Below are 57,671 nucleotides of genomic sequence, written 5' to 3'. Positions count from 1 at the left end.
TCTTGAAGAATCTACTATTGATGATATATCTTCAAAACTTAAAATTTCTAAAAGCACTGTCTATACTCGCATTTCTAGAGGGAAAATTAAATTAAAAAATATAATTGAAGGAGTTACATTATGAGCTATGAATTAGATTTAAGCAAGGTTGATTTTATTGATATAACTGAAGATGAAATTAATAATTTGAAAATTCTTGGTGAAAGCTTTGATGAGACTGATAAAAATAGAAAAATAGAATTAAAACGTCAAATCATTAAAGAAAACATTAGAATTATTGAAGAAAATGCTAATACTGAACTTGAAGAAAATGAATTTGTTGAATTCACTTTTTTGGCAAAGGCTACTTACCTTAATACCTATATAAATATTTTTGGTTCTTCGGATAATATGCTTGCTCCCATGATTTTAGGAAAATTTGATGTTGGAGATAAATTCAAAGTTTTTGTCACTCATAAAAAAATTATGTTCTATGAGTTAGATAATATGTTTAGCATAAAGCGATTCTATATTGTTAACTGTACTGATGTTCTGAAAATAAAATCTGTTAGCAAAAATGACTCTATAAAATTTACTTTCCGCTGTGAAAAAGATAAATATAATAACTTCAGGGAGAGCCGTGACTTATTTCTTCATATTTATATGTACAAAAAAATTCATCTTGAAGTTTTCTCTGCTGACAGAGAAATTATAAAAACTTATTTTGAAGATAAGTTTTCAAATATGTAATTATATTAATTTTCAATTACCTTATTTAATAGCTGAACAGTTACTATTAATTTAAACCTATTAAAAGCCGCACACTAACTTATCTAGTGTACGGCTTTAATATTTGTTATTTATAAGTTTTCTCCTACTATGCCTTATTTACCTTTCTCTTTTCTGTTTCATCCACAATTAATGCTGCAACAGATGCCCCAGTAACATTAGTTGCTGTTCTAATCATATCTATTATAGAATCTACTGCAATTACCATTGCCATACCTTCTATAGGTAACCCCAATGTTGCAAGTACAACTGTTGTTGACATTGTAGCTGATCCCGGAACACCTGCAATTCCTATAGATGAAACAATCGTTGTTAATATTATTAATATATATGAATAAATTGTAAGTTCTATATTAAAAACATTTGCTACAAATATTGCTACTATTGCAGGATAAAAACCACCACATCCATTTAATCCTACTGTAGCGCCAATAGGTGCTACTAAACTTGCAATACTTTGTGAAACTCCAGTTCTTTCTACTAAAGATTTAATTGTAACTGGTAAAGTTCCATAACTACTTTGGCTTGTAAATGCTACTACTTGTGCTGGGAAAATTCCTTTGAAAAATTTCAATGGATTCTTTCTTGCAACAAAAGCAATTAAAGGTGTATATACAATTATAAATTGAAGTATGGCTGCAATATAAACAGCTATAATCACCCAGATTAATGAATTTATAGTTTCTATTCCATTACTAGCTGCTGCTGTAGCAATTAATGCAAACACTCCATATGGAATTATTTTCAATACCATCTTTGTAATTATTAATACTATGTCATAAGCAGATAATATAAAATCTTTAAAAGGTTTTGCTTTTTCTGGATTTGTATTATCTTGTATAACTAATGCTACTGCTACAAATAGTGAAAATATTACAACAGGAATTATTCTATTGTCTACAATTGCCGCTATTGGATTTGATGGCAACATATCTATTAACACTTTTGAAAAGGCTGGGATTTCTCTTTCTTTAAAACTTTCTACCCCTGCAAAGCTTAACCCTTGTCCTAATTTTAAGGTATTAGCTACGATAATACCTATAGCTGCTGCAACTCCTGTAGTTCCTAGTAAAATAGTAAAAGTTTTAATTCCTACCGATTTTAAAGTTTTTAAATCTCCAATTCTTACTATACTAGTTATTAATGATGTCATAACTAAAGGTACAACTACCATCTTAATTAAAGACATATATGCTTTTCCAACTGTATCTAAAAATAGGATATCTTCTTTGAATATAATTCCAAGTATTAATCCTAAAGAAAGTGCCGTCAGTGTAGCAAATGAAAATTTATTTGTTTTCTCTTTTACTTTATATATAATGTATATTGAAATTATTGATAGTATTATTGCTAATATTAATTTAGTGTTTGTCATTTGTAATCTCTCCCTCAATTTCGAATTTTTTCATTGCTTTTCTAGTTAGTAAACTATATTTTAATTTAATAAATTATAATCATATTTATTGAACTAAAAAAAACCTTCTACCCCTGTAATATACAGAGGTAGAAGGTTATACTTCTACTGTTCCACTCTAATTAGATAATAAATATCCATATCATTTCTGGTACAAAAATACCATAACTCTATAATGGGAGTTCCCATAAAAACCTACTTAATTCGGCTTTTCTGCTCCAAGGGGCACTTCAACAATACTTATTATAGGTTATCTCAGCTAACTAACCTTTCTCTGTAGTAACTTATATTACTTACTTTCCCTTTTCAACGCATTTCAAATTTCTTATTCATTTTTTATTATACTATACTATTTTTTTATACAAGTCAATATAATTATTTAACCTGTTATAATAATAAATAAATTTATTATTATATAAAATTATGAAAAGTCTCTTTTGGTAAAATATCCATAATTTTAGGCAAATTTTCTTTTAAAACAGTAAAGTGTTTTTCTATTTCTTCTTCTATCTCTAGTCTCATATTCAATTCGCTATCATAACTTTTATCTATTTCATCCCCACAGTAGCAGTCATTATCTTTTTTACTAATACCCTTCCAAACTTCACAGCATTGGAATGGATTCGCTGTACCAAGATATAATTCTTCTTCATTGTCTACAAATAATATTCTACCACCATAATTATTTGGATTTTTCAATCCTCTTTTTACTATACTCTTAAATGACCTTCCATCTTTTGAAACATATAAATCAAAGCCAATCGGATACTTAATTTTAGCTAGTATTCTAACAACTGCTTCATAAACTCCTATTATCATTAGTAAAATACTTTTATCTATAATAATATATGTTCTATGTAGTTAGCTGTTTCTCAATATTTATAATAAATAAAAAAAGTATTGAAATTCTTTATTATAAGAACTCAACACTTTTTATTTATAATACATAAAGTTTCTATTCTATTTCTTGAGTATTTAGAATTAAACCATTTTTAAAAACAACTATCAATATCTGCTAAGCTAGAATAACTCTATCATCTAAGTTTCCATTAAATGTTACTGTGGTAAAGTGCTCTATTAGCTTTTCTTTTGTCAAAGCTTGTTTAGCTAATCCAGTCTTATCTAAAACCTGCTTACCATTATGCATCATTATAATTCTATTTCCATAATCTATTGCATGATTTATATTATGGGTTATCATTAATGTTGTTATATTTTTTTCTTTAACTATTTTATCTGTAATAAACATTATATTTTCTGATGTCTTCGGATCTAAGGCAGCTGTATGCTCATCCAGAAGAAGTATTTCCGGTTTCTTTAATGTTGCCATTAACAGTGACAATGCTTGTCTTTGTCCTCCTGATAATAATCCTACTTTAGTATCCAGCTTATCCTCTAACCCTAAATTTAATATTGATAATTGCTCTTTAAAAAAGCTTGTTCTTTTTTTATCTATTCCAAAAGCAAATCCAAAATTTTTCCCTTTGTTATCTGCTAGTGCCATATTTTCTATAATTGTCATAGATGGAGATGTTCCTTTTGTAGGATCTTGAAATACTCTTGCTATAAATTTAGCTCTCTTGTGCTCCTTCATATTTGTTATTTCATTTCCATTTAGAAATATCCCTCCATTATCAATAGGAAGTGTTCCTGCGATCATATTTAAAACTGTTGATTTTCCAGCTCCATTACTTCCAACTATAGTTATAAAATCACCTTTGTTTATTAATAAATTAAATTTATCAAACAACTTTGTTTCATTTACTGTTCCAGCATTAAATATCTTATCAACTTCTTTTATATTAAGCATTTAAAACACCTCTCTTTTTAAACATTTTTCCTATATTACTTGAAAACTTATTGTTATTCATCACTATTGCAATAATAACAATTAGAGAGGTTATTAATTTAACATCAGTTGGTGGGAATCCAGCTTTTAGAGCGAGTCCTATACTTAATTTATATAATATGGCTCCTATAATTACTATAGTGGTTGCCTTTAATACTCTTTCACTTTTAAATACTGATTGTCCTAAAATAATAGCAGCTAATGCCATTATAACAAGACCAGTTCCCATAGATATATCTGAGAAATTTTGATATTGTGCCATTATTCCTCCTGAAAGGGCTACAAGCCCATTCGAAAACATAAGTGCAATAATTTTTATTTTACCAGTACTTACTGCAAGGGTAGTTACCAATGTTTCGTTATCCCCTGTTGCCTTCAATATGAATCCAAACTTTGTTTTAAATATTAGATCCATAGCTATTTTTATAATTATGGTTATTATAATTATAATCATCAACTTATTTTCTGATGAAAATATACTTACTTTATCAAAAATAGGTAAATTTGCCTTACCCATTATTCTTAAATTTATAGAATATAATCCAATCATCACAAGTATTCCAGATAAAAGATTTGTTATCTTAAATTTCACATGAAGTATTCCTGTAATAAGCCCACCTAAGGCCCCTGCTATAAATGCAAATATTAGTGATACAAATGGATTTACATTATTTATAATAGCAACTATAGATACAGCTGCCCCCAGAGAAAAGGTTCCATCAACTGATAAATCAGGAAAATCTAATATAGTGTAAGTTATATATACACCTAAAGCCGCTATAGCTATTATAAGTCCTTGTTCTAATATTCCTATAAAGAAAGGCATATTATTCGCCTCCCTTTATCAGCTTTGCTTTATCCATAATATCTTTAGAAATTTTAACTCCTAGCTTTTCTAAAGTATCCGTATTTATAATAAGCTCTGTATCTTTTAAAGAACTTACTGACATTTGTTTTATATCTTGTCCTTTAATAACTTCTACAGCCTTAAGCCCAGCTTCAAAACCTAATTTTTTGTAACTTATTCCTTCGGTTATTAAAGCGCCCCCTTTAACATGAGCCTCTTCTGCTCCAACTACAGGAATTTTCTTTTCTATAGCTTTTGCTGAAATTAAAGGCATTGAAGATGCTATTAGATTATCTGTTAATGTGTATAATATATCAACTTTATCTAGTATTATATCTAAAGCTGTTGTCATATCATTAACACTAGTTACACCAGATGTTATTATTTCTAAATCATATTTTCCAGCTATTTCTTTTGCTTTTTCTATTTGAACCTCTGAGTTTACTTCACTTGTATTATATAAAATCCCTATTTTCTTGCTTTGTGGAAATATATCTTTTAATAATTTAAACTGCTTATCTAAAGGAGCTTCATCGCTTGTTCCTGCAACATTAGTATTTGATGTTTCTATACTACTAACAAGCCCCGCCTTCACAGGATCTGATACTGCTGTAACTATTATTGGAATTTCTTTTGTTGAGTTAAAAGCAGCTTGAGCTGCAGGTGTTGCAATCGCAAATATTAAATCTTTTTCCTGTGACACAAAATTTTGTGAAATCATTTGAGAAGTTCCTATATCTCCTTGTGCATTTTGAATTTCTATATTTAGGTTTTCTCCCTGCACATATCCTTTAGACTCTAATGCTTCTATAAATCCCTCTCTTGCTGCATCTAATGCAGGATGCTCTGCTATCTGAGTAATACCAATTGATATTTTTTTATTTTGATTGCCACCTTTATTTGCTGAACAACCAGCTATAATTGTTGTGGTTAAAATAATTGAAATTAATAATGAAACTTTTTTCTTAACTACCATACTACCATCCTCCTAAAATTAACTTTTTTTAAAATAAAAAGACCCTCCTTATAATTTATAAGGAGGGTCCATAAATATCACTTAAGTATCTTTTAGAGATATTCAAATAAATACCTAGTCAATATTCTTATCTTTGACTGGTTCTTTATTTTATGATCCCTTATTGTTAGATACATTATTTACGATTAAACTTATCTCCTACAAAACTACTATGCTACATTTTTATTACTTTTTAGTACTACTACTACTCTACTACTTATACTACTACTTTTTTCTATACTACTTTTTTACTACTATATGCAACCTTTAGCATATATACTACTTAATTATTACTAATAATACAATCATTTTAAAATACTGTCAATGTTTTTTTACATTTCAGGTATTGATCTATGACCTATTCCAATAACTACCTCATTTAAATGCAATAAACCTATACTTAAGAATATTGTTACACTTAAGTGTTCTCCATATCTTGCAATACCTATCTTTCCACCAACACTTAATCCATTAGCTTTAGATGATACTTGCATTAAAGCTTCTCTTGTAGCACCTACAACAGCACCATCATGAAGATGGCAATCTTTAATAATTCCAGTTCTTTTTGATGCCACTAACGCTCTCTCAATTATTTTAGGTATAGATGTATTTAAGTTTCCACCTATATCTACTGCTACTGCAAATATATCCTCTTTTCTTAACTCATCTACTAATTTATGTTCTTCTTCTCTTGTTGATATGGCCATTTTAGTTGCTATCTTTGCTACTTCAACACTATTTTTTTCTATCATAATTTCCTCCAATTTTCATATTAAAAATTTTTGAATCTCATCTTCTAGCCTATTTATAAGTTCTTTTTATATATTTAATTTTATCACATTAGAACTATTTATATAAGGCTTTTGAAAATAACTAATATCCATATTTTTTATTTGAAAATAATAATAAATTATATATTTTTTCACCTAATAATATCATAGCAAAATAATTTCCAACCATATGAATTAAATCAAAGGGAATCCCTCTAATCCAATAAGCTATTGCTACATTCATTCCTGAAGCAAATATATACGGTATTGCATATAATGCTCCAAATATTAATCCGAATCCTGCGGAAAAAATAGCTAACCCTAAAAAATTCTTATTAAATTTATTTTTTAAAATATATGTTATCATAACAAGGGCTGGCCATATTATTAAATATCCTATCCACCATAAACCAAAACCATACATAAGACCCATTGACATTACAAATACAAAGACTATATATAGTGCTTTTTTTTCATAAATCAGCGTAAATATTATTAATAATAATGATACTAATTCAACATTTGGTATAAAATTCAATGCTATTTGAGATACAACTACAATAGCTCCTAAGAAACCCATCAATATAATTGTTTTTAAATTGTTTCTCATTTTTAGAAACCTACTTTATAAATAAACTCTATTTTATCTCCATCTTTTATAACTGTGTCATCTATTCCAGTTTGTGCATCTTCTCCATTTATAGCTATGTTCCACCATTGTTGTTTAGCCATTTCTGTATCTATTCCATCTACTTTAGTAACCATTCTACCAAAATCGCCTTTACTTGTTTCTGCTATTCCCATTTCATCTAATGCTACTCCAAGCTTTTCTGCATCAGTTCTATGTATATGCTCTTTTTCATAATTTTCATCTTTGTTTATAACTGTAACAGTTATCTCTTTATTTCCTTTAACAGTCTTTTCTGTTAAAAACTTATTATAACTAAAGTATCCCCCTATAGCTATAATTACAATTAATAATGATACTAAAACCTTTTTATTATTCATTTTATTCTCTCCTTATATTTTAAAATTTCTAAAACAAAAAGAAGCACTCTAAAAAAAGTGCTTCTTTATATAAACATATTAAAATCAAAATAATTTAATAGTTATAAATACAACGCTCTTCCCTCCGAAGATATATAGTTTTCTATTATAATTAAATATCCTGACTCTTGCTTCATTCTTTAAGCTTTCCTTCCCAGAACTTTAATTCTAGTGGTTTTTTAAGCTTATCGTCCACAATTACAGTAGCGGGGGCTGCTATGGATTCTCACCATATTCCTTAATTAATAATTATATTAAATTTTATTTTCATCTTTTTTTATAGTAACATATTTTTGATTGTTTCACAACTCAATTACTTTTGTTCTGCCCAATCAGCTGGATAAGTTACATACATAAATTTAGCATAGTTTGGTACACAGAATTGTATTTTACTACCTTTAGGTACTAAAATAATTTCTCCAGCATCAGCGCAAACTTTTCTTCCATCTATATTTATTTCAAGTCTACCTTCTATAACATATTGTATTTCATCATACATTAATGTCCAATCAAAAGTTGTTTCTTTCATTTCCATAAGCCCACAACCAAGTCTTGGACTTTCTTCTAATGATAATGCATCTCTTAACATAACATTGTCTTGTGATTTACCTGTATCGAATTTTTCAAGCTTAAGCATAGGTAACTTAACAGACATAATTCCACTTTGATCTACATGTCTATCTGCATTTACATTAGTTACTCCTGATAAGTTTTCTTTAATAATTTTTCTTACTAAATCTTCAATAATGCTTCTATCTAAATTTTCCATAACTAACACTCCTTAATTACATATTTATTATTATTTACTCTTATTTTTAGCCATTGTTTTATTAGCGATTATACAAGCAATAACTACTGCTGTAATTCCACCTACAAGTTTACCAACTATCATAGGGAAAATCATTTCTTTAGCAACTCCTGCTGTAAATCCTAAATGATCTCCAATTACAAATGCTGCTGAAACTGCAAATGCGATATTTATTATTTTTCCTCTTTCATCCATATCTTTTAACATACCAAACATTGGAATACTATTTGCTAATGTAGCAACCATACCTGCTGCTGCAATATCATTCATTTTAAGAAGTTTTCCCATTTTTAATAATGGCTTCTTAAATACTTTAGTTATTACAAGTACCATTGGGAATGCTCCTGCTAGAACAATTGCTATATTTCCAACAATTCCAATTCCTTCATCAATTGATGCCATACCTGGTATTACTACAAGACCAGTTAATTTTTCTATAATAGCTGCTGCTAGTCCAAGAGTTATAATTACAACTACACCTTTACCAAAATAAGTAAAACCCTTAATCATTTTTTCAGGCATTTTCCAAAGTCCTAAAACTACTAATGCTGCGAATATTACAATTGGAACTAAATTTTTCAACATCATAACTATTGGGAAACCTGCTACGAGTCCACCAGCTAAACATCCAAGTGGAATAGTTATTATACCTGCAAGTACACCTGTTGCTAAATATTTATGATCTTCTTTTTCTATAATTCCTAAAGCTACAGGAATAGTAAATACTATTGTAGGTCCAAGCATTGCTCCTAGTATTGCTCCTGCAAATAACCCTGCTTGAGGATCTTTTGCAAGTTCTAAAGCTAATGGAAATCCACCCATATCATTTGCAAGCAATGTTGTTGCAAACATTGCAGGGTCAGCTCCTAAAAATTCATATAATGGAACTACCACTGGCTTCAATACGTCAGCAAGTACTGGAGCTAAACATATTACTCCAACCATAGCAATTGCTAATGCTCCCATTGCCATTAAACCTTCTTCAAATTTTTCACCAAGACCAAATTTATTTCCTATACATTTATCAATAGCACCTAATGCCATAAATACTGCCATAATACATATTATAATTTCATTAATTTCCATAATTCATACCTCTTTTCTTATAAGTCATCTTTTAAAAATAACAAATTAATATTCTAGTTTATTTTAATATTTAGCTTGCTATTTTTTGTCAGATGCCTGAAATAATATTTAGTACTTTTAATAATTCTGTATCCGGTGATGGAATAATCTCATAGCATAATAGTTTGTCCTTTTTTATAACCTTTAAAGCACATTCTATAGCTTCCTTTACCCCACTTAATTGACCTGACACAATATAATAACACTTCCCACCAGTAGTAAATCCTAATGATAACTTAACTAATGTAACTTCACCATTTTTTAGTGAAGTATCTAATGCCACAATACCTTCAGCTACAGAGATAGTTTCTACTATACCTATAGCTAAGCTGGTACTGCGTAAATATTTGTTTTTTATTGCATTTATAATATCCTCATGAATATTAGGTAGTATTTTAGTGGATATTATGTATTTATTATTTTCTTTTAATGCAGCCTCTAAAGCTGCATTAACACTTCCTACATCACCACAAACAATAACAAAGAATTTCCCGGGGCATATAGGTTTACAGTATAAAGGTTCCACATCTGCAGCTTTTAGCATTTTATCAACAACCGAAATTCCTGAGGCAATACTTCTAAGTTCAACAATTGCAACCGCTCTAGACATTGTCAACCTCTACTGAATCAACTATTCCTACTATAACTGCATCAACAGGTATTTCTTTGTATTCTATAGAAATTCTTGCGGCTGATCCTGTAGTCACTAAAACTGTATCCCCTATTCCAGCACCAACATTATCTGCTGCTACGAAAACCTCACCTTTTTCATTAAAATTTTCATCTAATGGCTTTACTACCATAAACTTAATTCCATTTAGTTTTTCGTCTTTTCTAGTGGACCAAATATTTCCTACAACCTTACCTATTACCATTATAATTCCTCCATTTATGCTCTTGTGATGTTTAAATGATATATTCTAACGAAATCTTTTGCTAGAGGTGTTAATATTGATTTTTTATCAATAGTTATGTTTCTAACACCATTCATATATACTTTTCTTAAATCTGACTCTGCTATAAGCTTTTTATTTCTTATATGCAAACTGTCTTTTACTTCAATAATTTCAGTAGATTGTACTTCTTTATGAAAAACTACATCATCATTGTTTTTTACAGTTTCATCTTCTATTAAATTGCTTTTTGATTTTTTTTGATTTAATTCAGCTTTTAATGAATCTACCTGAACTATTCTAACTCCAAAATTTCTTACCTTTTCTTCATATTCTAAAAATGTTTTATATAATGTTTTAGGTGCTGTTCCCTTAAACTTTCTATACTCCATACCATCTTCAAGTACTATAACATTTTTGCCCATAAATATAGCTTCAATCATTTTACTAAGCATTTTTGAACTACTCATCCCTAATGCTAATGATGCTAAACCATTAGTACATAAACTTGGACAAATTATATGTTCATAAGAATTTAAATCAATATTATCTTCATAATATTCTAAATCAAAATCACTGCCTAGCAATTCTTGTATTTTATTATTATTTTCTTTAGATAATAATAATATTTTCTTCTTCATCACTGTATTTTGTTTTATATTATTAAATACTTGTTCTGTAATTAAGGCAACTAATTTATCAAACTCCAAAATATCACCACCTATTTTATTATTCTAGCTAATATTCCATTCTTAAAACCACAAGCATTTGCTTCATCATAATCTATATGCATCTTAGAATTAAAATGCTCTGAAACTCTTATAGCTACATCATCAAATATTAATTTTCTTGAACCTAATACTTGAACCTTTACATTTTCTTTATCATTAACTTTAAATTTCTTAGCATCTTTTGGTGTTAAATGAATATGTCTTTTAGCTATAATGGTTCCTTCTTCTAGTTTAACTGCTGATTTTTCTCCAACAATTAATATTCCAGAAGAGCCTTTAACATCTCCACTTTCTCTTACTGGTACTTTTAACCCTAAAATTAATGCATCAGTAGCTGAAATTTCAACTTGAGTATCTTTTCGTTCTGGTCCTAAAACTACAACATTTGCCATAGATCCCTTTGGTCCTATTAGTGTTACTCTTTCCTTACAAGCAAATTGTCCGGGTTGAGAAAGTTCCTTAACCTTAGTAAGTTCATAACCTTTTCCAAACAATATATCTATACATTCTCTACTTAAATGAACATGTCTACCAGAGGCTTCAACCCCTATAAAAATTTCTTCTTTTACTTTACTTAAAACTTGTTCAACTAAATTATCAATTAATTTATCGTCCATGTATTTTCTCCTTATTTGTATATTCGCCAGCTAAAAACTTAAACATCATTATCCAAAATAAAGAAGAAAGCCTATTTAGTGCCCTTACAATATCTTCTCTTTCTACATCACCATACTCAGTTTTAAAAGCATTATAAGATGCTAGTTCCACTTCTCTTGTAGCTGATCTTAAAGAATTTAATGCAACTACAATTTCACCATTTTTATAACTTGGCTGAAAATGGCCCATACCATAATATTTTTTAGGATGATGTGATTTTTCTCTAAGTTCCTTTTCATCCATATCTAAAAGCTTAAATTCATTTAATTTTTCTTCAAGAACTTCTGCTCTTAATAGATTTCTAACAAAACCTAAAATTTCTTCTAAGTCATTTGTAAGCTTTTCATGCTTTAATTTATCAGAAAGTATTTGAACCTGTAATATTTGAGATTCTAAACTATCAAATTTCCCTCTTAATATAATTCTACTATGATTTTTAAATACTAATAGATTTCCATTAAGATGAGTCATGTGTTCAGGTTTACTGTCTAAATATCCCCCAAATATAGTTCTAAATTTAGGCTCAATTCTTACTTCTTTCTCAATAATAACAGGTTCATTTATTTCTTTTATTTTTTCAACAATCTTTAATTGTATATTATTATCACTTAAATATCCTTTTGCTGATGGAGTTACTATTACTCCTTTTTCAACTTCATATTCTTTAAGTAACTTTAAATCCTTATCTCTTAAACGTTTTCTGATCTCTGTTTCTGTTAAAACGCTCATTATCTCACATCCTTATGGAATATAAACATACTACCCGCCAAACGCGGATAGTATGTTTTGAAATTTATTATTCTGCTATTTTTGGAATTAATATATCTACTTCAGCATGTGGTCTTGGGATTACGTGTACTGATACTAATTCTCCTACTCTTTCAGCAGCAGCAGCTCCAGCATCTGTAGCAGCTTTAACAGCTCCAACATCGCCTCTTACCATAACTGTTACTAATCCAGCACCGATTTGTTCTTTACCTACTAATGTTACGTTTGCAGCTTTCACCATTGCGTCTGCAGCCTCGATTGCTGCTACTAATCCTTTAGTTTCTACCATTCCTAATGCGTTTGTGTTTGCCATAATATTTTGCCTCCTAAATTTTGAATTTATTTAAATTTTAATGTTAACTAATTATTTGTTTAACTTTTGCATAATTTTTTCAACTAGAACATTTATTAAATCTTCTTCGTTGCTTACTGTACAAGCAGATTCTACGCTTTGTGATTTAGTTCCTCTTAATTCTTCTAACTCTCTAACACCATAACCTACTCTTTTTATATTTATTAGATTTAATGGACCTATGTTATCAGAAGTTGAACTTCCACCAACAGCTCCACAACCTAAAGTTAATGCTGGTAATAAATTTGTAGATGCTCCTATTCCTCCAAGTGCTCCTGGAGTGTTTACAAGTAATCTACTTACTGGTTTCTTTAATGCAAATTCTCTAATAACTTCTTGGTTTTCACTATGAAGTACTAAAGTATGTCCTGCACCTTCATTATTTAATATCTCAATACATCTTTCGCAAGCTGTATTCCAATTATCCTCAACATAGAATGCTAGTATTGGACAAAGTTTTTCTTTTGAATATGGAACTTTATGTCCAACTCTATTTTCTCTAGCTATAATAACTCTTGTACCTTTTGGTATTTCTATCCCTACAAGATTAGCTATAACCTCTGCACTTTTACCAACTATTTGAGGATTCATTGTACCATTAGGTCTTAAAATGAACTTCTCAAGCTTTTTGCTTTGTTCTTCTGTTACAAAATAAGCACCTGAGTTTTTAAGTTCTTCAACTACCTTATCTTCAATTTCTTTTTCAACAACAATTGATTGTTCTGAAGCACATATAGTACCATTATCAAAAGTTTTTGAATCCATAATTCTTTTTACTGCTAATTTAATATTTGCACTTTTTTCAATAAATGCAGGACCATTTCCAGGGCCTACTCCTATTGCTGGAGTTCCTGAAGAGTAAGCTGCCTTAACCATTGCAGAACCACCTGTAGCTAAAATTAATGCTACATCATTATGCTTCATAAGTTCATCAGTACCTTGCATTGTTGGAACTGTCATACATCCTATAGCTCCATCTGGACATCCAGCTGCAACAGATGCTTCTGATATTATTCTTACAGTTTCAAGAATACAATTCTTTGCATTTGGATGCGGTGAAAATACAATTGAATTTCCTGATTTAATAGCTATCATAGCTTTATAAATTGCTGTAGATGTTGGATTTGTTGATGGTATAAGACCCGCAACAACTCCCATTGGTACAGCTACTTCTAAAACCTTTAAAGCTTTATCTTCATTTATAATTCCAACTGTCTTCACATCTTTTATAGATTCATATACAACCTTTGAAGCAAAAGTATTCTTAACTATCTTATCTTCCCATTTCCCAAAACCAGTTTCTGAATGTGCCATTTTCGCTAATTTCTCAGCATTTTCATAACCTGCATCAGAAATTGCTTTTACAATTTTGTTTATCTCTTCTTGACTCATTTCAGATAATCTTTTTTGAGCAATTTTTGCTTTTGCTATAAGATTTCTAACCTCTTGTATTGAAACTAGATCCTTATCTAATAATTCCATTACTTATCTCCTTCTCTATAGTGCTTATCTATAACTTCTATAAGCCTATCTTTCTTAGCAAATTTAATTTGTTTATTATTCATTTCTGTTATTTTCAATTGTCTTGCTAACCTTCTAAGTTCTTCTACATTCATAGCTTTAATCTCTATGATTGTATAAACTTTTTTCTCTTTTAGCTCTATCTTTTCTTCTATCTTTTCTTCACATTTATCCACTTTTTCTATCAAAATTTCATCTTCTATTTTAACAGGATTAGTTACCTCAGTAACTTCTGAAATATTAATTTCAGCTATATCACTATTAATAACTTCTTCAGTTTTTTCTGAACAATTCAAGGTTTCACTATTAACATTCAACTCAATTTTTTTTGTCTTATCCTTAGAATTTAATATCATAGCTTCAGTTTGATTATCCATTTTTGATATTACAGTAGAAGAAAATATAGAACTTATTTTACTTACAGCAATCTTTGCAACTGCTACAGCCTCTTGCACTGCAGCTACATCTCCTATAATCTTAACAGTTGTTAAACCAGAAGATATCTTTTCTACTCCTAGAAGTTTAACATCAGCGGCTTTTAAAGCTGAATCAGCGGCTTCTATTGCTCCAACTAAACCATTAACTTCTATAAGGCCAAGTGCTTTTCCACCCATTTTAATCACTTCTCTTCTTAGTAACTAGTTGGATTTTCAGCAACAAATTCTACAGCTGCTGCGAATGCATCACAAGCTGCTTTGCAAGCTGATTGGCTTCCAGTTAATAAGCCTCCACCAAAGTTAGTTTCAGTTGGTGGTGTAAATAAAACAGTTACCTTAACATCTGCAGCCTTAAGAGCTGCATCTATACCATACATAGCTTCAAGTGGAGGTGCTACTAAATAAGCAAGAGCTTCCCCTTCTTTTATACCTGCTGTTTTTGATAAGTAAGATCCTGTTCTTGATACACAATGAGCGAAATATGGAACTGTATTATCATCATTTGCGCTTATAAAATGAGCTCCATTTTCAATGAAATCTATAGCTGCATTTAAACCACTTCTTACTTCATCTGGGCTTGTTCCAGCTATCATTCCTATAACTTCACCAGCAAGCTTTGTTGATGAATTTGCAGAACCTGCATACATACTTTTTCCATAAACTACTTCAACTCCAGCAGCTTTAGTAGCTTCATCTAACGCTGTATATGTTACATCATCTATATCTGCTGTTATTATTCCTAAACTCTTTTGATAAGGTTTAAGTTCTAATAATTCTGCCATATCGGGACTTACATTTGATATTATTTTCACACCTAAAACAGTTGCACGTAATGCTTCGTTTTTCATATTATTAACTCCCCTTTTTTATAAACTTTTTAAATCTATACCTGATGCTTTTTTATCTATCATAGTTTTTACAAGTTCTGCAATATGAGCTCCAGCTTCAACAGCTGTTGTTCCACCCTTGTGTATGTTAGATATAACTGTTCTTCTTGCTTCTGGCATACCTACTGTAGCCTTATATGCTATATAAGCACTCATAGATTCTGCTGTTACTAGACCTGGTCTTTCACCAACTAATAACAATGTAACATCTGTTCCTGTTATCTCTGATATTACATCCATTGCAGGTACTCTACAATGTTTTACAAATATACAAGGACCTGCATCTATTCCATATCCCTTTAATCCTTGAATTATAGCTGGTAATATATCTTTAACATTTGCTTCTATAGCAGCTGAACTTAATCCATCTCCAATTACTATTTGAACCTTAGAATTTTTGTTTAATGATTTTCTCATTATATCCTTAGATTCATCAGAAAATTGTCTTCCGAAATCAGGTCTTGTAATATATTGATCTTTATCCTTACATATAGTATTAACTTTAATAAAGTTCATTTCTTTTACAAATTCCTCTGAAACATCTGAGAACACTGAATCTTGAGCTGCTGCATGATCCGCTCTAAATCTTAATGATGTTATAGTCTTATATCTAGGACCTGCTCTCCATATACCAACTCTAGCTGGAGTATTCATTTTCATTTTTAAATATCCATCTTTATCTTCTGGATTTGGAACTAATAATTGTTCCTTTAAATCAACTAATGTTATATCTTCAATATAACCATCTTCTATATTTGAAGTTTCATTTTGTTTTTCTACTTTATTTTCTTTTGGTAGTTCAACATTACCCTTCATCATTTCAGTAAGTAATGATTCAACCATGGACTTTAATTCTTTTTCGTTTACCATTTTTAGTTCCCCCTCTTACTTAAGAAATATTGACGCATCTCCTGCTTTTTCTGTTAACTTACCATCTTTATAAATTCCCATTTTTTCAAGCCATACTTCAAATTCCTTTATAGGTCTTAATCCTACAAGTTCTCTTAGTGTAGCTGCTTCATGATATCCTGTACATTGATAATTAAGCATTACATCATCGCCATGTGGAACTCCCATAAAGTATGTGCAACCTGCTTCTGCAAGTAAAACTGCAAGGTTTTCTATATCATTTTGATCAGCTTTCATATGGTTTGTATAACAAGCATCACATCCCATTGGAAGTCCTGTTAATTTACCCATAAAGTGATCTTCAAGTCCTGCTCTTATAACTTGTTTTGAATCATATAAATATTCGGGTCCAATGAATCCAACAACTGTATTTACGATGAATGGTTCAAATTTCTTAGCAAATCCATAACATCTAGCTTCCATAGTTACTTGATCTACTCCATGATGAGCATCTGAAGATAATTCTGAACCTTGTCCTGTTTCAAAATACATAACATTTGGTCCAGTTCCAGTTCCATGTTTTAAAGCTAATTGTCTTGCTTCTTCTATTGTAGCTGCATTAAATCCAAAAGCTGTATTTCCTTTTTCTGAACCAGCTATTGATTGGAATATTAAATCTGCTGGAGCACCATTTCTGATTGCTTCCATTTGTGTAGTTACATGAGCTAGTACACAAGTTTGAGTAGGTATATCCCATTTTCTCTTGAATTCATCAAATTTCTTTAATACTCTTGTTACACTTTCAACAGAGTCATCAACAGGATTAAGTCCAAGTACTGCATCTCCAACTCCATAGCTTAAACCTTCCATTAATGAAGCAAGAATACCATCTGGATTATCTGTTGGATGGTTAGGTTGTAATCTTATTGAAAGTCTTCCTTCTTCTCCTATTGTTGTGTTACAGTGAGCAGTTACTTTTATTTTCTTAGCTCCGTAAATTAAATCTAAGTTAGACATAATTTTTGCAACAGCAGCAATCATTTCTGATGTTAAACCTTTTGAAACTCTTCCAATATCTCTACCAGTTGTATTATGATCTAATAACCATTCTCTTAAATCTGATACTGTCCAATCTTTAATTTCTGCATATATTTTTTCATTGACATTATCTTGGATTATTCTTGTTACCTCATCAATTTCATAAGGCACTGCTGGATTATTTCTTAAATCTTCAAGTGTCATGTTTGATACAACAACCTTTGCTGCAACTCTTTCCTCAGCACTTGTAGCTGCAATACCTGCTAGTTGATCACCTGATTTTTCTTCATTAGCTTTTGCAAGCACCTCTATTACACTTTTAAATTCATAGCTTTTACCAAATAGTTTTGTTTTTAATTTCAAAATAATTCACCCCTTCTTTAATTAAATACTAAAGTTTTAATAACAACAGGTACTACTTGTCCGCCAACTAGTGGCTTTCCAATATCTATGTAGTCTCCATTTTCCACCCTCACTCCATCTATACAAACTATATTTTTCTTATAGTTTAAATATCTATGAAGTGTTTGCCCTAAAACCTTAGCCATGTCATTTTCGACGATTACTGTTAAAGGTAGATCTTTTTCTATTAATTCATTCATACCTTTTAATAAAGACTGTGCTATTTCTTCTACTTCTATAAAACTTGGGTTCTTCTTGCCATTTATTGCAACAGCAACTCTTTGTAGTTCTCCCTCAATCTTAAACCAATTTAATTTTTCTATTATCTTATCAGCTATTAACGAAGTATCTTTTTCCTCTTCTATAGAAAGTTTTAATATAGGTAGATTTTTCAGAGGAAAGTTATCCTCAGTGTAAGTTATTGTACTACCACTTATATCAGTGGTATGTGAACCAGCCCCTACAACTGTAGCTCTTATGGTTTCAGTTGAGTTCACGAGAGTTAACTTGCTAAGTAGCAAGGATTTTTTAATGGCTCTACCAAGAAGTATTCCTATATCACCATATTTAAAAACATCCTTTTCTTCCAAACCCTTATATATATAATCTGCAACTCCTCCTGAGAAAGATATGCAATTTATATGCGTATTTAAATCAATTCCCTTTTTAGTTAATATTCTTTGATAAAAATCATTTTCTTTTGTTACTCCCACAGAAATTTCAAGTAACTTAACCATTTCATCAATTATTTTCTGAACTGCTGTTTCTGAATAACTATCACCAACATTAATATTAATATTATTTATTTCTGCTAATTCTTTAATTTTTGGTGCTATATAAGTTATTTTTTTTGAAGTTACATCTATTTTTATCAGTCTTCCTCCAATATCGAGGCACCCTGTATCTATTAATTCTCCCCTTGTAAATACTGCTATATTGGAAGTTCCCCCTCCAACATCAATATTAACTACTGTATTGTTATTTTCCTTTGAATAAACATCTGCTCCAGCACCTTTAGCCGAAATTATACTTTCAAGATCTGGACCTGCTGTTGCAACAACAAAATCTCCTGCAAAACCACTTAAATTATGAAGCACTATATTTGCATTTTCTTTTCTCGCTGTTTCACCAGTTATTATTACAGCACCAGTAGATATTTCTTCTTTTTTAACACCAGCTTTAATATATTCCTTTTGTACTATTTCTAAAATTTTCTCCATATCTATTTCTTTCCCTCTAAGTATCGGCGTGAAATAGATATCACTTCTATAAATAATTTCCTTACCAACAATACTTATTCTTGGCACTGAAAAACTAGATGCCATATTTTCTATAGTTATATTTGAAAAAACTAGTTGTGTTGTTGATGTTCCAATATCAATTCCTACGCTTAAAATTTCTTCTTTCATCACTACACCCCACAAAAAAGAGACTTAATGTTAAACCTTTTTAAAAAAAAGTCATAACATTAAGCCTCTTTGCTTAATACTTTTACTACAGCGTAAAAGTTGTTATATCTATACTATAAATTTTATTATTATGCTAGTTCCTGATCTATTAGAATCTATAATAAGATTCCCTTTGAGTTTATCCTTAACATAGCTTGAAACTATTTTACTTCCAAGGCTATCTTTTCTAGTATCGTTTATATCAAATCCAATACCATCATCAATAACTTTAACTATCTTATATTCTCCAATTGATTCAAGTATTAATTTTATAGAGCCTTTATCTCTTCCTATAAAAGCATGCTCCATAGAGTTTTGAAATAGCTCATTTACTATTAATGCTATAGTAGTAGACTTATCGCTATTAACAATAAAATCATCACCACTTATATCAATAGAAACTTTGTTAGAATTACTAAAGCATCTTAACATATTATTTTTAATAGTTGATAATACTTCTATTATAGATATATTATCTTCTATCTGTTTAGATAATAGTTCATGAGTTGTAGCAATTGATAAAATTCTATTCCCACTCTCAAGTAATGCAAGCTTGGCTTCATCGCCTATGCAATTTCGACTCTGAAGTCTTAATAATGAAGCTATAGTTTGAAGGTTATTCTTAACTCTATGATGTATTTCTCTTATAGCTACTGATTTAGAAATTATCTCATCGTCCTTATTCTTTATTTCTGTTAAATCATTTATTATCATAATAATTTTATTTTCACTATTATCTGTAACTATTTTTTTAACTTCAAAATAGTTATTTCCAATGGTTACTTTTTTATGCAAAAGAAAATTTTTATATTCTTTTGGATTTATTTCATTTATTTCTGTTAATGTTATTTCATCAAACCGCAAGTTATTATAATCTAACTCATTTAGTGATTCAAAAAAACCTAACTTTTCATAAATATTATCAGCACTCTTATTTTTAAGAACAAGCTTTCCTTCACTATTAAAAATAAGTATTGCTTCCTTCATTTCATCTTTAAAATCATTTTCATAATTTAATAAAGTCATTAAGGTTGAAGTTAATACCTCATTATCATCTGATAATGATTTGATTTTCTCATCAGTTAATATTTCTTTACTTATATTTCTTTCAGTTATTAAAACTGCTATAGTGTTTTCTCCATTTTTTATAGGTATTACATTTTGCTTTACCCATATGTTTTCTTGTGTTTTAGCATGAATATTTTTTGTATGAATACCTAGTTCTAAACTTCTTAAAACACCTGGTTCATTTACTCTTAATGCAAGTTCACCAACAACTGAATTCTTATATAAGCTTTGTCCATCACTTGGTCTACTTTCAAATACAACTAAAGCACTATTTTCAATGTTGCTTTTAATATCTATGAAAACATCACAAGTTTCTATTTGTGTAATATATTCTGCAGCCTTACTTGTTTCAATGATAATTTTAATATCACTATCTGTTAGACTTGACTGTTGTTCACATAAATTTTCGGTAATTTTATATTTCATAAGCAATTACAATCGCCTCTCCAATACTCCTCATTGAACATCTTCTATCCATGCTTAATTTTCTTATTTTTTCATAGGATTCTTCTTCAGTAAGGTTGTCTTCTTTCATAAGCATGCCTTTTGCTCTTTCAATTATTTTTCTCTCTTCAATTTTTTTAATACTTAAATCCAGTTCTTTTTTTAATTTTTTAAACTCACTAGATTTTGAGTATACCATCTCAACTGTAGGTATCAAAGATTTTTCATCCAAGGGTTTAAGTAAATATGCAAATACACCAACGTCTTTAGCTTTTTCTATAAATTCTTTATCTGAAAAAGCTGTTAAAAGTATAATCCCACCTGCATAACCACCCCTTGAGATAATTTTAGCTGCCTTTAGACCATCTAAATTAGGCATATTTATATCCATCAATATAATATCAGGCAAATATTTTTTACTAGCTTCAACGGCATCAAATCCATCACTTGCTTCTGCTACTACATCGTAACCTGCATCAACTAATAATGACTTCAAATCCATCCTCGTAATAGGTTCATCATCGACTATTACAATTCTTTTACTCATACCACACCTCTATTATTTCAAATATTCTTCTAATTCTTTTATCCCTATGCTTTCCATAGTTGAAATTTTAAAAATCCTCTGTGCACCTGCATTTATTAATGCTTCTTCTGCCTTTATTATTTCCTCTTCACTATTCGATAAATCAATCTTAGTTATAATACCGATTACCTCTTTAGGAAAAATACTTGCAAAAGCTGGTGGAAAATAATTTTCTTCTTCTGTGCAATCTTGTATCAAAGCTATTACATCAGCATCTACTGAAGTAACAATTAATGCTCTATAGTATGATCTATTTTCTATGTACTCACCAGGAGTATCTATTGCATTTTCATAATTATCAATAGCTTGAGTTTTCTTATACTCTAGATTCTCTGCATGTAATTTTTGGCATAATGTAGTTTTTCCACAACCGCATTTTCCCATAAAAATAACTTTTTTCATTTGTTCACCTAAGTCCTTGTTATTTCTGCTGGAGTAAATTTTAATATATTCGAAAGAACAATTAAAACTTGTCCCAATGCTGATTCTACGGATGAAACATCACCTGTTATAACAAGAGAACCACTGAATCTATCAACAAAACCAATTTGAACATCTGCTGCCTTAGTAGCGACATCTGCTGCGATAATAGAAGCTTCACCAGGTGTAATAGTTAATATGCCAATAGCATTTTTATTATCTCCATTTAATCCTAATTTCTTATATAAATCCTTATTAGGATTTGCAATTAAATGAGCTAATGTAACTTGCTTACCAGGTACATATTCTTGAATCACTCTTTGTTTTTCGTTAATTTCACTCATTTTATACCAACTTTCTTAAAAAAAATATATAAAGCTCCTTAAAAATATAATACTATTCTTAAGAAGCTTCGTTGCTACATATGAATAACACGCCCTTGTGCTATATAAAAATTGTACTCCTTTACAAATAATTTGTCAACATTTTTTAAATTATTTGTAAACTATTAATTAGAAATTATATTTAAAATTTTTATTATCTCATTTTTATTTGGAACTCTTGGATTTGTGATTGTACAACCATCAACTAAAGCACTTTCTGCTATAGCATCTATACTATTATTTATTTCATTTATATCCTTTCCACATTCCTTTAATGTTCTTGGCATATTCATTTCTTTTTGTAATTTTACAATCCAATTTATTAAGCTCTTAACACCAGTTCTTACATTAGAACAAGGTAAATCTAAAATCTTAGCTACATTTGCATATCTTATAGCTGCATTTGAATATTCACAATTTGTATATCCTGTTAGATCTGCATTATATTCTACAATATGAGGAAGCAATATAGAATTTGTTCTTCCATGAGCTATATGTAGTTTTCCGCCTATACCATGAGCTATACCATGATTTAAACCTAATGAAGCCTCATTAAATGCCATTCCTGCTAAACATGAAGCTGAATGCATTTTCTCTCTTGCCTCTGTATTATTTCCATCTTTATATGCTCTTAAAAGATAATCACTAACTAATTTTATAGATTTTTCTGCTAAAGCATCAGTAAAGTCATTAGATTTTGTACTAACATAAGCTTCTAAACTATGCGTTAATACATCCATTCCTGTATCAGCCGTAATAAAATTCGGAACAGTTTTCACAAGTTCTGGATCTAATATAGCTTCATTTGGTAATAAACTATCTGATACTAGTGGATACTTTATATTTTTTTCTTTATCAGTTATTACTGAAAAACTAGTAACCTCTGAGCCTGTCCCACTTGTTGTTGGTATAGCTATAAAATATACATCATCAGTTTTAGTTATTTTTAAAGCAAATTCTTTTATAGCTTTTGCAGCATCAATAGCTGATCCTCCACCTAAAGCTACTATAGCTTCTGGCTTAAACTCCATCATTTTATTTACACCAACTACTACAGTTTCAATAGGTGGATCTGGAACAATTTCATCAAATACAATATATTCTACTGACCCTTTTTCAAGTTGTTCTGTTATTTTTTTAATAGTGCCACTCTTAACCATAAACGGATCTGTGATTACCATTACTTTTTTATAGTTTAGTTCACTTAATCTTGATAGTGAACCTTCACCAAAATAAATTTTGGTTTTAATTGAAAATTTATTCATTGCATTACCTCCTAAAAAATAAAAGCTCCATAGGATAAATCCCCATGAAGCTTCGTTGCTCATCAAATACACGTCATTGTGTATTAAATTATAAGTTAATTTTAATACTTATAAGGTTTTTGGTCAATAGATTTAATTTTTTTTGTAAATTCACCTTATCATTACGTAACATATTAAAAATATAATATACTAAAATATAATTTAGGTTTTACGGTTGCATTAATCGATAAATTTTTATGTATAAAAATCAATGTTAAAGAACTATACAGGTCAGGATCATATTATGACAATGTTATTTTTACAAATCTCAGGTTGCGATGGGCTAAGAGATATTGATGATAAGTTTTGTAAATAAAAAAGAAGATGTTGCTTAAAATAATTTAAGCGACATCTTCTTTATGTTTAAAGGATAGAATGATTATCCGAATAAGCTGAATTGGTATTAGTATCATTACTTCCATAGTTTAATAAGGCATTAAGAATAATTGCAACTATAGAACCTGAAACTATTCCACTTCCAAAAATAGATTGGAAAAATTGTGGTGTTTGTGAAAGTAATTCAGGAACCGCTGTAATTCCAAGGCCTACACCTAAAGAACAAGCAACTATTAAAATATTTGAATCTTTTTCTAAATCAGCGGCAAATAACATTTTTATACCAGCAACCGCAACAGTACCAAACATTATAGTAGTAGCCCCACCAATAACAGGTTGAGGAATAATTGTAGCTAAAGCTGCAAACTTTGGAATTAATCCAAGAGCAACAAGGATAATACCAGATGCAACAACTACAAAACGACTAAATATTTTGCTTAAAGATAGAAGTCCTAGGTTTTGATTGAAGGTAGTATAAGGGAAAGAATTAAATATTCCACCTAAAATTGTTGCTATTCCCTCTGCTCGTAGTCCTTTTACAATATCTTTTTCAGAAAGGTCCTTCTCACATAACTTTGCAACTCCCATAAATGTTCCAGTAGATTCAACCATAATTACAAACATAACTAAAGTCATCATAATAATTGAACTAAGTTCAAATTTAGGAAATCCAAAAACAAATGGTTTAACAAAGCTAACCCATTTTGCATTAGCAACAATAGAGAAGTCAACCATACCCATAAAGGATGCTACTATAGTTCCAATAACTATACCATTAAGGATAGATATTGATTTAAAGAATCCTTTTAAATATTTGTTTGAAAGTAAAATAATAAACATTACTAGTCCCGCTAATGATATATTAGCAATGCTTCCAAAATCTTTAGAACCAGCACCACCGCCACAACTTCTAATACCAACATTAATTAAGGAAAGCCCAATAATGCTTACTACAGAGCCGGTTACAACAGTGGGGAAAAATCTTAGTAATTTACCATACAATGGAGCAATTAAAATAACAATAAATCCTGAAACTATTATTGCACCATATGCATAATCCATTCCTAAAGATTTACCTATAATAATTAATGGACCTACAGCAGCAAAGGTACATCCAAGTATAACAGGTAATTTAATACCTGCAAAATTACCTATTCCAATGGCTTGCAGCAATGTAGCTATACCACAAGTAAATAAATCAGCTGCAACTAACAATTCTAATTGTTGAGGGCTTAAACCTACAGCAGCACCAATTATAAGGGGTACAGCTACAGCACCGGCATACATAGCGAGTACATGTTGAAGTCCTAGAGTAGCTAATTGTCCTAGTGGGAGCATTTCATCTAATTTATTTGTTTTGGTTACTTTTTTCTGATTTTTTATATTCATTAACGAGACCCCCTATAAAATTAATAGTAAAATTTCAACAAATTTATATTATAATTATATAGATACTTATTAGTAATTATGAATCTTAATTGGATAAAATCTATATAAGTTCTAATTAGTAATCTACATTAATTCCAGATAACTAACCATACAACTGTAAGTAATCTAGCTTTTAATATGTATATTATTTAATAGAACTTATATAGATTTATATTAATAATAATAGTAGTCTTTATACTGTAGTGTAGTATTTTTTACTATGCAGCTTTTTTCTTTGTTAAATATAAACCTGAAGCTATAAGTGCTACAGATATAATAGCTATTCCAGTTGCTCCAATTGGTGCACCTGTTTTAGGAATTCCTTGTCCTGTTTTAATTGAAGTTCCATCTGAAGTTGAATCTGTCTTTACTTCATTAACATTTGGAGTTATTGTTCCTCCATTATTATCTGGAGTTATTGTTCCTCCATTATTATCTGGAGTTGTTGTTCCTCCATTATTATCTGGAGTTGTTGTTCCTCCATTATTATCTGGAGTTGTTGTTCCTCCATTATTGTCTGGAGTTGTTGTTCCTCCATTATTGTCTGGAGTTGTTGTATCTATTGCTGGTGCATCACCTGCAATTAGAACTTGTTCAAATTTAAAATCAAGAGGCTTATCTTTAGATGTAGTTTCTTTTAATTCTTTTACTAAAGCATCTCTTATTGGCACTGACATATCAGCTAGATTAGAAACGCCCTTAGAGAAATCAAACTTATCTCCACCAGTAGACATAAAATCATTAGTAACTACTGAATAAGTCCCATCTTCCTTAACAACTGTTCCATCATCTAGAATCATTTTAGTTATTCTTGATCCAAATGCCGCTTTTTCATTGTAGTAAATCTTAATACCAGCAACTTGAACCCAGCCTATTTCCGTATTGTCTATTCCATTTTCCATTACTTTCTTTAATTGAGTTCCTGTAATATTCATTTTCACTAAAGTATTATCAAATGGCATTACATCATAAAGGTTACCCATAGTTATTTCACCTTTAGCTATTGGAGTTCTTAGTCCTCCTCCATTTGTTATACCTATTTGTACTCCAGCTACTTTAGCCATAACCTTTGCTGTGTAGTATCCAAGTGGTGATGTTCCTTTAATAGCTTTTCTATCATGATCTAAACTTATATTAGTATATCCTACTACTTCATCTAGAAGTGGTTTTACATCATTTACATATATGTCCAACATATCTTTAACTTCTTTATTAGGTGCTATTTCCTTAGCTCTTGTAGTTACTTTATCTAAATTAGCTTCTTTTAGTAACAACTTGTTATTGCTATCAAATACTAAGTTTATTTTCCCAATATTTCTTCCATTATATCCTGTTTGTATTACTGGAATACCATTTACCATACCGGCAACTTCTTGATGACTATGTGCTGTAATTACAGCATCTATATTTTTTGCAGATTTTGCAACCTCTGCACCTTCCCCTGTTATTTCCTTAGTTTTAGCATCTTGGAATGTTCCTAAGTGAGATAATACAACTACTGCATCAACCTTAACATTCTCACTTCCAACACCCTTATTTTTTAATAAGTCTGCCCAGTAGTTAACTGTTTCAACTGGATCTCTAAATTCGTAATCTTTTACATTTTCAGCCTTTGTTTGGAATACTGTTTGCGGAGTAGTAATACCTATTATACCTATTTTAACTCCATCTTTTTCCACTATTTTATATGGCTTAGCCCAGCTTGGTGTATCTTTAGTTCCTTTTAAATAAATATTAGAAGCTAAGAAATCCATCCCTGAATCTTTAGACCATTTTTCAAACATATTAGTTCCATCTTTACCTACTACACCCCAATCAAATTCATGATTTCCTATTGCAGATGCAACAAATTCATTAGCCTTGAAGAACTTATTCATAGGTTCTCCAGTTAATAAATTTGATAAGGCAGAACCTTGATAATTATCTCCTGCTGAAACCAGGATTGTATTTGGATTTTCTGCTTTATAGTCATTAAACACTGTAGAAAGCTTAGCTACTCCTACATTTTTTCCTTGTTCTACTAAAGCACCATGTATATCATTTATAGATGCTAAAGAGATAAATTTATTACCTGTCGCTTTCTTTAAATCCTCAACAGTTAAACTTACACTATTTACAGCCCTTGGATCTTGTCCTGCTGGAAGCGTAACTGCTTTATCTTTAAGAGCTTGTACCGCAACATTTCTTAAAGTAGGATCCCAGTTATTACCTGTAACTTTCCAGTTATTATTCATTTTAGGTGATATAGTTCCACCCTTTACATTTTTAATATAATCTCCTATAAGTTCTCTTACTCCACCTATATTAGATTTAATATCTTTCTCTATAATTTCTGGAAGAGCTTCTCCAGCTTTAAATATTGGTCCATAAGATAATAATTGAGTATTAGCTCTGTAATTATTTACTGCTACTTTCACAGAATCTTCATCTTTAATTGCTGTTCCATCCATTTTAGTTAAATTAACTATTCTTGATCCTACAGGTTTTGATATATCTATACCAAATTTAACACCTGAGAACATATCATAGTTATATAATCTAGAAGTTGGATTGAATGATATTGTTAAGTCCCCTGGTTTATATTGATTATAATAGCTAGCTGACCATTCCATATATTTCTTTAATTGTGTTCCTGTCATTTTAAGAGAATAAAGAGTATTTTCATATTTATAAATTAGTGAAGAATCAGCTTTCTTAAACTCTCCTTCTTTAACAACTGGACTTGACGCATCAAATATAGCCGATGCTGCTACATCTGCTCCTGAATAATGCATTTGAACTTCATTTATTAGATTAATAAGTGGTGTTTCTTGTAATTGAGCTTGTGGAACCTTATCTATTTCATTTTCAGGAGATAAATTACCATCAACTAATTTACCAATAATTTTATTTGCATCAGTTATTGCAAAATCATTATATGATTTAAGTGAAGTCATCATCTCTGTATCCGGTGTAACATCCTTAATTTTAGTTATTTTAGCTGTTACGTCATTAACTCTATCTGCAACTATATATTTACCATCTTTCTTTGTAACTTTAATATCAACCTTACCTATTGTCTTTCCTCTTGCATCATTTTCGATCATTTTAACGCCATTATAAACGTTGAATTTTCCTGGGTTATCGGTATTTACAGTTGTATCATCAACAATTTTATGTCCATGTCCTGCCACTACAAAATCTAGACCTTGAACATCATTTAAAAGATTTACAACTCCAGATCCATGTACATCATACTCATCACCTTCACTCATATGAACAGTTGCAATGATTACATCTGCTTTATTACCATCTTTAATTTCTTTGATGGCAGCTTTAGCTTCATCTATAGGATTAGTTACTTTATATCCGTTAAGATTTTCTTCATCCCATCTAGTTATATTTGGTGTTGTTATTCCTAAAATAGCAACTTTTACTCCACCTTTTTCTACTATTGTATAGTTACCATACATTCTAGTTTTTCCATCTTTTTCATATACGTTCGCACTTAGTACTTTAGCATTCGCTGTACCATAGGCTTCTTTAAGCTTGTCTATTCCTCCATTAAATTCATGATTACCTAAAGTAACTGAATCATACCCTATTTCATTAAAGGCTTTTATCATAGGGTTTCCTTCTAGTTTATATTCTGGATTACTTTTAAAAAATATTTCAGCTGAATTTTCTTGTATTGTATCACCAGCATCTACAACTATAGTGTTTGGATTTTTTGATCTATACTCTTTAACCACTGTAGCAATTTGAGCTAAACTCCCTGATTTATCCTCTTTATTTTGAGCATAGTCATATGGATAAAATCTCCCATGAAAATCAGAAGTCGCTATAAGCTGAATGTTAACGATTTCATCTTCGGCAGCTTTTACCGTTATAGGGCTAAATAAACTAAATAACATAATAGCGCTTAATGTTGCTGCTAAAGTCTTTTTGCTTTTAAATTTCTTTAATATAAACATATTTTTGCACCTTCCCTTTGTAAATTTTTTATTGTATTGCAAACTAATTATAATATATACATAACATTAATTTCCATCTAATTTTTTCTAATTTTATTTTTATATTCCTTTTTTTATTTTATTGATATTTTATTTGTGTATTATTTACTATTTTGTTATTATTATTACATATTTCCCCCTATTTTATTTTTTTTAAATTCAAAAAAATATTAATTTCCTAATTTAAACAGTTTGACTTGTTTTGTAAATTATGTTATATAGCTTGCCTTTTGTAATAAAAAAGGAGGTTGTAAAATTAATTACAACCGCCTTTCTTATTACTCTTTATCCCAATTTTTTATAACCTCACTGGCTTCTACTCCAGGATAATACATCTTATCCGCTCCCTGGTTTCCTATAGCAAAAAGAGAAAATCCTAAAAACCAAGGTTCATCTTTATATGCTATTTTATAAGCCTCAAAACAATTTCCCTGCTCGCGACTATTAATCACAGTTGTTTTATAAGGATTCCATGGCTCTATAGAAGCTTTTTCAGTTCTTGGAAAGCCTAATTCTCCAAAGAAAATTGGTTTTTCCCATTTTTCATTAAAAGCTTTTACTTCTTCTTTTATTTCTTGTTTTCTATAATATCTTTGTGATGAATTTATTGAATTTACTAAACTATCCACTGTATTTATATCATTATCTGTAAGCTCAAAATATGAAGCAATAGATATAAAGTCTACCTTTGAAAACAACTTATTATTTAATTTATTTTCATATTGGCTCTTTAATTGTTTTTCTATTTCCATAGTACTTTCAACATTCCAATTAGTTGTTATCCAAAAGCTAGTTCTATATGTTACTAATCCCTTATAATATCCTCTAACATAATCAATTATATTACAAAACTCATCTTCCATATATTCTAACTTTGAGAAGCTAGTTGCTATGTTAAATGCATCTATATGATAGGGTATTGCTATTTCATCTATTAAGGGCTTAATGACCTTTGTTTTCCAATTATTAAAAAAAGCTTCTTTATCTTCTGGATTTAGTTCCGTTTCATATTTACTTCCATTCTCTATCCATGGATAAGGTTCTAGGATTATATTAATATCTCTTCCTTTTAGCTCGTCAAGTAGCATTTTCGCTCTTTCTAAACTATTGTCATATATACTCATATCACTAGATGAGAGAGAGTCAATATTTATTACTACAGGAAGATTTATAGTATTTAGTCCAAATTTATCAATATCATTAAGTGCCTCTTCTACTGTATAATCAGTAGATAAATTACCTGATTTTATTTTTTTTTCAAATTTATCGTTTAAAGTTTTTCCTTGAAATTTATTTATGCTCTTATTAATTATCCCTCTAGTTGTATAATTAAAATTATACATATAAAAACATACGACAACTATAAAAAAAATAGTCACTAGCCCTATTTTATTTTTTTTAGACATAATATCCCACCTTGTATTTATTAATAATTATTTAGACTTATTATTTTTTCTAAACACCTTAATTTTATATTTTTTCTTATATAATAAAATTGCACTTATTGTAAATATGACTAATGCTAATAGCACTACTAATAAAATCTTAGAACTACTACTTAGCTTTATTATTTTATCATAACTTGGTGCTTCCACTTCTTCCTTATATTTAAAGCATCTAACATTTCCATGCTCATCTATAACTGCTCCATCTCCATTTAGTTTATAAAACTCCTTATCTTCACTTAAAAACAACAAGCTTTTTTCTAACAAATCCGCCCTTGGTGATGTTAAAACCATCATATTTTTTTGTGAGTTATATGGTGATTTATCTAATTGGAATGTTGATATTGTCTTTGAAAAATCCTCCATAAGGGTTAATTTTTCATTAGATTCAAACTTTGTATATTCATTATTATACTGCATCCAAAGATTTTTGTTTAATTCTTTTATTAATTTATTATTATCTGGGGTACCATAAATAACAATATTTTTATCATTATGCTGATTTTCTAAGTTTTTTGAACTTATAGCCTCTAAACTTCCTAAATTGTATTTAGTTTGTTTTTCCATATAAGCTGACATATTACCTAGAGCTGTTAACTCACTACTTGAAAGATTATCAGGTAGAACAAATAATGTTTCATTCATATCCCAATCAGATACAAATGGTGCTGGATATGTATCAAAATAAAATTGTTTTAGTTCCTTATTATTAATTTGAATAGTTGAATCATCTCTAACAAATACCCATGGTTGCTTTTGATCTCTTATCTCACAATTTACATCATTTAGTAATAAATCAAAGGCAAACTTTATTTCAATAAAGAATATATTTGTAACATCTTCTGGTACTGTAATTAAAAGATTATCTTCATTTGCCTTCTCTTTTTCTAGCTTTTTACTAGCAACTGGAATATCATTTATAAATACTGTAAATAAAGATCTATCAAAATCTAAATTTTCAGAATACCTGAAATTTATATTAATTGTATCTCCTACACTTAATTGTCTATTTTGAGGTAATGAGTAGTTAATAGCCATTTCATTTCTAAATAATCCTTCTACAGTTTTTTGGTTATATCCAAGTTCCTTAAATGTGAAAGTTTTTTGTGGTTCCTTAATCTTATCATTTAAATCCATTTTACTATTTATATAAACTGAACTTTTGTTAACTTGGCTAACCAACTCCTTATTCATAAGGAATTTAACAGCACAAATTAATTCTTTATCATTTTCCGATAAAATATACAGAATTTTTTCCTGTCCTGTAGCTCCTACTGGTGAGTTTGCTATGTTGATATAAGCTTGATTATTAAGATCTTCAAAACCTCCTATCCCTTTTTTTAATATTTCTGGCATAGCATCTATTCTTCCTATATATGCTATATTACTTTTTTCTAAAGCCTTCCCATTTTCAGCTTTAATAATTTGTCCCCTTCCGCCTTCTCTTGCAATTAATCCTTGCATTTTTAATGCTGATGTTAATTCTCCATCAGTATAACTATCAGGAATTACTATTTTAGTGATTTCATATCCTCCCATATTTACTAATGGATAGGTCAGTTCACTTATTAAATTTTCTGGAATCATATTTGTTTGAGTTATATTAACTTTTGACTCTTTCTTTAAAACTAGCCAATTTGCAGTGTTTAAATCATCTGTACATGGCATATCTGTAAGTCTAAGATAACCTTCTACCTTAATCTCATTAAATCCATCCTTTAATAATTCTAATGGAAGTTTTAATTCTATAGTTTGGTTTTGTCCATTATTACTTTCTATTTTTTTCGAATAAAATTCTGTTCCATTTACTAAAAAGGTTAAATAACTGCCTATATTTTTTTCTAATACATCTGTAACTTCAAAAACCATAGAGGTCTTTATATCCTTAATATTAGTTCTCTTATCTATATTAAAATTCCAAGAATAACTATCATAAACTCCTGAAAAAGAAACATTCTTTGAAAGCTCTAGCTCTTTATTATAGATATTATTACTATAACTTCTATTTTTCAAAACTCCCTGTGCTACCTCCACTGGAATCACAGTCAATATTGAAACAATTAATAATATTAAAGTTACAATTTTGTTTATATTATTAAATATTTTTTTATTCATACCGTACCTCCTATTTTTCAATATTTCTTACTCAAACCGTTCTGTTTTATACCACTTTACTTCTTTTTTAAATATTGTATCTTTTATAAAACTATAAAAACCGTACCCAGCAACAACGCCCCATAACTTGCAATAAGTAAAGTACATAAGTAAAATTACGATAAAATTTTTAAATGTTAGTTCTCCTTTTTCTGTTGATATGCAAACTAAAAGTGATAATACAAATACCGATAAAGCCATCACCCATATAGCCAGTACATATCCTTTTACATGAACTTGTATTAATCCAAGCAAACCAAGAATAAAAATAGCATCTGAAAGTATATTTGCTGACAAAAACAGAAAATATATAGTTACATAATATATAAGATCAAATCTTATAACTCCAGCACTTGGTTTGAAAATGTACTTTGCATTTTTTATTACTACATAAATATTTCCTTTAGCCCATCTTGTTCTTTGCCTAAACCAAACCTTTAAGGTTTGTGGTTCCTGCTCCCAGGTAACTGCCAGGGGCATAAATTTTATTTTATAACCCATTCTATAAAGTCTAAAGCTAATTTCAGTATCCTCTGTTATTGCCTTAGTATCCCAACCGCCCATTTCTTCTATTAATTTTCTTCTTACTACAAAGTTAGTTCCTGGAATAGTACAAAGATTAAAGATCTGCCATCTTCCCGCTTGTGCCATCCACTGAAAAGATAATGTCTCTATATTAATAAATGCAGTTAGTAAATTCACATTTTTATTTCTACATCTAAACTTACCTATAACTGCGCCAAGTTTTGGGTCCTCGTCAATAGTTTGAATTAAATATTTTAAAGCCTTTGGCTCTGGAGTATTATCCGCATCATAAATAGCAAGATATTCACCCCGGCTTATATTAAATGCCATGTTTAAAGCATTCGATTTTCCCTTCCCGCCAGTTACACTATCTGTGTTTATCACAGTAAAATTTCTTCCTTTATATTTATCCTTAACCTGATTTAATATCTCTTCAGAGTTATCTGAAGAATTATCATTAATTATTATTATTTCATATCTTTCCTTTGGATAATCTAATCTTAAAAGAGACTCTGCAGTCCTCTTTATAACCACCCCCTCATTATGAGATGGTACCATAACGGTTACAAATGGATAGTAATCTATTTCTTCCTTCATTTTTTTATCATGTATTTTTGTATAATAAATATATCCTCCGATTACTAAAATAATGTTCATAAAAATAACTACCCATATCACTCCTAAAGAGTACACTAGTAAATAATCAACCAGGCTCATATTGATCTCCTTTACTTAAAATACTTTTTCTTATCTATTTTTAAACTGTATAAGAAGAATATTATAAATACTATTACCCCCATAATAGCAATTACAAATATCCCTTTGTTTACGTTAGTTAAATCAATAATACCCGATTTTTCCGGTATCTCATCTTCCAAATTTTTATCTTCATCCCCATATAACCCCTGTTTTGATAAAAATTTATTTCCTCGTAAATTTACATCATTAACCATTAATCCATTTCTATTATTAGTTATTTTATTATTACCAAAGGTTAATTTACTTTCTAAATTTATAGTATTTGAAAATTCTATTCCCTTTTTTTTATATAATCGTATTTTTTCTTGAAGATCCTTAATTGGCTCATTGCCTTTAATCCCTATTGCTACATCAGTTAATAGTTCCTTTGAAAAATTCAATTCCTCACCATCAATTTTTAGCAACACATTATCAAAATAACCTATAGAATATTTTTCAAAATCTATTACCCCTAAATTTTGATTTTCATTAATTATTATTGTAGAAGTCTCATCTAAATATTTTTTTCTATCATTTCTATATAAATAATAATCATTTATGGTTGTTGCTATTGGATATACCTTATAATTTACAAAGGCATCCTGGGCAATAGAAACATTTTGCATTAGTTCCTCTTCTGTAGGTCCCTTATCATACAAATAAGGATCGCCTAAAATAACAGTCCCACCTGAGGCAACACAATATCTTAGAGCCTCAACATATCTTTTCATGGCATCAAATTCTAAATTTTCATAAACCCCCATGGCACTAACTAAAAATGGAATTCCCTGATCATATAAATAGTCTGCTTTTTTAACTAACCAATTTAAATCATCATATGGATAAACTTCATCTATTAATAGATAACAATTTCTCTTTTTATTTTCCTTATTATTAAATTTATCATTTATTTTTTTCTTTATTTCTAATATTGATCTTTTATCTTTGAAATTTAATGGAACTACTTCCTCATCAGAAGAATTCTTTCCAATCCACAATAATTTTTCACTTCTTATGTAAAGCTCCTCTACTTCAGGCCCTTTAAAGCTTCCCTCTTCATTGGATAATATAATAATGCCCTCAGCATTATTTAAATCTTCTGTTGTATAACTATTTATTTTTCTTAACTCTATGTTTTTTCCTGTAGTCAATGCCATTTTTATAACATAATTCAAATTATTATTTTTGCTTGCATACTCCTTATATTGATCATATATAATTAGTAATTCACTCTTATTCTCTATTGCTAAGGAAACCTTCCAAGGAAGTATTAACGTTATTCCTATACATAAAATAATTGCTTTTTTTATATTATTAAACATCATACTCTAATTCTTTCTCTGCTAAATTAATAAAGCTCATAGGATCTATCACCTGTTCATTTTGAGTAAAGCCTCCTATTTGAACCTCAACATTTAAATTTTTATATAGTTTTTCTTTTCCTATTTTTATCTCCCTAACAGCTTCCTTCATCCTATTTTTCACAACTAAAGCCCCATCTTCATCACATATTAATATATAGGCAAATGTTTTTTTATCAATTAAATATTTTCCATCCTCATACCTTAAAGTTTCACCTAATACCTCTGAACATTTTCTTATTACTTCCTTAAATAAATCTTCTCCTACTATACTAGCTAGTTTATCACTATATTTAAGTCTTACCATTACTAATGTTATTGGCATCTTATATCTTTTGTGTAAATTCATATATATAGGCATTTCATTTATAAATGCCCTTCCATTTTTTATTCCTGTAGATTCATCCATCATTATAAATTTTTTATTTTTTTCTTCTAACTCACTAATCTTAACCTGCATTTCTAATATTAATTCCGCTATTGTAGATATTAATAAAGCAGTTAATGGAACTATTATAATCCAATAAAAAATTTTATTATCTAATACTACCCCTTTAGTAAATGAAAGATAAAATTTATAGGTGCAATAAACAAAATCTACTATCATACCTACTATTAAGGCCCCAGTTTTTCCTAGATAATAGCTAATTTGAGCCACAATCATTAATATCATTAACATTATATATCCTTCTAGACTTTTACTTAATTCTAAATATACAAAGGCTATGCATGCCACGAAAAAATATCCTACCATTAATGTTGCATATAAATCAATTTTCATACTTATTTTTTCATTGCTTCCCAATTCTTTTCCCCTCCATTATTATTAAATATTGCATTATTAATCTAATTACCATTAAGTCGAATGTCAAATTATACAAAAACTCATGTTTTGCAATATCAGCATCACCTGCTCCAACTACTGATATTATAATTTGTGAAAATCCAGCTAAAAAAATATATAAATATGCTTCTTCAAATAAGCACCCATTAACATCTTTAGTATTAAGGCTTTTTTTATAACTTTTAAAGGAACATAAAAAGTAAATTATTAAAAATAAAATCATAAAGCCAGATGTCTTAAATACACTTTTATCTTTTATAGCGCTCCATCCACTAAAAAAATAACTTTTAGCTCCATATGGTTTGCCTTCACTTTTTTCATAGTTTCCCATGGCGTCAGGCTTTATAGTGTATGCATTTTTAATGCCTACTTTTAAAATCGATCTAAATTCTTTTCGATGTTTTAAATAATATATAAAAAGTGATGGTATTGAATAGTTTTCATAAAAGTCTTCCTTTAGTCTTTCATCATTTGGATTTATAGAGGGTACTTTCTTATAAAAATTTTCCCCTTCTAGCAAAGAGTAGCTTCCGTCTATACCAAAATTCTCTAATACCTTTTCTGGATCTTCTCCATTCATAAGTGAACCTCTAGTCATTGCATGAAATCTATTCATATAGTCAAAATCGCCCTTTATAGATTTATATAATAACCCTGCTGATACTATAAAGAAAATACCTATTATTATTGATAATATCTTTATATATTTATTTTCATTAACATATCCCAGCCTTATAATTAATATTGCAGCTAACACTCCTATAGGTGCTAATTGTTGCTTTGCCCCAAAAAATAATAAACAAACAATAGAGAATAAAATTAAATTCACCAAATTTATTTTGTTGAATTTTATTATATATAGTAATATGGCTACACTTAGTAAAAAACAAGCTATTATTACCCCTTCACCATAAAATGAATTGAAATATGAAATATATGCTGTATCACAAAAAATAAATGTATATATAATTGCTATAAGATACTTAAATTTTTGTGTTTTTATATCCTTAGTAAAAACCTTAACTAGTAAATAAGCTGCTACTGCATGTAAGCTCAAAAATATTATTGAAAGAAACCTAATATCAAAAATATTATTATTATTAAATATTTTTGATATGTAGACTGCTAATTTTATAAATATAGATTGAGTTGAAAATAATGCTCCAGTTGTTTCACTTGCATATTTATATATTCCATATTCTTTGTTAAAATATCCAAACATTATATCGTTATCATTATTTGATAAATGGTATAATCCATTCTGACTTATGATTCTATAAAAGTCGCCATTATCCGCAATCCCGATTATTGGTTTTATAAATAATCCAAATGTACCTATAATCATTATTAGAATAAGCACTGTAATTTCTGGGGTCATCTTAATTTTTATAAAATTATATAACCTTTTCACATCTAATTTTTTATACATAAATTACCTCTTTATTGTTTTTTATTAATTTATAAAACCCCTTAAACCCCATAAAAAATAGTCTTTATTATTTTACACAATAAAGATTACTTTTATTTAAATTTATCTATACAATTAATAATAGTTTTTAATCTTAAATGAATATTTAAGATTAAATTTCACCTCAAAACAATTTTATATAAAAGGAGCTAGGATATTTAGCCATTTTATGCTAAAGGTCCTAGCTCTCTTTATATTTGAGACTATAGATAACTTAGTGTATATGTAATCTACTGCTCCTCAGTATCCCTAAATTTGTTTGTTTTTTTATCACTCAATTTGACTAATTGTTTCTTAGCAAATATAAAAATTAACTTTATAACTAAATATATTAAGAAAACATATAAAAAGCCATAGATTCCATAGGCGATATCAGCAAATTCCATATTACCCCTATTAGTTAGCTTTTGTTGTATCTCAATTACAAATACAATAACAATCATAACAGTAAATGTATAAATAAATGATATAGCTGTTATGCTATACTTTGCCACTCTTTTAAATACAAATTGTGTAATAAGAAAGATAACCATACCTATAATAGCCATTGATATAAAGTGTAGCTTTTTGTCATCAATTGCATAATCACCTATCCCAACAAAATTTACAACTTCATCGTGAATATTATTAATGAACTCTGCCATAATTTTTAATAATTTTATTATAGTACCACCCCCTAAGTATTTATATATATACAAATAAATATCAATACTTATATTTATTATATCACTAAACCTTACCTAGTCATAATTGTTTTATCAATTTTAAAAGGCACCTGAACCTCCTCCGCCTCCACCACCAAAGTCTCCACCACTTGAGCCACCAGTAAATCCCCCACCAGAATCATGATTACTAGGTGTTGCATTATTATATATTGAATTCATGGTATTCATGTGAATTAAATAGTAGTTAAAGTAATATGTTCTATTAATATAATTAAGTGAATCCATGTCACGTTCACTAGCTCTTTTTGCAGTAATTATTAATTCATTAATGTAATGCTCAATTGAGGCATTATTAATTCCTAATGCTCTTGCATATAAAAGAATAGTATCTGCTGTATTAAATTCATTTAACCGTTCTTTAAGGTTGATAGTATTCTCTATAAACCCTTTGTATGATAACCATTTTAATTTTTCATTATAAAATTCATTTGTTAATGTTTCTCTATTTCCAATAATGGTAAAGAATCCTTGTAATTTAGCATCTTCTCCGACTTTCACTTTCCATTCATTTAATTTTTTTAAAAATATTTTTGCTTTCGATTCTTTCTTTAATAAATTTTGTATATTAATCAATGAAAATTCATTATCTATCTCATAAACCGAAAACCATTTAATAATAAAATTAAGATGAGCTTCTTTAGGTAAAGTTTTATTAATGTTTCTTTTAAAGACTAAATCATTATCTGATTTATTACTCAAAAAACCTTTTTCTGTATGTTTAAGTTGTTCAATATTATAATACCCTAAGTTACACAGGTAGAATAAAGTAGAACTAAGAATTTCCTGAGAAATATTTTTCTTACCTATTAATAAATTAACTAAAGCCGGTGAAATTCTAGAAGGAGGCTCAATATATTTAATATTTGAAATAAAGTTGTACTCATTTCGATATTTTTTAATAGCTTCATTACGTTTTTTATTTTCACTAACAACTAATATAACTATTAAAGTAATAATTCCACCAACAATTAAAATAAAAATAACGCCTCCATAATTTGGATTTTTAGAATTATTCTCAGAAACAATATCCTTATTATTAGGTTCTGTATTCCCCTTAATACTATCGTTACCTGATATTATAGAACTATTAACTAAAAATTCTGCTGGAATAGTTAAATCAATACCTATCCTGGAGGATAAGTTTTTATAATTAATATTTATTCCATTATTAATATAACTAGTTAAAAGTTCACCATCTCCAAAGGTTTGGTATCTGGAATTTTCAGCAGTAAGTATTTTATTATAAAAACTAATATTAAGATTAGCTTCCTTTATAGATGAAATATTTTCTACTGAATAAAAATCCCAATATAATTGACCAGTAGTTTCATATTTTTTAGCTACATTCTTAGCAGTATAATTCACCTTAAAAATTTTCTTTTCATTAGAGCTTTTTGAATATAATTTAATTGACGTTTTATCTCCATTTTCTGAAATTTCATAGGTATTTTCAGCCTCTGTATTTCCTGATGTAGCTATAGTTTCAAACCCAGATTTATCAATAACAACAACTGAATTTATTATATAGCCATCAGAGCCAGTTGAATTTAACTCTCTAAGAAATCCATTAAAATCCCCTGAAAAATTATAAGTTAAATATTCAGTTACGTTAATATCCCCATTATCCATAATAGCTGCATTAATATCTACCTTATCAATTTCATAGCTTTTAGTATCTGCAAAGCAAGGAACAAAGTTAAATAGCAATAAAAATAGCAAAGTAAAACTTAATAACTTTTTCACCTAATCAACCCCTTAATTCTTCTTATTCACATTTATCAGCAATCATAATAAATTTAACATTCATTATACATTATATATATTCATTTATATATTTTTTAAATTTCCTTGACACAATACCTAAGTACAGTTTTTAATTTCTCCGTTTCAGTTTTCCTTAAATCTGAAAGATATATCTCTCTGTGTGCTTTTGTTTTTATAATCAAATTATTTTTCTCGCAATACTCTTTCATAATAGAAAAAGTCTTAGATTCATCATCAAAAGAGCCTATATGCAACATCTGAACTGAAAGTCCATCCTTTATAGTTTCAAAAATAATTTTATCTAATAAAGGATGTGGTTTTTTCTTTTTAACAATTTCCATTGCTTTAGCTACAAGTTCCTCTGTTACAAAATTTGGTTGCCTAATCATTATCGTATAAATAAACTCATCTTTATTTAATGTTTCTTGATTTTTGCCTTCTTCTGTTAAATCCCAGATTCCCTCTAGTGGATAAACAGTGTATTCAAAATATCTTTCTGGAGTATATCCATTTTTAGGCATCATTCTTATTGCATAGGCAAGTGAATATAATACTCCTACAGCTTGTGAAAACTCTTCTCTATTTGGATTTCCTTTTCCTTTTATCATAAAAAACTTAAATTCAGGAATATCTACTAAAACTGGCTTTTCTTTAGGCATATAATATTCTTTTTCACGCTTTCTCCACTCATGCTTCATGTCTACATCTCCCCAATCGAAATAATTATTTCAGTAACATATTTACTTGGGTTCCCTTTGAAAATCATACCAGGACCTTTTAAATATGTCTCTCTTGCTGGACCTATGCAATTAATATTATTTTTGCTCGCATAATCAAAAAGAGCTTTATATGCATTATTTAACTGCTCATATTTCCCATAATGTATAGTAGATATCCCCTTTATGGATGGTAATTTTTTAATATCTACAGTTGATGTCTCTATATATTTTTTAATAGGTACACAAACTTCTATATCAGCAATTTCCTTATATTCACCATCATGATACAAATTAAAAGGAGTTCCGCTCGCTTTACCTTTAATGGTTTTATAGATAGATTTAATATAGTTTCCAACATCACAATATCTTCCTTTGTACCTAATTGATGCAACCATTATTTCCGGCATGCTTTTTATTTCTACTTTATAATCCATATGACATTCCTCCATTAAATTATATTCTGTATAGAGGTTAAGTTTCTTTAGCAATTCTTCTTGCTGAAATATTTTCTTTTTAATCATTTCCTTCTTTTCTTCAAAAACATAAGATAAATCCTCACTATTATTACAGATAGATAGTACATCTTTTATTTCAGAAATTGAGAAATCTAATTCTCTTAAAAGAACTAATAATTTAGCTTTTTGAAAATCTTCTTCATTATAATACCTATATCCATTTTCATCATCACGAAATGATGGCAGAAGTATTTTCTCTTCATCATAGTACCTTAATGTTTTTACACTAAGATTTGTTATCTTTGAAAACTCACCTATTTTATACATAATTCACCTCTATATTCAAATTATAATCTGTCCACTGCACTGGAGTGTCAATAATATTTTCTCTGCTCAAGAAATTCTATGTATTAATATTATATCATAGAGAATTAACTTTCTTAATGTCCATGCATTACTTGCATTATAAAAAGTTGTTAGGCTTACAAAGTTTGGGTATAATAATAACTATAGTAAATGAGTGGAGGGTGATTTTATGGATCTTACTGATATTATAGATATAGTTGTTAAAAAGTATAATATTGATTGTATAGGTCTATTTGGAAGTAGAGCTAGAAATGATCATAATGAATACTCTGATTATGATTTATTTATTATAGCGCATATTGATTTAGATACTGAATTGATACTTGAATCAGAATTTGAAACTTTACTTAATGCTCCTGTAGATTTAATAAGCTTGTCTAAAGATACAGATGTAATATTACTTAAAAATATAATGAATGATTCAGTAATATTATATAATCAAAATGATAAGTATGAAAAATTATATTCTTTTGTAGAAAACTTTTTTATAGAAAACCATGATTTCTTAAAATTAAGAGAACATGACCTTATTTATGGGTAAAAGGAGGTGCTTTAATGATTAATAAAGATAGAGTTTTGAAATTATTAACTGATTTAAATGAATGGAACATAGAATATACAGAGTGTGTAAAAGAAATAGAAACTAATAAAAATGAAAATCTTAAGAAAATTCTATACCATAGTATTAGGGCATATTTTTTAGACTTTCATATTCTTTGCGAAGATTATATTTCAATAAACTTAAAAGACCTAAATAAATTTAAAATTAGCTTATCAGCAATTGATGGAATGGAAATAATAAAGGATTCTAATAGAATAGGTATTAATTTTCTTAATTTCTATGCTACATCAAGAAGACTTCGAAATAGGCTTGCACATAGATATAAGCTTCCTTCTGATGAAGAGCTATTATTAAACTTAAAAAATAATGTGCAATATATATTAGAATTACAAAAGTCAATCAAATTACTAATCTCTTATAATTAATCTTTACCAAAAAGCTAGTCGTTGCTAAACAGCAATTACTAGCTTTTTTTATTGTTTTTATTCAGTTTATCCAAAATTATTTACATGCTTTTTGGATATGCGTAAGATAATTAAACTCTTATGACTTCTTCACAACATTTACATCTCAACTATTATTTCAGTAAACTCTCCTAATTCACTTAAAATAATAATTTTACCCTTATAATTATTAACTATTCTATCTGCTATTGATAATCCTAGTCCAAATGATTTATTAGTATTACATCTAGATTTATCAACCTTATACAACCTGTTTAATACGTATGGTATTTCCTCTTTAGGAATCCCCATTCCGTTATCCTTAACAGATATTATTATTTTATTATTAACCTCAGTTAATTTAATATTAATTTCAATATTTTCCTTATTGTTATATTTTATTGCATTATCTATAAATATAATTAAAATTTGTTTTAGATGATCTTTCATAATTTTAACTTTCAAATTTGAATCAATTATAATTTCAAACTTAATATTATTGTTTAATATTTTATAATTTTCTACTATATATAATATTACAGGTTCAACATTTATAGGTTCTATTTCATCTAAATTTATAACTTCTTTTTCATTTCTAGATATTATTAATAAATCACTTACTATTTTACTTAACCTCTCCGTTTCATCAATGCAAATATCTAAAGATTTTTCAAGACGCTCTTTATCATTCTTTCCCCATCTTTTTATCATTTTTAAATGTCCAAGAAGGGCTGTAAGTGGAGTTCTAAGTTCATGAGATGCATCTGACACAAATCTACTTTGATTATCAAATGACTCTTGCAGATCATCCATCATAGAGTTAAATACTATGTTTACCTTATCAAATTCATCATTTGATTCTGAAATTTCAACCCTTTGTGTAATTCCATTTTTTTTAATTTCTGTCATTGTGTTTGATAATACCTTTAATCTTAATATAAATCGCTTTGATAAATATATAGCTCCAATAACACTTAAAACTAAGCCTATAAATAAGGCAAATATAAAGGTTTCAAAATAACTTTCTATAAATTCATGAAAAATATTCTCGCCTTTAACTATTTGTATTTTATGTTCCTCACCCTTTATACTAATTACTTCATCTAATACTATATATTTTTCAAACCTGATATATTTCACTTTAGTTCTTAAATTCACACTTTCGTCACTTAATTGAATTTTATCCCATATATTACTATCTGTTGCATATTCAACATAACCATCTTTATATATACGAATAAATTCATCTTCATTACCTATGAATTCATCTATTTCTTTTCCTTCTATATTTATGTTTGATAATAAGTACTTAATTTCTTCATATCTATTTCTTACCTGCTCTTTTTGATAATCTATACTAAAAAAATTAATACTTACTATTTGTATGCCTGTATAAATAACTAATATTGCAACTATAATAGCTAGTGATCCTATAGTAAGCTCTAAAAAAATTGGTAATCGCTTCTTTCTTTTCATAGTTATAATCTCATAATATATCCAACAGCTCTAACTGTTTGGATATATTCTTCTTTATCGTTTTGATTTAACTTATTTCTTAAATAGCTTACATAAACATCTATTCCATTCGTCCCTGCATCATGATCATAACCCCATACTTTATCTAATATTACATCTCTAGCTACTACTTTATTTTTATTATTAATAAGGAGAATTAATAATTCATACTCCTTATTTGTTAAATTTAACTTTATAGAATCTTTAATAACAGTTCTTGAGCCTCTATCTATAACAATATCTTTAAACCTAATTTTTTCCATAGCTACTTTTTCTTCGCGTCTAAAAACAACCTGAATTCTTGCAAGTAATTCTTCTATATCAAAAGGCTTTTCTAAATAATCATCTGCTCCTATTTGAAGCCCTGCAACCTTATCCATAACACTATCCTTTGCGCTAAGCATTATAACTGGAATGTCTTTTTCTCTTTTTAGCCTTCTACACACTTCTAAACCACTTAATGTAGGAAGCATTAAATCCAGTATTATTAAATCATAATCTCCATCTATAGCTTCCCTCAATCCAATCTTGCCATCCTCACAAACCTTAGCATTATATCCTTCATATTCCAATTCAATCTTTATAAAATCCGAAATATTTGCCTCATCTTCAATAATTAAAATGTTTCTCAAAATATCACCTCTAATGATATTATATCATTATTTTTAATCATCGTATCTTTCTTCATATGGGTTTTCTATATCTGTTATAGCTCCTGATTTTGAGCTTACCGTAATCTCTTTAAGCATATTTTCCTTATCCTTTATTTCAAATTTATATTCAAAAGTTGCATCTTCAAAATCTAAGTCTTTTTCAAAGTTTACTACCTCTCCTTGAATTTTTTTAAGGGCTATCCCTTCTGCTTCACTCTTACTATATTTAATATTTGATTTAGCATAACTATAGTAAACACCACCAAGCACTATTACTAATGCAACTCCAATTGAAGCTATAAAAACACCAATCCTTATTATCTTCTTCTTATATTCTATTATATGTTCAATAAATTTAACAATTTTATCAAAAATCTTTTCCATATTTTATCACTCCATTTATTTATTTTTTTAATAAGATCTATTCTTTTTCATATAGCTAAAAGTCCTTAATCTAAAGCAACCTTTTTTTCTAATACTACCTTCAGCTTTTCTAATACAAATATTAATGATCCACCAATTAAAAAATATATAATACTAAAGTTATTAAAACTAACACTGCTAAAAAAATTCCTCCTCTTTTCTAATTACTTGTTTAGATATTAATTACTTTCTCATTGATTTAATTATATTGTAAACTCCTATATAAGAAATTAAATCAATATTAGAGTTACATTAATTTTTTTTAATAAATAGGCCTCTCCAAATAAATAACAAGAATACTGACTTGTTATTTATTTGGAGATGCAAAAAAAGGTTTCAGATAAATATGTATCTGAAACCTTTTTTGTGGTTATTTATTTCAACTTAAATGTTTTAGGTGCCATCTTATAAATAGTAAACAAAGCTATTGGTATAAATAACATTGTTATAACTATTACTACCAAAGTAAAGTAACTAGGAGCTACTTTTATTTGAAGTGCTTGATATGAAGCCATGTATACAATAAAATTTGAAATATGAAATAGCGGACTCTTTATTGTTAAATCTTTAGTGTAAGGTTGAACTATATAATACATAAATAAGTGATATATAGAAAAGAAACCGCTAAGTCCAAGTATAGCTAAAAATATAGGAAGTAACTCTATAATATTATAAGCTTTACCACAGAAAATAATTATTATGGTTAACCCTAAGCATATTGTAACACTAGGCATTAAGTTATATAAAACAACTCTTTTAAGCCTTACTCTAAAGTTATCTAAAATTGCCTTTGGGTCTTTATAATAGCCATATCTTAGTAAGCTAATGTCACAATTGAAAAACATAGCCTTACAAATTCGTTGTGTTGTAGATATCATATACATTACAAATACTAAATATCCACTTGCTTTTATTATATTCGCTGCTACTTTTTCTTTATAATCCGGAAATATTAATAGTAGTATTACAGAAGCTACTGTAGCTACTCCAATTATTACTACTCTATTTCTTATAGCATTTATAACTATTTTTTTATGTCTATTAAAAAATATTGAGTTTAAATAGTCATATCCACTTTTTTTATTTAACTTCTTACTATTCAAAGTTTTTATATCTATATTCTTTTCATTTATTGCAACATCTGCAAAAGCTACTCCCTTAAGGTTCTCACCATCATTAAATATAGCTCCCTTGGATATTAACCTTCTAGAAAGTGCAGTATAACTTTTAGAATTCCATAAATAAGATGCTGCTAAAAATCCTAAAACTATAATAATACAAATTGAAATTGGATTTAAAATTATAAATTCCCCTAATATAATATTAAAAAATGGTAATAGATACGCAAATATAGGCGCTACTAAAATTAGAACTATTGGTAGCACTTTATTTCGTCCTAGTACAACCTTATGTTTATTAAAGATAAAGAGAACTAAAGTTTCACCAAAAATCCTAAAAGCACCTAATGTTAATAGTACTATTAGTGTCTTTTTAAAGCCTATATTAATTATCATTACTGGACTTAGAAATATAGACTGTGAAATTATCTTATAAATAATTTCTCCTAAATAATATTTCTTAGGGTCAACTCTCATTAAAGTAATCACGTTATAAGCATCATTGTCCACTTTTAATAATATACTATTTAATAATGATCCTGCCATAAAACTTAAAACAAAATATATGTGTATATATAATCTTTCTGTATCTACTTCAATTCCTCTTCCTTTAGTTAAAGCTACTGTTGGTATTCCTACAAATATAGCCAAATATATAGCTTTTCTAAAGAACTCAGAGAATAGGCTAAGTATATATTTAATTAATCCTAAAATCATCTTAATCTTAGTCTCTTTATATAAGCTTTCAGGTATCTTTTTCCCTATTAAAGGTAACTTACTTAGAAGATATATAAATGAGTTAGCCCCTTCTACAAAAGACACTTTAAAGCTAGTAAGAAATATATTAAGCATCATTATTCTCCTTTAGCAACTCAATTATCTTTTCCTCTAAATTTTCACTACTTAACAGTGCCTTGTCCACTTTATCTAATGTCCCATTATTTAATATAACTAATTCATCGCAAAGATCCACAGCTAATTGCATTATATGAGTTGAAAATATTAATATATGATCATTCTTCATTTCCTTAAGTAACTTTTTCATTTCAAGAGCTACAACTACATCAAATGATGTTAATGGTTCATCTAATAATATTACTGGTGGTCTAGTTATAATGCAGCAAAGCATTTGTATTTTATTTTTCATTCCATGGGAATATCCTTTTATTAATTTATAACTATCTTCTTTAGTTATTTTAATTAATTTTAGATATTCATCTATACTTTTAATGTTCTCAATACTATCTTTATTTATATCAATATAAAACTTTAAAAATTCATAACCAGTTAAAAAATCCGGTAGTATAGGTTCTGAAAATACATAACCTATTTTTGAGTGATCTAAATTTATAATGTTGTCATTTTCATCTAACAAACTCACAGACCCATTGTCTAATTCTAGCTCCTCACTTATACAGTTAAAAAGTGTTGTTTTCCCTGCACCATTTCGCCCTAGTAAGCCATATATTTTACCCTTTTCGAAAGTAAAACTAGCCTTATTTAACACCTTTTTATCCCCAAATTTTTTTTCAATATCATTTAATAATAACTTCATAAAGCCCCTCCATTATATTGTAATTTTTATTAAATCTTACTGCTTCAACGTAATTATAACACATGCCCCAAATTCATCCAATAAAGTTTAAGTAGCTATCCTATTCACATTAATTATAATTAATGTATGGTAAAATAAAAAAACTCAAGTAATTCGCCTTATGAATCACTTAAGTTTTAATATAATTTTACATTTATCAATATTAATTATCTATAAAATTTTTCCCTTTATTTAATTTATTAATTCTTTTTTATCCACACTAGAATTATATATTAATCCTAAGAGAATCAATAATCCCCCAATAATTTTTCCTTTTGAAACAAATCCTACTATGAAATAATCAATAAATATACCTGTAAAAAGCTGACCTATAAATATAAGCAAAGTAGTATATATAGTAGGGATTTTAGGAATTATAATATTAGATGTCGAAACAACAATTACTCCAAGCAGCCCACCTAAGAACGCCCAAAATGGTATTTCACTTAAACTACCAACAGATAAGTCCACATAATTTCTCACTATGCTTAATAATAATATAGTACTTACTAGACCTACTATATAGTTTATAAGAGTTCCTTGAAGAACACCTATTTTTTTAGCTAGATGTGAATTTATAATCATAGCTACTATAGTAATAGAACCACATAAAACCGCTAAAATAATATATAACATATTTATCCTCCTCTTTCTAAGTCAATTTAGAAAATAATAAAATAGCAAATTGATTTATTTTTTAAAATGCTTAATATATTATCATTGTAACTAGCCCTAATAATATTATAGAAAATCCAATAATTTTTTTCTTTTTAAATTTATAAATATCCAATCCAAATAGCCCATAATGATCTATTAAAGAAGCTAATACTAGTTGTCCAAAAACACCTAATGATAATGTTAAAGAAGCTCCTAGAGAATTGAAGCATAAATTATTTAAAAACACTACGAAAACTCCTATTGATCCCGCACTAAATAAATAAATCGGAATATTTTTCTTTAACTTGAACTTCTCTCTTTTTAATATTAAGATAATAATTAAAGAAATAAGTCCTACCATATGGATTATTAATATCGCTACATACTGATTTGTATATTTTGCCAAAGCACCATTAAACGTTACCATTATAGTAATTAATAATCCTATAAATACCGCATACGATTTATACATGTAATTTCCCCCATTCCTTGATTACGTCTCTTTTATAAGATTAACATAGAATTTTAAAGTTATATATGACATATGTCCTATTCTGATTAATTAATATTAGCGATTTTTCAGTTCTAGTTCACTTCTGTAAAATAAACAACTATAATAATACTTATAAATATTGAAATGCTTAATAATTTTTATCTCTCTTAGATGATTACAAGGAGGACTAATTAAATGAACCGTATAAATAATCAATCTAAATTAGATGATTACATAGAAAAATATAATATTGAAGATTTCTTTGGAATAAATATGAAAAACCACATGGAGTTACATTCTTTTAATAAAGGAAGTCACATTGTCAAAGTTAATGAACCAATAGATTATTTTTATTTTTTTGTAGAAGGTAAAATAAAGGTATATACTATTCTAAAAAACGGTAAATCTCTACTTTTCAGATTATATAATCCACTAACTATAATTGGGGATGTTGAATTTATTGACTGTGATAAAGCTAATTCAAACATTGAAGCAATAAATGAATGTTTATGCATTGCAATATCTATGAGTAATATAAGAAAATACGCTGTCAATGATCCAACTTTTCTAAAGTGTATTTGTGAGAGCCTTGGTAAAAAATTTATTAGTTCCTCTATCGCCAGTTCAATAAATATTCTCTACCCTCTAGAAAATAGATTATCAAGTTATCTACTTGCTATTGCACCAGAGAATAATGAACATTCCAATTTAGATGGTGGAATAATAACAGATAAATTTACAGAAATGGCTGATTTACTTGGAACAAGCTATAGACACTTAATCAGAACTATAAATAAATTATGCAATGAAAATATAATAAAAAAAGAAAGAAATTCTATTATCATTTTAAATTTAAATGCATTAGAAAAACTTGCTGGAGATTTATATAAATAGATAAAAAGGAGAATTATAATGAATATTTTAATTAGAAAAGCATCCCTAAAAGATTTAGATGCAGTAACAAAAGTTGAAGCAATCTGTTTTCCAAAGGAAGAGGCAGCTACTAGAGCATCCTTAGAAAAACGTATTAAAACATTTTCAGAACGCTTTTTTGTAGCAGAAATAGATAATAAAATTATAGGATTTATAAATGGCTGTATTACTAATGAGCACACTATATATGACGAACTATATTTTGACTCTAAACTACATATTCCAAATGGAGATTTCCAAACTATTTTTGGCCTTGATGTAATCCCGGATTATCGTAATTTGGGAATTGCCGCACAGTTAATGAATTATATGATTGAAACATCAAAATTAGCGGGTAGAAAAGGTGTTATTCTAACTTGCAAATTAAATCTTGTTGATTATTATACAAAGTTTGGATACATAAATAAAGGTATATCTAAATCAGTACATGGTGGAACTGAATGGTATGATATGATTTTAATCTTTTAGCTAAATTTATAAGTTGTTTATTTTCATAACCTTAAATTGACGTCTTTATATAAATTTATTTAGTTTATGATGCCTAAGTCAAAGTATAAAAATAAGCTAGGCTTAATGCCTAGCTGTATATACTTAATAACTGTAACTTTACAATAGAGTATTTCATAGTGAAAATGATATATAACACATCTATCCCTCTACTATAATTATTTTATTTCTGTTTCATCAAAACTGCATTTATACCTTTTTAACAAATTCAGATTTTAGTTTCATAGCTCCAATACCATCGATTTTGCAATCAATATTATGATCTCCATCAACTAAACGTATATTTTTTATTTTTATACCTACTTTTACAACTGCTGAACAGCCTTTTACTTTAAGATCTTTGATTACTGTTATGCAATCACCATTACTTAAGATATTTCCATTTGCATCTTTGATAATCTTTTCATCTTCACTATTTTCGTTTTCTAATTCTAAAGCCCACTCATGAGCACATTCTGGGCAAATAAAAAGACTTCTATCTTCATAAGTGTATTCTGAATTACATTTTGGACAATTTGGTAAATCAACCATAATTCCATTTCCTCCATTCGTTATTCTTAGACATTTAAAGATGTCTAAATTATAATATATATAAGCATATAAGGCGTTCCTTATATGCTTATATATATTATCATAGTCTTCTTATATTGACAAACCAGCCTCTAATCTCTGATTAAAGTTCCTTATTACCAGTATATAGTGCATTTTTTTCATATTTTACTCTTCATATACAAACCGCTCTAATAAATTATCTAATATACTATTTAAGCATATACAATTAAACTTAATTAATGGATCACATTTAAATTTATCTTCGGAATAATTATTAGCTTCTTCCAAAGCTTTATAATAATTTACCTTGTTTAATTTTGGATCAATTATTATTCCACAATATCCACTTTGATTTAATATATAATTAGTTATAATCCTACTGGTTCTACCATTACCATCAATAAATGGATGAATACAAACAAACCTATATTTAAATATTGTTGCTAATACAATTGGATTTAACTCACTCTTATTTTCATTGTACCATTCAATTAAATTTTTCATATGTTTTTCTACGCCATTAGGAGGTGATGTATGAATACTAGCTCCACCAATCCAATTTCTTTTTGTCTTATATTCACCTGATTCTTCTATTTCTAAAACTCCATTAGTTAATATTCTATGAATTCCCTTAATCAGACTTTCAGTTACACCATCCTTATTCAACAGCTTACTATCAGCATATTTAATTGCCTTTGCTGTGTTATCAATTTCCATATGCTCTTTTATAGTTTTTCCCGAAATTGTAAATCCAGTTTCCAAAATATACTTAGTTTCCATTATATCCATAGTGTTTCCTTCTATTGAATTAGTGGAATAAACTTCTTCAACTAAATCTCTTAATCTATGAAATTCATATCTATTTTCTATTACTTCAGCATCAATTAGCACTTTTATTTTTCTGTCTATTTGACTAATTAAGTTATTATAGCTATATAAATCCTTCATACTTATCACCCCTATCCTCTTTTTCTATATTCTATATAGCACTCTTTATTATTAATATTATAGTCTATTTTTTATTTTTTTAATATATATAAATTTCAGGAGAATTATATATATTGCTCCAATTATTTATTAAAAAATCTCTCATTTCTATGTATTCACTATTAGTCATTTCCTTTGCACTCACAGGACAATTTCTTATACAGCGACAACACTTAATACACCTTTCTTTATCAACACTCCTACAGTTTTGCTTGCTTATAGCATTAGTGGGACAAGAATTTTTACATATTCCACAATCTATACAATTATCATTAGTTTCTGGTGCCATAGGTTTCATTTTACTTACCTTTACCACATAGGGATAATTTCCTGGAACATTCAAGTTTCCTATTTCACTAATATCCTTTATTGCATTAATCTTTATCTTAACTCTGTCACCAAATTTTTTTGCTATTTCTAAGTCCTCTTTATTTGGTCTTCCATTTCCTAAAAGATCAGTATAAGAATGCTCTCCTACAAATGCAGTTGCCCCTACTCCTATAAACCCATTTTCTTCAAATGTATTCTTTAATTCTAATAAAGCATCTTCATAGGCTCTGTTGCCATATGTTACAACAAAAATTACTAGAGTATTATTACCCTTTACTTTATTAAAATATTCGACTAAAAACTTAGGTACTCGTCCAGCATAAACTGGAACTCCTACAATAACTAAGTCTTTTTCTGTAAAAACTAACCCTTCATTTCTATTTTCCTCTAATGTTATATCATTTTCAAATAATTCATCACTAATAGCACTTCCAATTTCCTTTACAACCTTAGCTGTTCTATCTGTAGCACTAAAATAAATCAAATTTACTCTCATATCTCTTCTCCTACTATACTATTTGTTAATACTTACTATTATAGGTACTTTTTTATATTTTAACAATAAAAGGTCATAAGTTTCCTTATGACCTTTCCTAATCTCAACTGACAAACAGGTAGGTTATCTTCGCCAATGTTAACTAATGTTTCGAAATAGCAACACTTCTCCTACAAGTAACTCCCCTTTAAGGTAGTTGACTTACAACAACATGATAATCTTTACCATTATTGTTATCCCATTTAACTTCATTTGAATTAAAGTCATACTTAAAACAATAATCTAAAGTTGAACCTTTCTTAACATAAACATCAGTCCAAAAAGCTTCAAATACTCTTCCCATGTAAGCATCTACAAAATGTCTGCTTAGCTCAACATCTTTTATTTCATTCCACCCGTTTACTCCAAAATGTACAGTAATATTTTTAATGTCCCTAGTATCCACTTTATCATAGGATATTGGAGCTGATATTCTATACACTACCCATTCATCATTTTCTGCTGCATGAACCGTTTTAGGCATTAATAACGTTCCCATTATTAAAGTTACTGATAAAAAACAAAGTATTATTTTTTTCATATTTTTATTCCTCCTTACATGTTTTATGATTTTATTATACATTTAATTACATAAATTGTATAATAAAGGATTACCTCTTGTAACCATTTTCTTTTACAAAATACTTAAATTTGCTTTAAATTACAATAAATACATTAACTTTTCATAACTATTTATCCAACATCTGTAACTAAAGCTTAATTAGATAATGTTTTATAGAGTAATTATAAATTTTCTTATACACCATTATTTAAACGCATTAAAATAAGCCATACATTTCTGCACGACTTATCTTAATGAGTATTTAACCATACTTATTTCATTTCAATTACCAAGTTACATTATTAACCTACTTGTCTCTGAAAATAGCGCCATTCACGTCATTGCTCTGAAATCATGTTCGACAAGTGCTCTCTAATATTACTCAGCTAATGATTTAATTTCTTTGTAACTCTTAAGATCTGTATAAAGTTCGTCCTTAATAGGATTACGCTTTGTCTTAACAATCTTGTAAATATAGTATCCAAATACTGCGATATTTGCTAGTAATGCTACTAAGCTTACAATGAATAAAGCAGTTGTGTTATGTGATGATTTAACTGCAAATTGTGATTCATCAATGAAACTTGGATAGGTCATTGCAAACATACACCATAATGCAAGTGTTTGTGCACGATGCTGTAGCCAAGCCCCCTTCTTGATAAAGAAAGCTGCAAATGTAGGAGCTAGTAATAACGCTAACCCACAGTACCATGCATGTTCAGGTAAGCAGTTATATGTGTATGCAAAGTTCCAAATATCATATGCTATAATCCAGAACCAAAGCATGTCCGGCCATAACATATCCTTACTCTTATCTTTACTGATGCAGATTCCAACCCAACCTGTAATAGTAATGATATTTAAGATACCTGCAATTCCATTCATAATATTCCAGGAACCGCTTACAGTCATCATTCCTTCAAATATCTCTTTATTAAGATGTAATCCATAAATTTGAAAATCACGTGCTACTGCTTCGCAAATATTGATTGCTAAAATCAATGGTGGAAAACACAAAAGCCATTTTTTGCTACTTGCACCTTTCACATGTCTAATCAGCCAAAAGCCAATACATCCTGCAAGTGATGAGTACACTTTAGCATAATGAAACCAATCGTTTACACTTGTTCCTTTAGTAGTTTTTGGCCATACTGCAAAGGTAAGAACCAGTGGTAATACGACGAAAAAAAATACTCCTCCCCATTTATATTTACGACCTACTTCATTTAGTCCAATCAACACAAAAAATACTACCAGCCACATAAGCCAGTTTGTCCAAGGTTGTGCTTCGAAAAAAAACATAAATATTCCTCCTTAATAAAATATAATAATTCCAGTAATTTAAAACCAATTATCCTACAATTTACTAATATAATTGTACGCGTTTATTTAATGATTGTCAATAAATGTAGATTACATTTAGCACTTAGAAATCATTACTTAGCAGTATTGAAATTGCTCAAAGGTGCTCTCCCATCCTTGATTTTCAAAGAAAAAAATGCTTGCTATGAAATTCCAAGAAAATATCAGTATTTTGGTAGTCTTGTATTATATTTTGAAGAATATACTTAGTATAGATTATAATGCTAGTTATAATTATAAAGATATAAAAGGAGTTGAATTCATTTGCCTACAGATATTAAATATATACAGCAAATTAATCCAACTTATGAAGAGAGACTTAAAATGTTAAGGATTGCTCTAGAAGAAGGAAATCACATTGAAGATTTTGATAATTTAGTAGAGTTGCTTGGTCCACCAAAAGATATTACAACAATTAGCTCTCCAGAACATTGCAAAGGGATTAAGGTTGGTATAATAGGTGGGGGGCTTTCAGGTTTGGCTTCTGCCTTTGAACTTAGAAAGCTTGGCTTTGATATTACTATCTTTGAATCAGAGGAAAAACGTATTGGTGGCAGGGTTTATACCCATTACTTTGATAAGGATAAAAGATTTTTTGGAGAACTTGGAGCTATGCGGATACCTGTAAGCCATGAAACTACATGGCACTATATAGACCTTTTTGGTTTAAAAACAAGGCCGTTTATTCAAAACAATGAAAATGCATTTATCTATGTAAGAAATAAACGTGCAAGAAATGATCCTCAAGGTAAAAGTGTAATGGAGAAAATATATCCTGAATTTAATCTTTCACCATGGGAAAGAAGTACACCTTGGCAAAAACTTATTGGTTATGCATTAGGAAGTAATCTTTTAAAAATACATCCAGATATAAGAAAAGAACTTGTGCAAATTAAAAAGAAATATTCAAATACAATTGAATATATGGATAGTTTAAGTATACGACAAGTACTTGAAAAAATGAATTTAAGTGAAGGTGCTATAGAGATGATCTCATGCGTTGCACCTTTTGCAGGTTATTTTTACTATAATAATTATTATGAAAATCTTCAGGAAGAATATACAGTAGATTATGCTTATAGATATGAACTAGTTGATGGCTTTGTTAATCTCCCACTTGCTTTTTATAATTCTTTAATGTCTAAAAAACCTAAGGAATACTCTAATATTCAAGAAAAAGATTTAGGGAAAATTCTTTGGAAAAATGGAAAAACAGTAACAAGTATATATAAAAAAGATAAAAATAATAGGGTTATACTACAATATAAAAATAAAAAATCCTCAGAAATTTTTCAGAAAACCTTTGATTTTATTGTTTGTACAATTCCTTTTTCTAGTCTTCGTAATGTTACTGTATATCCTATGTTTAGTACTGAAAAAATGCAGGCAATAAAAGAAGTTAATTATGCATCAGCTCAAAAAACTGTTTTTATGTGCAATAAACGTTTTTGGGAAGAAGGCGATACTAAAGAGAAAATAATAGGAGGTGGATCCCATACTGATTTATCAGTTGGAACTATATGGTACAATGATTATCATAAAGGTATTAGTAGTAGTCAAATACAAAACAAGAAAATTTCTAATAATAACGGAGGCGTTCTTTTAGCATCTTACAATTTAAATCAAGATTCAATCCGTTTAGGTAACTTAGAAGATAAAACACGTGTTGAAGAAATAAAAAGACAAATTGAATCTATTCATGGCCTTAAAAAAGGATATCTTGATTCTATAGTTGATGACTTTAAAACTGCTCAATGGAATACTGAAAAAGGATTTTATGGAGGATTTTGTTATGCTAACCCTGGACACTTCAGGCTATTCTCATATGCAATGGCGAAGCCAGAATATGAGAATAGAGTATACTTTGCTGGTGAACACGTTTCTTCAAGCCACGCTTGGATACAAGGGGCTGTAAATAGTGCTATGAAAGCTGCTAATGATATAGCCGAATATTGTGAAAAAGGTTAATCTATATTCAATAAAAAACTGCAATAAAGGCTTTAGTAAAGTGGTCCCTATGTCAAGGACAGTTAGAAAAAAACGCCTAAAAAATGAATTGGAATATTTTTCATGGAAGATGTATGACAAGAAAGCACTGGTATTATACCGTTTGTAGGTATTTACCAGTGCTTTAAATTATATTGATATATAAAATTAGTTTAGCTAGATTTTAATCGGATATTCACCGGTTTCTAGATATTCGTAGTATTTATTTGGTGATAGCTTGGCCAAATTCCATTGATATCTATTGTTATTGTAATAATCAATATAATTATCAGTTTCTTGTTTCAGTA

General features: G+C 28.6%; 60 protein-coding genes, 1 riboswitch and 1 other annotated feature (1 of these 62 running past the window's edge). Of the genes, 8 read left to right on the top strand and 52 right to left on the bottom strand.

Features of this window, described 5'->3' with window-relative positions; translation table 11 throughout:
* Both BLS77_RS16630 and BLS77_RS16625 read left to right on the top strand, forming a co-directional pair.
* On the top strand, positions 1-124 hold the end of the coding sequence (locus tag BLS77_RS16630) for a sigma-70 family RNA polymerase sigma factor (RefSeq protein ID WP_089972373.1). Its footprint begins 422 nt before the window's first position; the window shows 124 of its 546 coding nt (coding positions 423-546); its start codon lies off the left edge, out of view; its stop codon occupies positions 122-124.
* Positions 121-729, top strand: coding sequence for a hypothetical protein (locus tag BLS77_RS16625; protein WP_089972370.1), 609 nt, complete (start codon positions 121-123; stop codon positions 727-729). The genes BLS77_RS16630 and BLS77_RS16625 overlap by 4 nt, the downstream gene beginning before the upstream one ends.
* A gap of 127 nt (positions 730-856) precedes the next feature.
* Here BLS77_RS16625 and BLS77_RS16620 read toward each other — a convergent pair whose 3' ends face one another.
* The 27 genes from BLS77_RS16620 to BLS77_RS16490 form a co-directional block, all read right to left on the bottom strand.
* Positions 857-2,143: a dicarboxylate/amino acid:cation symporter gene (locus tag BLS77_RS16620; protein ID WP_089972367.1), complete on the bottom strand. Its 1,287-nt coding sequence runs from the start codon at positions 2,141-2,143 to the stop codon at positions 857-859.
* A gap of 121 nt (positions 2,144-2,264) precedes the next feature.
* Positions 2,265-2,501: a binding site (T-box leader), on the bottom strand.
* Between the two features lie 92 nt (positions 2,502-2,593).
* Positions 2,594-3,001, bottom strand: coding sequence for a hypothetical protein (locus BLS77_RS16615; protein ID WP_089972365.1), 408 nt, complete (start codon positions 2,999-3,001; stop codon positions 2,594-2,596).
* A gap of 196 nt (positions 3,002-3,197) precedes the next feature.
* Positions 3,198-3,992, bottom strand: a complete 795-nt coding sequence (locus tag BLS77_RS16610; protein ID WP_089972362.1) for an ABC transporter ATP-binding protein — start codon at positions 3,990-3,992, stop codon at positions 3,198-3,200.
* Entirely contained in the window at positions 3,985-4,857 is an 873-nt protein-coding gene (locus tag BLS77_RS16605; RefSeq protein WP_089972360.1) for an ABC transporter permease, read from the bottom strand. The genes BLS77_RS16610 and BLS77_RS16605 overlap by 8 nt, the downstream gene beginning before the upstream one ends.
* Before the next feature lies 1 nt (position 4,858).
* A complete protein-coding gene (locus tag BLS77_RS16600; RefSeq protein WP_089972357.1) occupies positions 4,859-5,854 on the bottom strand; it encodes an ABC transporter substrate-binding protein in 996 nt (331 codons plus the stop codon).
* Positions 5,855-6,225: 371 nt separating this feature from the next.
* Positions 6,226-6,645, bottom strand: coding sequence for a HutP family protein (locus tag BLS77_RS16595; RefSeq protein WP_207713870.1), 420 nt, complete (start codon positions 6,643-6,645; stop codon positions 6,226-6,228).
* A gap of 121 nt (positions 6,646-6,766) precedes the next feature.
* Positions 6,767-7,273 carry a hypothetical protein gene (locus tag BLS77_RS16590; RefSeq protein ID WP_089972354.1) on the bottom strand — a complete coding sequence of 169 codons (507 nt, stop codon included), beginning with the start codon at positions 7,271-7,273 and terminating at the stop codon, positions 6,767-6,769.
* 2 nt (positions 7,274-7,275) lie between these two features.
* Positions 7,276-7,671, bottom strand: a complete 396-nt coding sequence (locus BLS77_RS16585; RefSeq protein ID WP_089972353.1) for a DUF4430 domain-containing protein — start codon at positions 7,669-7,671, stop codon at positions 7,276-7,278.
* A 153-nt stretch (positions 7,672-7,824) separates the two neighbouring features.
* Positions 7,825-7,950, bottom strand: a riboswitch (cobalamin riboswitch).
* 73 nt (positions 7,951-8,023) lie between these two features.
* Complete coding sequence (locus BLS77_RS16580) at positions 8,024-8,479, bottom strand: cupin domain-containing protein (protein ID WP_089972350.1); 456 nt, start codon at positions 8,477-8,479, stop codon at positions 8,024-8,026.
* A gap of 30 nt (positions 8,480-8,509) precedes the next feature.
* Positions 8,510-9,604 (bottom strand): ethanolamine utilization protein EutH, encoded by a 1,095-nt coding sequence (eutH, locus tag BLS77_RS16575; protein ID WP_089972348.1) that lies wholly within the window; start codon positions 9,602-9,604, stop codon positions 8,510-8,512.
* A gap of 88 nt (positions 9,605-9,692) precedes the next feature.
* On the bottom strand, positions 9,693-10,253 hold the full coding sequence (locus BLS77_RS16570) for a BMC domain-containing protein (protein WP_089972345.1): 561 nt from the start codon (positions 10,251-10,253) through the stop codon (positions 9,693-9,695).
* A complete protein-coding gene (locus tag BLS77_RS16565) occupies positions 10,246-10,518 on the bottom strand; it encodes a EutN/CcmL family microcompartment protein (protein ID WP_089972342.1) in 273 nt (90 codons plus the stop codon). The genes BLS77_RS16570 and BLS77_RS16565 overlap by 8 nt, the downstream gene beginning before the upstream one ends.
* Positions 10,519-10,532: 14 nt before the next feature.
* A complete protein-coding gene (locus BLS77_RS16560) occupies positions 10,533-11,246 on the bottom strand; it encodes a hypothetical protein (RefSeq protein WP_089972340.1) in 714 nt (237 codons plus the stop codon).
* Positions 11,247-11,257: 11 nt separating this feature from the next.
* Positions 11,258-11,884: an ethanolamine utilization phosphate acetyltransferase EutD gene (eutD, locus tag BLS77_RS16555; RefSeq protein ID WP_089972337.1), complete on the bottom strand. Its 627-nt coding sequence runs from the start codon at positions 11,882-11,884 to the stop codon at positions 11,258-11,260.
* The gene (locus tag BLS77_RS16550; RefSeq protein WP_089972335.1) at positions 11,874-12,653 is read right to left on the bottom strand and encodes a cobalamin adenosyltransferase; all 780 of its coding nucleotides are present in this window, start codon (positions 12,651-12,653) and stop codon (positions 11,874-11,876) included. Before BLS77_RS16550 ends, eutD begins: the two co-directional genes overlap by 11 nt.
* 67 nt (positions 12,654-12,720) lie before the next feature.
* Entirely contained in the window at positions 12,721-13,005 is a 285-nt protein-coding gene (locus BLS77_RS16545) for a BMC domain-containing protein (protein ID WP_089972332.1), read from the bottom strand.
* A gap of 51 nt (positions 13,006-13,056) precedes the next feature.
* Positions 13,057-14,526, bottom strand: coding sequence for an acetaldehyde dehydrogenase (acetylating) (locus BLS77_RS16540; protein ID WP_089972329.1), 1,470 nt, complete (start codon positions 14,524-14,526; stop codon positions 13,057-13,059).
* A complete protein-coding gene (locus BLS77_RS20605; protein WP_089972325.1) occupies positions 14,526-15,179 on the bottom strand; it encodes a BMC domain-containing protein in 654 nt (217 codons plus the stop codon). The genes BLS77_RS16540 and BLS77_RS20605 overlap by 1 nt, the downstream gene beginning before the upstream one ends.
* A gap of 17 nt (positions 15,180-15,196) precedes the next feature.
* Positions 15,197-15,850, bottom strand: a complete 654-nt coding sequence (eutL, locus tag BLS77_RS16530) for an ethanolamine utilization microcompartment protein EutL (protein WP_089972322.1) — start codon at positions 15,848-15,850, stop codon at positions 15,197-15,199.
* Between the two features lie 18 nt (positions 15,851-15,868).
* Positions 15,869-16,759 carry an ethanolamine ammonia-lyase subunit EutC gene (gene eutC / locus BLS77_RS16525; protein WP_089972320.1) on the bottom strand — a complete coding sequence of 297 codons (891 nt, stop codon included), beginning with the start codon at positions 16,757-16,759 and terminating at the stop codon, positions 15,869-15,871.
* Between the two features lie 15 nt (positions 16,760-16,774).
* The gene (locus BLS77_RS16520) at positions 16,775-18,139 is read right to left on the bottom strand and encodes an ethanolamine ammonia-lyase subunit EutB (RefSeq protein WP_089972318.1); all 1,365 of its coding nucleotides are present in this window, start codon (positions 18,137-18,139) and stop codon (positions 16,775-16,777) included.
* 17 nt (positions 18,140-18,156) lie between these two features.
* The gene (eutA, locus tag BLS77_RS16515) at positions 18,157-19,587 is read right to left on the bottom strand and encodes an ethanolamine ammonia-lyase reactivating factor EutA (protein WP_089972313.1); all 1,431 of its coding nucleotides are present in this window, start codon (positions 19,585-19,587) and stop codon (positions 18,157-18,159) included.
* A gap of 108 nt (positions 19,588-19,695) precedes the next feature.
* Positions 19,696-21,120, bottom strand: coding sequence for a sensor histidine kinase (locus BLS77_RS16510; protein ID WP_089972310.1), 1,425 nt, complete (start codon positions 21,118-21,120; stop codon positions 19,696-19,698).
* Positions 21,110-21,685, bottom strand: coding sequence for an ANTAR domain-containing response regulator (locus BLS77_RS16505; RefSeq protein ID WP_089972307.1), 576 nt, complete (start codon positions 21,683-21,685; stop codon positions 21,110-21,112). Before BLS77_RS16505 ends, BLS77_RS16510 begins: the two co-directional genes overlap by 11 nt.
* A 12-nt stretch (positions 21,686-21,697) precedes the next feature.
* The gene (locus BLS77_RS16500) at positions 21,698-22,126 is read right to left on the bottom strand and encodes a EutP/PduV family microcompartment system protein (RefSeq protein ID WP_089972305.1); all 429 of its coding nucleotides are present in this window, start codon (positions 22,124-22,126) and stop codon (positions 21,698-21,700) included.
* An 8-nt stretch (positions 22,127-22,134) separates the two neighbouring features.
* Positions 22,135-22,488, bottom strand: a complete 354-nt coding sequence (gene eutS, locus BLS77_RS16495) for an ethanolamine utilization microcompartment protein EutS (RefSeq protein ID WP_089972302.1) — start codon at positions 22,486-22,488, stop codon at positions 22,135-22,137.
* A 164-nt stretch (positions 22,489-22,652) separates the two neighbouring features.
* Positions 22,653-23,792, bottom strand: coding sequence for a 1-propanol dehydrogenase PduQ (locus tag BLS77_RS16490; RefSeq protein ID WP_089972301.1), 1,140 nt, complete (start codon positions 23,790-23,792; stop codon positions 22,653-22,655).
* Positions 23,793-24,042: 250 nt separating this feature from the next.
* Here BLS77_RS16490 and BLS77_RS16485 point away from each other — a divergent pair, with 250 nt between their 5' ends.
* Positions 24,043-24,147 (top strand): DUF4372 domain-containing protein, encoded by a 105-nt coding sequence (locus BLS77_RS16485; RefSeq protein WP_089972299.1) that lies wholly within the window; start codon positions 24,043-24,045, stop codon positions 24,145-24,147.
* A 47-nt stretch (positions 24,148-24,194) separates the two neighbouring features.
* Here the strand turns inward: BLS77_RS16485 and BLS77_RS16480 are convergent, their stop codons facing one another.
* From BLS77_RS16480 to BLS77_RS16425, 12 genes are all read right to left on the bottom strand, one after another.
* The gene (locus BLS77_RS16480; protein WP_089972297.1) at positions 24,195-25,556 is read right to left on the bottom strand and encodes a nucleobase:cation symporter-2 family protein; all 1,362 of its coding nucleotides are present in this window, start codon (positions 25,554-25,556) and stop codon (positions 24,195-24,197) included.
* A gap of 257 nt (positions 25,557-25,813) precedes the next feature.
* Positions 25,814-29,548 carry a 5'-nucleotidase C-terminal domain-containing protein gene (locus tag BLS77_RS16475; RefSeq protein ID WP_089972295.1) on the bottom strand — a complete coding sequence of 1,245 codons (3,735 nt, stop codon included), beginning with the start codon at positions 29,546-29,548 and terminating at the stop codon, positions 25,814-25,816.
* 317 nt (positions 29,549-29,865) lie between these two features.
* Complete coding sequence (locus tag BLS77_RS16470; protein WP_089972293.1) at positions 29,866-30,993, bottom strand: glycoside hydrolase family 113; 1,128 nt, start codon at positions 30,991-30,993, stop codon at positions 29,866-29,868.
* 27 nt (positions 30,994-31,020) lie between these two features.
* The gene (locus tag BLS77_RS16465; protein WP_089972290.1) at positions 31,021-33,147 is read right to left on the bottom strand and encodes a cellulose biosynthesis cyclic di-GMP-binding regulatory protein BcsB; all 2,127 of its coding nucleotides are present in this window, start codon (positions 33,145-33,147) and stop codon (positions 31,021-31,023) included.
* 27 nt (positions 33,148-33,174) lie between these two features.
* On the bottom strand, positions 33,175-34,428 hold the full coding sequence (locus BLS77_RS16460) for a glycosyltransferase family 2 protein (RefSeq protein WP_089972288.1): 1,254 nt from the start codon (positions 34,426-34,428) through the stop codon (positions 33,175-33,177).
* 11 nt (positions 34,429-34,439) lie between these two features.
* Positions 34,440-35,774 carry a hypothetical protein gene (locus BLS77_RS16455; RefSeq protein WP_089972285.1) on the bottom strand — a complete coding sequence of 445 codons (1,335 nt, stop codon included), beginning with the start codon at positions 35,772-35,774 and terminating at the stop codon, positions 34,440-34,442.
* Positions 35,764-36,615 (bottom strand): diguanylate cyclase domain-containing protein, encoded by an 852-nt coding sequence (locus BLS77_RS16450; RefSeq protein WP_089972283.1) that lies wholly within the window; start codon positions 36,613-36,615, stop codon positions 35,764-35,766. Before BLS77_RS16450 ends, BLS77_RS16455 begins: the two co-directional genes overlap by 11 nt.
* Positions 36,602-38,083 (bottom strand): glycan biosynthesis hexose transferase WsfD, encoded by a 1,482-nt coding sequence (gene wsfD / locus BLS77_RS16445; RefSeq protein ID WP_089972282.1) that lies wholly within the window; start codon positions 38,081-38,083, stop codon positions 36,602-36,604. Before wsfD ends, BLS77_RS16450 begins: the two co-directional genes overlap by 14 nt.
* Before the next feature lie 269 nt (positions 38,084-38,352).
* Positions 38,353-38,766 carry a hypothetical protein gene (locus BLS77_RS16440; RefSeq protein WP_175490886.1) on the bottom strand — a complete coding sequence of 138 codons (414 nt, stop codon included), beginning with the start codon at positions 38,764-38,766 and terminating at the stop codon, positions 38,353-38,355.
* 120 nt (positions 38,767-38,886) lie between these two features.
* Complete coding sequence (locus tag BLS77_RS16435) at positions 38,887-40,590, bottom strand: DUF2207 domain-containing protein (protein ID WP_089972279.1); 1,704 nt, start codon at positions 40,588-40,590, stop codon at positions 38,887-38,889.
* A 95-nt stretch (positions 40,591-40,685) separates the two neighbouring features.
* On the bottom strand, positions 40,686-41,309 hold the full coding sequence (locus BLS77_RS16430; protein WP_089972277.1) for a GyrI-like domain-containing protein: 624 nt from the start codon (positions 41,307-41,309) through the stop codon (positions 40,686-40,688).
* Between the two features lie 2 nt (positions 41,310-41,311).
* The gene (locus BLS77_RS16425; protein ID WP_089972274.1) at positions 41,312-42,112 is read right to left on the bottom strand and encodes a MerR family transcriptional regulator; all 801 of its coding nucleotides are present in this window, start codon (positions 42,110-42,112) and stop codon (positions 41,312-41,314) included.
* Between the two features lie 208 nt (positions 42,113-42,320).
* On the opposite strand from BLS77_RS16425, the gene BLS77_RS16420 reads away from it, so the two are divergent.
* Positions 42,321-42,692 carry a nucleotidyltransferase family protein gene (locus tag BLS77_RS16420; protein WP_089972272.1) on the top strand — a complete coding sequence of 124 codons (372 nt, stop codon included), beginning with the start codon at positions 42,321-42,323 and terminating at the stop codon, positions 42,690-42,692.
* Positions 42,693-42,706: 14 nt separating this feature from the next.
* Positions 42,707-43,138: a hypothetical protein gene (locus BLS77_RS16415; RefSeq protein ID WP_089972269.1), complete on the top strand. Its 432-nt coding sequence runs from the start codon at positions 42,707-42,709 to the stop codon at positions 43,136-43,138.
* Positions 43,139-43,276: 138 nt separating this feature from the next.
* On the opposite strand, the gene BLS77_RS16410 is transcribed toward BLS77_RS16415, so the two are convergent.
* From BLS77_RS16410 to BLS77_RS16380, 7 genes are all read right to left on the bottom strand, one after another.
* Positions 43,277-44,632 (bottom strand): sensor histidine kinase, encoded by a 1,356-nt coding sequence (locus BLS77_RS16410; RefSeq protein WP_089972266.1) that lies wholly within the window; start codon positions 44,630-44,632, stop codon positions 43,277-43,279.
* A gap of 2 nt (positions 44,633-44,634) precedes the next feature.
* Positions 44,635-45,303, bottom strand: coding sequence for a response regulator transcription factor (locus BLS77_RS16405; protein ID WP_089972264.1), 669 nt, complete (start codon positions 45,301-45,303; stop codon positions 44,635-44,637).
* Positions 45,304-45,336: 33 nt separating this feature from the next.
* The gene (locus BLS77_RS16400; protein ID WP_089972261.1) at positions 45,337-45,708 is read right to left on the bottom strand and encodes a PepSY domain-containing protein; all 372 of its coding nucleotides are present in this window, start codon (positions 45,706-45,708) and stop codon (positions 45,337-45,339) included.
* Between the two features lie 413 nt (positions 45,709-46,121).
* Complete coding sequence (locus tag BLS77_RS16395) at positions 46,122-47,717, bottom strand: hypothetical protein (RefSeq protein ID WP_089972259.1); 1,596 nt, start codon at positions 47,715-47,717, stop codon at positions 46,122-46,124.
* On the bottom strand, positions 47,710-48,420 hold the full coding sequence (locus BLS77_RS16390; RefSeq protein WP_089972257.1) for an ABC transporter ATP-binding protein: 711 nt from the start codon (positions 48,418-48,420) through the stop codon (positions 47,710-47,712). Before BLS77_RS16390 ends, BLS77_RS16395 begins: the two co-directional genes overlap by 8 nt.
* Positions 48,421-48,651: 231 nt before the next feature.
* Positions 48,652-49,095, bottom strand: coding sequence for a DMT family transporter (locus BLS77_RS16385; protein ID WP_089972255.1), 444 nt, complete (start codon positions 49,093-49,095; stop codon positions 48,652-48,654).
* Positions 49,096-49,165: 70 nt separating this feature from the next.
* Positions 49,166-49,588, bottom strand: a complete 423-nt coding sequence (locus tag BLS77_RS16380) for a DMT family transporter (RefSeq protein ID WP_089972253.1) — start codon at positions 49,586-49,588, stop codon at positions 49,166-49,168.
* 216 nt (positions 49,589-49,804) lie between these two features.
* Here BLS77_RS16380 and BLS77_RS16375 point away from each other — a divergent pair, with 216 nt between their 5' ends.
* Positions 49,805-50,503, top strand: a complete 699-nt coding sequence (locus BLS77_RS16375; RefSeq protein WP_089972250.1) for a cyclic nucleotide-binding domain-containing protein — start codon at positions 49,805-49,807, stop codon at positions 50,501-50,503.
* An 18-nt stretch (positions 50,504-50,521) separates the two neighbouring features.
* Positions 50,522-51,010 (top strand): GNAT family N-acetyltransferase, encoded by a 489-nt coding sequence (locus BLS77_RS16370; protein ID WP_089972248.1) that lies wholly within the window; start codon positions 50,522-50,524, stop codon positions 51,008-51,010.
* Between the two features lie 228 nt (positions 51,011-51,238).
* Here BLS77_RS16370 and BLS77_RS16365 read toward each other — a convergent pair whose 3' ends face one another.
* The 5 genes from BLS77_RS16365 to BLS77_RS16345 form a co-directional block, all read right to left on the bottom strand.
* Positions 51,239-51,580 carry a zinc ribbon domain-containing protein YjdM gene (locus BLS77_RS16365; protein WP_089972246.1) on the bottom strand — a complete coding sequence of 114 codons (342 nt, stop codon included), beginning with the start codon at positions 51,578-51,580 and terminating at the stop codon, positions 51,239-51,241.
* A 186-nt stretch (positions 51,581-51,766) separates the two neighbouring features.
* Positions 51,767-52,549 (bottom strand): Fic family protein, encoded by a 783-nt coding sequence (locus tag BLS77_RS16360; RefSeq protein WP_089972244.1) that lies wholly within the window; start codon positions 52,547-52,549, stop codon positions 51,767-51,769.
* Positions 52,550-52,628: 79 nt separating this feature from the next.
* A complete protein-coding gene (locus BLS77_RS16355; protein ID WP_089972242.1) occupies positions 52,629-53,414 on the bottom strand; it encodes an EFR1 family ferrodoxin in 786 nt (261 codons plus the stop codon).
* Between the two features lie 187 nt (positions 53,415-53,601).
* Positions 53,602-53,994 carry a carbohydrate-binding protein gene (locus BLS77_RS16350; protein WP_089972240.1) on the bottom strand — a complete coding sequence of 131 codons (393 nt, stop codon included), beginning with the start codon at positions 53,992-53,994 and terminating at the stop codon, positions 53,602-53,604.
* Between the two features lie 399 nt (positions 53,995-54,393).
* A complete protein-coding gene (locus BLS77_RS16345; protein ID WP_089972237.1) occupies positions 54,394-55,317 on the bottom strand; it encodes a DUF5692 family protein in 924 nt (307 codons plus the stop codon).
* Between the two features lie 384 nt (positions 55,318-55,701).
* On the opposite strand from BLS77_RS16345, the gene BLS77_RS16340 reads away from it, so the two are divergent.
* Positions 55,702-57,345 (top strand): flavin monoamine oxidase family protein, encoded by a 1,644-nt coding sequence (locus BLS77_RS16340; RefSeq protein ID WP_175490891.1) that lies wholly within the window; start codon positions 55,702-55,704, stop codon positions 57,343-57,345.
* 195 nt (positions 57,346-57,540) lie between these two features.
* On the opposite strand, the gene BLS77_RS19555 is transcribed toward BLS77_RS16340, so the two are convergent.
* Positions 57,541-57,671 (bottom strand): IS3 family transposase (locus BLS77_RS19555; protein WP_139164862.1); only part of this gene is annotated, 131 nt, incomplete at its 5' end.

The sequence above is a fragment of the Clostridium gasigenes genome (assembly GCF_900104115.1).
Classification (GTDB): domain Bacteria; phylum Bacillota; class Clostridia; order Clostridiales; family Clostridiaceae; genus Clostridium; species Clostridium gasigenes.
The sequence above is the reverse complement of the archived record's forward strand: the minus strand, read 5'-3'. Positions and strand labels throughout refer to the sequence as shown.

Excerpts from the sequence above, each read along its gene's own strand:
- BLS77_RS16545 (WP_089972332.1), bottom strand. The coding sequence starts at position 13,005 with ATGGCAAACACAAACGCATTAGGAATGGTAGAAACTAAAGGATTAGTA.
- BLS77_RS16565 (WP_089972342.1), bottom strand. The coding sequence starts at position 10,518 with ATGGTAATAGGTAAGGTTGTAGGAAATATTTGGTCCACTAGAAAAGAC.
- BLS77_RS16580 (WP_089972350.1), bottom strand. The coding sequence starts at position 8,479 with ATGGAAAATTTAGATAGAAGCATTATTGAAGATTTAGTAAGAAAAATT.
- BLS77_RS16505 (WP_089972307.1), bottom strand. The coding sequence starts at position 21,685 with ATGAGTAAAAGAATTGTAATAGTCGATGATGAACCTATTACGAGGATG.
- BLS77_RS16625 (WP_089972370.1), top strand. The coding sequence starts at position 121 with ATGAGCTATGAATTAGATTTAAGCAAGGTTGATTTTATTGATATAACT.
- BLS77_RS16615 (WP_089972365.1), bottom strand. The coding sequence starts at position 3,001 with ATGATAATAGGAGTTTATGAAGCAGTTGTTAGAATACTAGCTAAAATT.
- BLS77_RS16350 (WP_089972240.1), bottom strand. The coding sequence starts at position 53,994 with ATGAAAAAAATAATACTTTGTTTTTTATCAGTAACTTTAATAATGGGA.
- BLS77_RS16370 (WP_089972248.1), top strand. The coding sequence starts at position 50,522 with ATGAATATTTTAATTAGAAAAGCATCCCTAAAAGATTTAGATGCAGTA.
- eutA (WP_089972313.1), bottom strand. The coding sequence starts at position 19,587 with ATGAAAGAAGAAATTTTAAGCGTAGGAATTGATATTGGAACATCAACA.
- BLS77_RS20605 (WP_089972325.1), bottom strand. The coding sequence starts at position 15,179 with ATGGGTGGAAAAGCACTTGGCCTTATAGAAGTTAATGGTTTAGTTGGA.
- BLS77_RS16465 (WP_089972290.1), bottom strand. The coding sequence starts at position 33,147 with ATGAATAAAAAAATATTTAATAATATAAACAAAATTGTAACTTTAATA.
- BLS77_RS16475 (WP_089972295.1), bottom strand. The coding sequence starts at position 29,548 with ATGTTTATATTAAAGAAATTTAAAAGCAAAAAGACTTTAGCAGCAACA.
- BLS77_RS16345 (WP_089972237.1), bottom strand. The coding sequence starts at position 55,317 with ATGTTTTTTTTCGAAGCACAACCTTGGACAAACTGGCTTATGTGGCTG.
- eutS (WP_089972302.1), bottom strand. The coding sequence starts at position 22,488 with ATGAGTGAAATTAACGAAAAACAAAGAGTGATTCAAGAATATGTACCT.
- BLS77_RS16540 (WP_089972329.1), bottom strand. The coding sequence starts at position 14,526 with ATGGAATTATTAGATAAGGATCTAGTTTCAATACAAGAGGTTAGAAAT.
- BLS77_RS16570 (WP_089972345.1), bottom strand. The coding sequence starts at position 10,253 with ATGTCTAGAGCGGTTGCAATTGTTGAACTTAGAAGTATTGCCTCAGGA.
- BLS77_RS16355 (WP_089972242.1), bottom strand. The coding sequence starts at position 53,414 with ATGAGAGTAAATTTGATTTATTTTAGTGCTACAGATAGAACAGCTAAG.
- BLS77_RS16595 (WP_207713870.1), bottom strand. The coding sequence starts at position 6,645 with ATGATAGAAAAAAATAGTGTTGAAGTAGCAAAGATAGCAACTAAAATG.
- BLS77_RS16390 (WP_089972257.1), bottom strand. The coding sequence starts at position 48,420 with ATGAAGTTATTATTAAATGATATTGAAAAAAAATTTGGGGATAAAAAG.
- BLS77_RS16500 (WP_089972305.1), bottom strand. The coding sequence starts at position 22,126 with ATGAAAAAAGTTATTTTTATGGGAAAATGCGGTTGTGGAAAAACTACA.
- wsfD (WP_089972282.1), bottom strand. The coding sequence starts at position 38,083 with ATGTATAAAAAATTAGATGTGAAAAGGTTATATAATTTTATAAAAATT.
- BLS77_RS16400 (WP_089972261.1), bottom strand. The coding sequence starts at position 45,708 with ATGGAAAAGATTTTTGATAAAATTGTTAAATTTATTGAACATATAATA.
- BLS77_RS16610 (WP_089972362.1), bottom strand. The coding sequence starts at position 3,992 with ATGCTTAATATAAAAGAAGTTGATAAGATATTTAATGCTGGAACAGTA.
- BLS77_RS16340 (WP_175490891.1), top strand. The coding sequence starts at position 55,702 with ATGTTAAGGATTGCTCTAGAAGAAGGAAATCACATTGAAGATTTTGAT.
- BLS77_RS16380 (WP_089972253.1), bottom strand. The coding sequence starts at position 49,588 with ATGTATAAATCGTATGCGGTATTTATAGGATTATTAATTACTATAATG.
- BLS77_RS16490 (WP_089972301.1), bottom strand. The coding sequence starts at position 23,792 with ATGAATAAATTTTCAATTAAAACCAAAATTTATTTTGGTGAAGGTTCA.
- BLS77_RS16480 (WP_089972297.1), bottom strand. The coding sequence starts at position 25,556 with ATGAATATAAAAAATCAGAAAAAAGTAACCAAAACAAATAAATTAGAT.
- BLS77_RS16600 (WP_089972357.1), bottom strand. The coding sequence starts at position 5,854 with ATGGTAGTTAAGAAAAAAGTTTCATTATTAATTTCAATTATTTTAACC.
- BLS77_RS16365 (WP_089972246.1), bottom strand. The coding sequence starts at position 51,580 with ATGGTTGATTTACCAAATTGTCCAAAATGTAATTCAGAATACACTTAT.
- BLS77_RS16440 (WP_175490886.1), bottom strand. The coding sequence starts at position 38,766 with ATGGCAGAGTTCATTAATAATATTCACGATGAAGTTGTAAATTTTGTT.
- BLS77_RS16430 (WP_089972277.1), bottom strand. The coding sequence starts at position 41,309 with ATGAAGCATGAGTGGAGAAAGCGTGAAAAAGAATATTATATGCCTAAA.
- BLS77_RS16410 (WP_089972266.1), bottom strand. The coding sequence starts at position 44,632 with ATGAAAAGAAAGAAGCGATTACCAATTTTTTTAGAGCTTACTATAGGA.
- BLS77_RS16415 (WP_089972269.1), top strand. The coding sequence starts at position 42,707 with ATGATTAATAAAGATAGAGTTTTGAAATTATTAACTGATTTAAATGAA.
- BLS77_RS16360 (WP_089972244.1), bottom strand. The coding sequence starts at position 52,549 with ATGAAGGATTTATATAGCTATAATAACTTAATTAGTCAAATAGACAGA.
- BLS77_RS16590 (WP_089972354.1), bottom strand. The coding sequence starts at position 7,273 with ATGAGAAACAATTTAAAAACAATTATATTGATGGGTTTCTTAGGAGCT.
- BLS77_RS16395 (WP_089972259.1), bottom strand. The coding sequence starts at position 47,717 with ATGCTTAATATATTTCTTACTAGCTTTAAAGTGTCTTTTGTAGAAGGG.
- BLS77_RS16385 (WP_089972255.1), bottom strand. The coding sequence starts at position 49,095 with ATGTTATATATTATTTTAGCGGTTTTATGTGGTTCTATTACTATAGTA.
- BLS77_RS16605 (WP_089972360.1), bottom strand. The coding sequence starts at position 4,857 with ATGCCTTTCTTTATAGGAATATTAGAACAAGGACTTATAATAGCTATA.
- BLS77_RS16620 (WP_089972367.1), bottom strand. The coding sequence starts at position 2,143 with ATGACAAACACTAAATTAATATTAGCAATAATACTATCAATAATTTCA.
- eutL (WP_089972322.1), bottom strand. The coding sequence starts at position 15,850 with ATGAAAAACGAAGCATTACGTGCAACTGTTTTAGGTGTGAAAATAATA.
- BLS77_RS16425 (WP_089972274.1), bottom strand. The coding sequence starts at position 42,112 with ATGTATAAAATAGGTGAGTTTTCAAAGATAACAAATCTTAGTGTAAAA.
- BLS77_RS16470 (WP_089972293.1), bottom strand. The coding sequence starts at position 30,993 with ATGTCTAAAAAAAATAAAATAGGGCTAGTGACTATTTTTTTTATAGTT.
- BLS77_RS16550 (WP_089972335.1), bottom strand. The coding sequence starts at position 12,653 with ATGAGCGTTTTAACAGAAACAGAGATCAGAAAACGTTTAAGAGATAAG.
- eutD (WP_089972337.1), bottom strand. The coding sequence starts at position 11,884 with ATGGACGATAAATTAATTGATAATTTAGTTGAACAAGTTTTAAGTAAA.
- BLS77_RS16375 (WP_089972250.1), top strand. The coding sequence starts at position 49,805 with ATGAACCGTATAAATAATCAATCTAAATTAGATGATTACATAGAAAAA.
- BLS77_RS16460 (WP_089972288.1), bottom strand. The coding sequence starts at position 34,428 with ATGAGCCTGGTTGATTATTTACTAGTGTACTCTTTAGGAGTGATATGG.
- BLS77_RS16420 (WP_089972272.1), top strand. The coding sequence starts at position 42,321 with ATGGATCTTACTGATATTATAGATATAGTTGTTAAAAAGTATAATATT.
- BLS77_RS16585 (WP_089972353.1), bottom strand. The coding sequence starts at position 7,671 with ATGAATAATAAAAAGGTTTTAGTATCATTATTAATTGTAATTATAGCT.
- eutC (WP_089972320.1), bottom strand. The coding sequence starts at position 16,759 with ATGGTAAACGAAAAAGAATTAAAGTCCATGGTTGAATCATTACTTACT.
- BLS77_RS16485 (WP_089972299.1), top strand. The coding sequence starts at position 24,043 with ATGTTAAAGAACTATACAGGTCAGGATCATATTATGACAATGTTATTT.
- eutH (WP_089972348.1), bottom strand. The coding sequence starts at position 9,604 with ATGGAAATTAATGAAATTATAATATGTATTATGGCAGTATTTATGGCA.
- BLS77_RS16455 (WP_089972285.1), bottom strand. The coding sequence starts at position 35,774 with ATGATGTTTAATAATATAAAAAAAGCAATTATTTTATGTATAGGAATA.
- BLS77_RS16510 (WP_089972310.1), bottom strand. The coding sequence starts at position 21,120 with ATGAAATATAAAATTACCGAAAATTTATGTGAACAACAGTCAAGTCTA.